Here is a 57,265-nt window from a genome sequence, read left to right on the forward strand (position 1 = left end):
GTCAGTAATAGCGTAGCTGACGGTGGGCTGCACGAAGACGGACTTCAAATCGATTTCGGTCAGGGCGAAGCGGCCTTCCCAGTTGTAGCCGTAGTCGAGCTTGGAGCCGAAGGGCGTGTACACGGCAATGCCCGCCTTCCATTTACCTTCCTGCGGGCCGAAGCCGGCGTAGAGGTTAAAGGGCGTGGTCACGGTATTGTCGAGCTGCCGGTCGGTGTTGTAATACTGCGCGGCCTCGGCGCGGAATACCTGCCGGGCCATCGTAGCGTTGACGCCAATCTGCACGCCCCGCTCGCGCACCATAGCCAGCGCGCCGGGGTTGTAAAACATGGAAGCCTGGTCCAGCGCGAGGCCGGTCCCGACGCCACCCATGCCGTTGTTCTTCTGCCCGGCCAGCGTTACCTGGAACCCGCCCGCCTGAGCGGCCGTGGCGCCCAGCAGAGCACCTCCGGCAAGGAGTAGATTTTTTAGGTTCATACCCGAAGGGAAAAGGGAAAAGGGGTTGTGTGAGCTAAATGTAGGGCGTAAATGCCAACAAACAAGGCGGCATGCCGAGTATTTCACCCAGGAAAGTGAGTAATTACTACCCGGGCTGAATCCATAGTCAAAATACCATTTTTCATATATGAAAAATTCAACACCCAACAACAGTCGTTAATCGGGCGTATTTCCGGTTTGGGCGGGCAATACACGGCGGGTGCGCAAATCCAGGCGCTGCCCGGCCACCAGCAGGTGCACGCGCAGGTTTTCGCCCGCCACCGGCTCGCCGCGCCCGATGCGGCCCAGGTTGTCGTTGCGCAGCTTGGTTCCGTCCACCACCATCACCACCCCGTCGCCGAACACCTCGGCCTCGCGCCCGCCCCGGATGATGACGCCGGTTTCCTGCCCCAGCCCCAGGCCCAGGGCGGCCGGGTGCTGCAGCACCGCGTGGGCCAGCCGCCCGAAGCGGCCCCGCTCGGCAAAGTGCTGGTCGATGATGAGCTGGGGCAGCAGGTGCAGGCCGGCGGCGGTGTGCATACCGCCCTTGGTGAGGGAGCGGGCCCCGTAGCCGGCCACGATCATGGAATCGGGCAGCACGGCCGCCCCGGCACTGGTACCGGCCACGATAAAACCCGGCTCCTGCATGAAGCGGCGACAGAGCACCTCCAGCGCGGGCGTATTCAGCCAGAACTCGGTAATGCGCTCCTGGTCGCCGCCGGTGAAGAACACGGCCCCGGCCCGCTCCAGGCGGCGCAGGGCGGCGGGGCGGTTGGCGGGGTTGCGCTCATCCACGCGCAGCAGGTAGGCGCGGGCGCAGCCCAGCTCGCGCAGGGCGGCCACGTAGTTGCGCCCGGTCTTGACGGCCCGCTGGGTAGCGGCGGTGCTGACGACCTCTACCGGGCCGGCGCCCGGGGGCAGCAGCTCGCAGAGCAGGGCCAGCAGCGCATCGTCGTCGCCGCCGCCGAGGGCCAGGGCGGTACCTTGGGGGAGCGTACGGGCGGGAGGCATAGGCAGGGCGGCGGATAGCAGCTAGGCGGCGGCCAAAGCTACGTGCTGGCGCGGAAAAGGCTACGCCGCCCGGCGGCGCTTGGGTACTGGCGGGCCGTTCGGCAGCCCGGCGCGGGCCGGCCAAGCTCAACCAGCGCCCGGAAGGCCAGCACCTTGCTAATAAACACGTTACAACCGTACCAGCGGGCCGCTGGCGCGGGACCTGGAACCGGTAAATTTTCTCGGAGAAATGATGGTTTCCGGGTCGGATATTTTCGGCGCTTCGGGTACTTTTGCGCGCCGTTTCACCAACTCCCGTTTTGCCTAGCGAAACACCTTCCTTGCCGCTTTTATGACCACGCAACAGCAACTGGCCCTGGCCCAAATTCCGGACCTGCTCGAACAGCGCGACTTGTTTCGCCTCAAGAAGCTTTTGCGAAGTCTGGATACGCCGGAACTGGTAGAGCTGATTGAGGAGCGCGAGGAGCAGGATCAGCTCATCATCTTCCGGCTGCTGCCGCTCACGCGGGCCACGGAAGTGTTTGAGTTTCTGGACCTGGAGGTGCAGCGCCACTTCCTCGAAAGCCTCTCGCAGGAGCGCATTGCCGACATCCTGAACGAGATGTCGCCCGACGACCGCACCGCCCTGCTGGAGTTTCTGCCCGACGACCTGGTGCGGGAGCTGATTCAGACCCTCTCCGAAAAAGAGCGGCGCGTGACCCTGGAGCTGCTGGGCTACCCCGAGTACTCGGTGGGCCGCCTGATGACGCCCGACTACATTGCCGTGCGCGAAGAGTGGACGGTGCAGCAGGTGTTCGACTACATCCGGGAGCACGGCTCCGGCTCCGAGACGGTAAGCGTGGTGTACGTCATCGACGACCGCGGCGTGCTTATCGACGACATTCGCATCCGCGAGTTCCTCTTCGCCAAGCCCGACCAGCGCGTGAGCGAGCTGATGGACCGCCGCTTCGTGCGCCTGCGGGCTATGCAGGACCAGGAAGAGGCCATCGACGTGTTCCGCCGCAACGACCGCACGGCCCTGCCGGTAGTCAACGAAGAGGGCGTGCTGTTCGGCATCGTGACCATCGACGACATCCTGGCCATCCGGGAAGAGGAAGACACCGAGGACATTCAGAAGCTGGGCGGCTCGGAAGCCCTCGATGAGCCCTACCTGGCCACCAGCATCTGGCAGATGGTGCGCAAGCGGGCCGGCTGGCTGGTAATCCTGCTGCTGGGCGAGATGCTCACTACCTCGGCCATGCACCATTTCGAGGACGACTTGCAGAAGGCCGCCGTGCTGGGGCTGTTCATCCCGCTCATCATTTCGGCGGGCGGCAACGCCGGCTCCCAGGCCACGTCGCTGATTATCCGCGCCATGTCCTTGGGCGAGTTTACGCTGGGCGACTGGTGGATGGTGATGCGCCGCGAGCTGGCCTCGGGCCTGCTGCTGGGCGCCATCCTGGGCGTGGTCGGCTCCCTGCGCATTGTGCTCTGGGCCACCCTCATCGATCCGGGCTATTTCGGCTCGTACTGGCAGCTGATTGCCGTGACGGTGGGCATTTCCCTGCTGGGCATCGTGCTCTGGGGCGCCCTGTCGGGGGCCATGCTGCCCATGCTGCTCAAGCGCCTGGGCCTCGACCCGGCCACGGCCTCGGCGCCCTTCGTGGCCACCCTGGTGGACGTGACCGGGCTGATCATCTACTTCTCGGTGGCCACGGCCGTGCTGTCGGGCACGCTGCTCTGAGGCAATGACTGCAAGAGCGACTGATTGAATGCTCAGATGGCACCCATGATGTCAGCTTTCCGGCAGGCAGTGCGCCATGTTATAGATGGCCCCACTGACTGGCGCAGTCCTTGGCGCCAGTCAATCATTCGGTCATGCGCTCATTCAATCATTGCCCTGCTGCTTGGCGGCTGCGCCGCGGTGGGCCGCGTTAGCCAGCTGGAAGACGGCTGGTACCGGGCCATGCACCTGGGCGGCGCCGATTCGCTGGCGCGGCAGCTGAGCCGGCAGGAGCTGTACGTGCAGCAGCACGCCGATACTCTGCTGCTGATTCCGCGCTCGGCCCCCACGCCGCGGGCCCGCCGCTACCAGTTGCGGCCCGACCACCACGCGCTGCTGCTCAACCGCCGCTTCGACCTGGACGTGTTTACCATCCCGGTGAAAGTGCGGCCGGCCCGGGCGGGGGTGCCGGTTCAGCTGAACACCACCTTCAACGCGGCCGTGTACCTGGGCCGGCGGCTCGATTTTTACTACCTCAGCCAGCAGGCCGTCACGCCCTGGCACCGTGCTGCGCGCATCCGCGCTACGGGCCTGGGCTACGGCGCTTTCCTGGGCCTGGGCTCCACGGCCATTACCGCCGACGTTACGGGCCGGGCGGGCGGCCCCGAGTACGAGGGCTTCGTGCTGCACGCGGGCGCCGCCACGCTGTACGACGCGCGCAGCTTCAACGTGGGCCTGGCCGCGGGCCTCGACCACCTGCTCGGTCCCGACCGCCGGGTGTGGATTTACCAGCACCGGCCCTGGGTTGGCATCCTGTTCGGCCTGGATCTGAACTAGAGCCGGTGGACGGTAGCCGCCTATCGACTTTAAGACGCAGCTAGAAGTCCTGCCGCCGGTTCGCCTTTTTTTCGCTGTTTTTCTTTTTGGCTTCGAGGCGCTTGCGTACGGCGCCGGCGCTGGGCTTGGTGGCTTTGCGGGGCTTGGGCCGGTGCAGGGCTTTCAGCAGCGCGTCGTGCAGCTTCTTGAGGGCCAGCTCCTTGTTGCGCAGCTGGCTGCGGTCTTCCTGCGCGGTGACGACCAGCAGGCCGTCGGCGGTGAGCTGAGGACCAATTTTCTCTAGGATGCGCTGCTTCTGCTCCTCGCTCAGCAACAGGGAATTGGCCACGTCGAAGCGCAGCTCCACCCGCGACTCCACCTTGTTCACGTTTTGCCCGCCCGGCCCGCTGCTGCGGCTGGTTTGCACCTGGAGTTCGGACCAGAAAGCTTCGGGGGCGGGTAGCATGGATGGGGTGGTTGATAATGGGCAACGACTCGTTGCGTCTTCCTTATTCGCAAGCGGGCAAAGATGGTTGATTGCGGGCAGTGAAGTATTCTGCGCCGGAACCGTGCCGCGGGCGCCGTAGCGCGGACAGCCCTGCCGGTCCATACAAGCAGTAACCGCCCACCGGCCGGAGCCAGCGGGCGGTTACCCCCCAATGAGTGGAAAATTTAGGCTACCGGCTGAGCTGCGGCAGCCTGGAAGGCTGGGGCAAACACCTCGGCGGCAAAGGCTTCCAGCGTGGTGGGCGTGGTATTGGCGGCGGTGCGCGTTTCGTGCACCATGGCCCGCTCCTCGTTCAGGGTCTGGCTCATTTCCAGGTACAAATCGGCCATCGACTCCGAGAGGCCGGCGCCCATCATGCCCTGCTTGGCCTGATCGAGGGGGAAGGGCACGTAGGGCAGCCCGGGGCGGCCGATGGCCTGGCCGATAATTCGGGCGGCTTCGGCCAGGGTGTAGCTGCGCGGACCCAGCAACAGCTGCTCCTGGTGGCCGGCGGGCAGGGCGGGCCCGTCGAGCAGCGCGGCGGCGCGGGCGGCAATGTCGCGGGTGGCAATCATGGGGAAGCTCACATCGGGGCGGATAGCCGAGCCGGTGATGCCGGGGCCGAGGATGAGGCCGATGTTGGCCAGCAGGTTTTCCATGAAGTAGGCTGGGCGCAGGTGCACCACGTGCAGGCCCTCGATGGCGTTGAGGCGCTGCTCCTGGCGGTGCACGCTCACGATGGGGCCGGTGCCGCTGGGCAAGTCGGCGGCAATGCTGCTCAGATTGACCACCTGCCGCAGGCCCGACTGGCGCAGGGACTCGGCCACGGCGGCACCCAGCTCGTCCTGGGCCGCCAGCACGTCGGGCGCCACGGCGTTGGGCGGCAGCATCAGAAAGGCGGCGTCGGCGCCGCGCAGCACTTCCGCCAGGAAGGCCACGTCGCTGAGCTGGCCGGGGCGGATGTCGGCGCCGGCCTGGGCCAGCGGAGTCAGGGCTTCGACGGAGCGGGCGACGGCCGTGACGCGGTGGCCGCGGCCGAGCAGGTGGTGAACGAGGGCGGAGCCAATGTGGCCGGTGGCACCGGTCACGACAATGTGCTTTTGCATGGCTGAAACGGTAAGGGTCAGTTGTTTGAGTGACAACCCGCTGCGTGTCATTGGATTGCCCGACAAAGGAAGGCGCCTTACTGTCTTTTTCGCAAGTACCTACTTTTAGGTATGGCACCTACCTTTTTGAAAGTTTTGCTGATCTTCAGGCCAATAAATTTTCACCATGGATAAACTTACCAAGCAGCAGCAGGCCTCGCAGCAGTGGCAGGCCAGCACCACCCCGCCCCCGCCCAACGCCTACTGCCCCGTGCGCACCACCCTGAACGTGCTCGGCGGCAAGTGGAAGCTGCTCATCCTCTCCTACCTGCTGCACGAGCCGCGCCGCTACGGGGAGCTGAAGCGCCTGGTCCCGGAAATCACCGAGAAAATGCTGATTCAGGAGCTGCGGGAGCTGGAGCTGGACGGCATCGTGGCGCGGCGGGTGTACCAGCAGGTGCCGCCCAAAGTGGAGTACTACCTCACCGATCTGGGTCAGGAGGTCAAGCCCCTGTTTCAGGCCCTGGTGGGCTGGGGCCAGGACTACATACAGCGCACCGGCGTGCCTGCGCCGGTGTTCTGAATTCCGGGCCGCCGGCCTTTGTCAACTACGGCACAATCCGCAAATTCTTGACTAACAGCTGCTAACCGCGCCGCGCCATAAAAGTATCCAGCCCTTGGCGGGCAGTGGCGCGCACCTTGGGCTGCAGCCAGGGCGTCCAGCCCAGCAGCCAGCCCACCGGCCCCAGCGCCTGCCGCGACCAGCGCCAGAAGCTGAACTCATCACGGTGGCTGAGGATGAGTCCGTCGCGAAAAGTGAAGTGGGCCCGGATGTGGTTGTGCACCGGCCGCCCCGTTTGTCCGAAGGTATAGTGCGCGTCCCAGGTGGCGCGGCCCTGCTGTTCGTCGGCCTGAATGTCGTTGTACGTCAGGCGCAGATCCTTGCCGCGGGTGCAGAGCATGTGCCACATGGCGCCAATTTCGGAGCCGCGCAGCCGGAAAGCCGGATCCTCGAAGGTGGCCTCGGAGTGGTAGCAGGCGGCCATGGCGGCGTGGTCGCGTCGCTGAAAGGCCTGGTAGAAGCGGTGCAGCAGTTCTTCGTGCGAGGTCATGGCAGGGGGCGGGGCGCAAGCGTGGGCCTAAAGCTGGCGAAAAAGCGGCGCTTGGCGGCTGCGGCTTCCTCGGCCGGCCACAGTAGCGACGATGGCACCTGGGGCCAGGCAAGGGCGGGAATGTTTCGCACATCTACTATCTTGAATATTCCAACCGTTTCTTCCCGGATAACATGAAAACAACCCTCCTCCCCCGCCTGGCCCTGCCGCTGCTGCTGGCCGTCCTGCCCATCCTCGGCCCCGCTACGGCGGCCCCCGTGGTAGCTGCCGTGCCCGTGGCCGATGCCCGCGAAGTGCGCAACGTGGCCGCTTTTTCCAAGCTGACGCTGGCTACCTCGGCCGAGGTAATTCTGGAGCAGGGCAGCACCCAGAAAGTAGAGCTCGAGGGCCTGCCCGAAGACCTCAAGGAAATCGAAACCACCGTGGACGGCGGCAAGCTGCGCATCGGCACCGTCAGCAAAACGGGCCTGAACTGGCGCGGCCTGACAGGCCGGGTGCGCGTGTACGTGACCATGACCAAGGTGGAGGCTCTGAGCGTGAGCGGCTCGGGCAGCATTCAGGCCGCCAAGGAACTGCGCGGCGGCACCATGACGGTGGCCGTCAGCGGCTCGGGGCGGCTGCAGGCGCCGCTGGCCGCCGAAAGCGTGGAAGCCAGCATCAGCGGCTCGGGTGGCCTGCGGCTCAGCGGCAGCACTAAGGCGCTGTCCACCCACATCAGCGGCTCGGGCAGCATTCAGGCCACGGAGCTGCAGGCGGCCACCTGCGAGGCCCACATCAGCGGCTCGGGCAACTGCCGCGTCAACGTCAGCCAGACCCTCGACGCGCACATCAGCGGCTCGGGCAGCGTGCACTACGCCGGCTCGCCCAAGGTCACCTCGCGCATTGCCGGCAGCGGCCGGGTCAGCAAGGGGTAATGAGGAAATCAGGTAATTAAGGGCTTAGGCAACCAGAACGTCATCCTGACGAAGGAAGGACCTGCCTCTTAGCCTGCACTTACGCTGATAACAACGAGCAGACGCCAATCGAATAGAACGATGCAAGCGCAGCCACCACGCCCCAGACGATTGGGCGTTGGTGGCTGCGCTTTCAGGTTCGTGCAAGGTGCGAGGAAGGTCCTTCCTTCGTCAGGATGACGTTCTGGTTGCCTAATCACCTAGTTCCCTAATCCTCCTAATCACTCAATGACCACTTTGCTGGTGCCGCGGCCTTCCGGCGTGGTGAGGCGTAGCAGGTAGACGCCGCGGGGCAGCTTGGTCTGCACCTGCTGCTCCCAGGAGCCGGGCACCAGCTGGAGCTGCTGCACCACGCGGCCGTGCACATCCAGCAACTCCAAGCGAGTATCGGCCGTGGCGGCTTGCTTGAGTGCCACCGTAAACTGCCCGCCGTTGGGGTTGGGGTGCACCGTGACGACCGGCGCTGCGCCTTCATCCGCGCCCAGGCGCACGGCTACTGGTTCGCTCACGGTATTGGTGCCGTCCTTATCGATCTGGCGCAGGCGGTAGTAGCTCAGGCCGGGCCGGGGCCGGGCGTCGAGGTAGCGGTAGCGGCGGAGCGTGGTGCTGTTGCCGGCCCCGGGCGTTTCTCCCACGACGGTGTAGCTGCGCCCATCGGTGGAGCGCTCCAGCTCGAAATGGTCGTTGTTGATTTCCTGGGCCGTTTCCCACTGCAGCTCCACCTGCCGGCCGAGCGGGCGGGCCCGGAAGCTCAGCAGCGTGATGGGCAGCGGCCCGCGGGCGGCCTGCACCGCCGAGCACAGCAGCGTGGTGGGTAGCAGCTGCCGGGCCACGCCGGCGTCGGGGCTTTCCCATTCCAGCGTGAGCACGTTGCCGCCGTTGTACTCCCCGTAGTGAATCAGCAGGTTGTGCAGGCCGGCCGGCAAAAACACCGTGCCGCTGATGGTGCGCGGCGGGTGCCCGGTGCCGTTGTCGATAAGGGCGGTGGGCAGGGCCGGCGGCGAAGCCAGGGCCGCGTCGTCGAGCCAGAGGTAGGAGGCATCGTCGGAGGTGAGGTGGAAGGTGTAGTTGCCGGCGGTGGCCACGTACACGCTGCCCCGGTACCGGGCGCTGAAGCGGTCCGGGTCGGCGTTGGAGCCCAGGGCGGGCGGGGCCACGTCGCCCCAGCTGCCGGGGGCGCCGAAGTTCAGCTGCGGGTCGATGCGGGCAAAGGCCGGGGAGTTCAGCTTGAAGAAGGCCTGGTTGTTGGGCAAGTCATCGAAGTAGCCCGCGTAGTACTCCCCGTACAGCCCGGCGGCCACCAGCTGCCCGCTGGGGTCGGTGCCGCTGCAGCCGACGGGCGGCGGAGGCGTCACCACGAACAAAAAGGCCAGCGGCTGCTCCAGGGCGCCCTCAGCGTTGTACACGGCCACGCCCACGTCGTAGCGGCCCTCGGGCACGGTGGCCGCGGCTGTGAGCACGCCGGTAGTGGCGTTGATGCTAATGCCCGCCGGCAGACTGGCCGGGCGCAGCAACGCAAAGCCGGCCACCGGCAGCGGGCTGCTCACCGTGGGCGTGGCCGACGATACCGCCCGGCCATTGACGGTGGAGGCGCTGCCCGGCGCGTAGTTCAGGGCCGTGGGCGGCTGGCGCTGGGGCTGCACCACCGAGCACAGCGCGGCCGCCGGCACCGGCTGCCGCGCCAGGCCCGCCGCCTCCGATTTCCACTCCAGCGTGAGCACGTTGCCGCCGCCGTCTTCCCCGTAGTGAATCAGCACGTTGTGCAGGCCCGCGGTCAGAAATACCGTGACGGAGTCGGTGCGGGCCGCGTGCAGGCCGCCGTTGTTGATGGCGGCGCGGGCCGTCTGGGCGGGGGCGTCGAGGGCGGCGTTGCCGAGCCAGAGAAAGGAGGCGTCGTCGGAAGTCAGGTAGAAGGTGTAGCTGCCGGTAACGGGCGCGTACAGGCTGCCGCGCAGCCGCACGCTGAACTCGTCGGGGTCGGCAGCCGAGCCGCCGGCCGGCGGCACGATGCCGCCCCAGCTGGGCGTGCCGGTAAAGTTCACCAGGGCATCGACGCGCCGCAGCCCGGGGGTATTGGCCTGGAAGAAGCCGTGGTCGTTGGCGAAGTAGCCGGCGTAGTACTCGCCGTACAGGCCGCGGGCCGGGGCCGCGCCGCCGGGGTCGAGGCCGGTGCAGCCCGAGGGCGGCGGCGGGGCAATGTCGAAGGTAAATACGCTGCCGAAGGTGCTGGTGCCGCTGGCGTTGGTCAGCGCCACCGCCACCACGTACACGCCGCTGGGCACGGTGGCCGCTGCCGTCAGCACGCCGGTAGCGGCGTCGATGCTGATGCCGGCCGGCAGGCTCCCGGCGTTGGCAATGGCAAAGGCGGTAATGGGCTGGCCGCCGTCGTTGACGGTGGGCACCGGTGAGCTGACGGCCGCGCCGGCCGCCACGCCCGCCGTGCTGGGCGCGTAGCTGATGCCCTGGGGCACCTGCAGCACGTTCTGAATGGCCGTGCACAGGTTGGCGCTGGGTACCAGTTGCCGCGCAATGCCCGCCGCCGCCGACTCCCACTCCCAGGTCAGGGTGTTGCCGTACAGGTCTTCGCCGTAGTGAATCAGCACGCTGTGCAGGCCGGCCGAGAGAAACACGGTGGCGCTGCGCTCCAAAGGCCCGTGCCCGCCCCCGTTGTCGATGAGGGCCTGGGCCGTCTGGGCCGGCAGGGCCTGGGAGGCCGCGTCGAGCCACATGTAGGAGGCGTCGTCGGAGGTCAGGTAAAAGGTGTAGCTGCCGGCCACGGGCACGTACAGGCTGCCGCGGTAGCGGGCACTGAACTGCTGCGGGTCGGCGTTGGTGTTCTGGGCCGGGGGCACCAGGTTGCCCCAGCTGCCGGTAGTCGGAAAGTTCAGCTGCGCATCGATGCGCACAAGGTCGGCGGGGTTGGAAGTGAAAAACGACTGGTCATCGTTGAAGTACCCGGCGTAGTATTCGGCATAGAGCCCGTTGGTGGCGGGGTTGCCGCTGGGGTCGGGTCTGGTGCAGCCAGTGGGCTGGGCCCCGGCGTACTGCGTGGCGGACAGTAGCAGGGCGAGCAGCCAGCAGCTTCGGAGCAGAAACAGCGAGAAGTGCTTCATATCCAGTCAAGCTTTGAAATGGTGGAGAATAGGCGGCGACTGTACTGAATATACTTTATATTATTACTTTTTGTATGATATTTATAATATTATTTTCTTAAAAGTTAATTCTTCCATGGAAATACACAAATAAGTACCGATGCCTCCCGTCTGTACAATCGTTTCTCCAGCCTCAGTAATCAGGTGTAAAAAGCCTTTGCCGGACTCAAAAGCCACAAAGAAGACGGGCCGCCGTGCTTGCGCACAGCGGCCCGCCGCGTTGGAGCCCGAAAGCCGGGGCTGACCCGCTCCGACCTAATTGCCAAACAGCCCGCCGCCCGAGCGGCTCTTTTCCTTTTTCTTGTCGCGCTTCTTGTCCTTGTCCCGCTCGAAAATGCCACCCATAAAGGAGGTTTTCTCCTTGATCAGCACGTAGCGCACCGACACGGCCGTGGGAAAGCGCAGCCACTCGTCGTTGTTCAGCTCGAAGCTGGGCTTGAAGTCGGCGGCTACCACGAAGGGCAGAATGGGCAGCTTCCACTCGGCGCCCACCATGGCATCGAAGCCGCCGACGGCGCCGAAGTCCTTGTGCCGACCGGCGTGCGCACCCGCCCCGAAGTAGTAGTTCAGGCTGGGGCCGAGGATGGGGAAGTGCCGCTCAATCAGCACGGTGCCCGTCACCTCGCGGGAGCGGAGCAGAGCAATGCCTTCCAGGGTGGTTTTCTCGAAGATTTTCTGCTGGGCGGTGAGGCCGTAATTGCCGCTGCCCAGGCGCACCCCCAGAGCGGTGCGGTATTTCTGGGCGGCGGCGGGCAGGGTCAGCAGCAGGGCCGCCAGCACGGGCAGCCGGCGAAGAAACGAATGTGGCATGCGGAGGAAAGCGTAGGGCGCGGACTTCGTTAACGAGGCAGCGGCAGGCAAAGTACGGGCCAGAGCGGCCCATGTTCCGCATTAGCGGCTTCGCCCCTACCGCTGCTCCCGCACGAACGGCACGGTACCCTGCTGGCCGCCGTCGGTCCAGCGCAGCACGTACCAGCCGGCTTTGAGCGGGGGCAGCACCACGCTCAGCGTCCCGATGCCGGCCTGGGGCACCACCAGGCGCTGCCCGCCGTAGTAGCGGCCCAGCGCGTCGTAGATGCGCACGATAAAATCGTTGGTGGCGGCCGGGGCGTCGTACTCCAGCTGCAGCTGCGGGCCGGTGGCGGGGTTCGGAAACACGGCCACGGCCGGGCCGCCCGCCGCGGCCCGGGCGCCCACCGGCGCCGCGGGCAGGGCCAGGCCATTGGTCAGCAGCACCTGCAGGCGGTAGTAGGCCAGGCCGCCGAGGGGCTGGGCATCGGTGTAAGAATAGCCGCCGGCGCCGGTGGCGGGCAGCTGGGTCAGGCGCGTCCAGGTCTGGCGGTCGGGGCTGCGCTCCACGGCAAAGGCCTGCACGTTGCACTCGTTGCGGGTGGGCCAGCTCAGCAGCACGCGGCCGTCCTGCCCCCGGGTCGAAAGCGGGGCCGTGAGCGGGGCGGGCTGCTCGGGGGCCGGGCCGCAGCTGGCCGGAGCCAGGCTGCGCAGCTGCACGGTGTAGCCGCCCAGCACGTCGCGCCCGAAGCTGAGCTGGCGGTTCACCGCGGCCCGGGCCACGGCGAAGTGCATCACGGCCACGCCCGGGGCAATGACGTGGCCGAGCTGCTGGGCGTGGCCCAGCTCGTGCAGCACCACGGTTTCGAAGTCGAACTGCGTAGCGGCGGGCAGGCCGGGCCCGAACTGCCAGTTGATGGCGTCGTCGAACTGCATGTCCACTTCCTTGACCCAGAAGCGCAGCTGCCCGCTGGCGTCGCGGCAGCCGAGGTAGTAGCTGGTGGTGCGGCCCAGGATGTTGCCGGGCAGCTCGGCGCCCTGGTCGAATTCCAGGGCGTTGACGTCGTCGGAGGCAATGCCGCGGGCCGTGCGGGCGCTGCCCAGGTCCCAGTTGATGGCCGTCTGGCAGCGCCAGCTGCTGAGGGCCCGGCCAAAGGCAGCCAGCGCGGCGGCGTTGCCGGCAAACGCGGCGTCGGGCCGGAAGCTGTAGCCGCCCTGCCCGTTCTGGTTGATGTGCCCGGCCGCCAGGGTGGTGCCCGAGGTGGTTTCCTGCACGTTGCTCACGGCGTAGCGCACCGTCAGCGGCAGGACGCTGGTGGCGGTTTGCTGGTCGGCCGTGACTACCCGCACCGGACCGGTGCCGGCGGGCCGGCCCTCGGCGCTGTACGAGGGCACCCGCACCCGGATGCGCGTATCGGACCAGCTGACGACGTCCCGGTCGAGGGCGCGGGTGAAGGAGGCGCCCCCGTCGTCGGCGTTGCGAAACTCCACGGCCCCGCGGCTGCCGCCGAAGCCCACCCCGTCGATGGTCAGCACCGAATCGATACCGGCGGCAATGTTGCGCGGGCTCAGGCCGCTGATGAGCGGCGCGTCGACGCCGTTGGGGCCGCGCCGGGCCGGCGGCGGGCTCAGGCGGCGGGCCAGGGCGGTGGTCAGGGCCGGGTTCGGGGCCAGCTCGCGCAGGGGTTGGCCGGTCAGCTCCAGCTGCTGCTGGTAGAAGGCCGGGCCCACGAGCGGGTACTGGCGGAAGGGCTCGGCGGCGCGGGCCGCGGGCACGTCGTAGCGGATAAAGCCCTGCTGGCTGGCGTAGGCGGCCCAGGCGGCGGGCTGCGAGACGCCGGGGAAGCTGGCCGGCGTCAGAAACAGCAGGCCCTGCTGGCCCACGCTCAGGCTCAGCGTGTTGGTGAGCGTTTCGCGGGCGAGGTCCACGGTGCCGCCCTCGGTCAGCACGGTCAGCGGGGCGCCGGCGGTCCACTGGCCTTTCAGCAGCTTGTACACGCGCAGGGTGCTGGCCGTGTAGATGTGGCGGTGGGCCTCGTCCCAGAAGCTGCGCTGGCTGAGCACTTCGGCCTCCACCACCAAGGTGGCCGCCCGGGCGCGCTGGGCAGCATCGAGGGGCAGCAGCAGGCAGTGGGCGGCGGCGGGCTCGGCGGGCTGCGCCAGGGCGGCCCGGCCGGCCCCGGCCAGCAGCAGGAGTACACCAAGAATCCTCCAGTGGCGGATAGTAGCAAGTGCGGGCATAGGCAGCGGGGCAATCAGCGGGCGGTCAGCCAACATACGACTATTTCACTGCCACGGACGCCGCCGCTGCCCCGCGGTTTGCAACCAACGGTGCCCCGTCTGAATCCCAGCAGTATCAACTCAACCCATCCGATGCAATTATCCGTCCTCGCGCTGGCCCTGCCGCTGGCCGCCCTCACCACCTCCACCGCCCTGGCCCAGCAGGCCGACACGCCTCCGCCCACCCCGGCTCCGGCTGCCGCGCCCGCCCCACTGGTTGCCCCGGCCCTCACGGCTCCACCCGCCACGCTGTTTAAGCTCGGCCTCGACGCGCCCCGGCTCTGGCTGGGCTACTGGGGGGTGGGCGTGCCGCTGTACGCCGGCGTGGAGCGGCAGCTGGGCCGGCATTTCTCCCTGACGGGCGACGTCAACGTGGGCGTGGGCTTCGGCGGGGGCCGGCGCGGGCCGGAGCTGCAGCGGTTCGGGGGTGCCCTCGGCACGCGCTACTACTACGGCCAAGCCCGCCGCCTGCGCAAGGGCAAGTCGGTAGCGGCCCTGAGCGGCACCTACCTGCAGCTGCAGGTGGCCAGCGAGTTTGAGGGCCGGCTGCTCTACGATTACCCTTACAACCAGCGCCTGTACCGCCACACGCCCAGCCTGGAGTTGCTCTGGGGCTACCAGCGCCGCCTCGGCCGCTACGGCTTTATGGACGTCGGGGCGGGGCTGAAGCTCTGGCGCACCGACAGCTACCTCTACAACGGCGGCACCATCGAAGCTACCCGGCCCCTAAAGCTGGAGCCGACGCTGCGGGCCCGTATCGGCCTGGCGTTTTAGGGCGACTTTGCGGGCAATTGCCGGTCAGCCGCCAGCCGAGAAGGTGGCCAGCTTGCGGCGGCGGCTGAGAGCAGGCGGCGGCTGGTATAATTTGCAGGGCGGATTGGCGTTTAGGAGGCCGTTCCGCCCTCATTTATTTTACCAATGCGCTTTTTTATCCTTCCCGCGGCAGCCCTGACGCTGCTTACTGTTTCTCCCGCCCAGGCCCAGCAGGTCGACGTTCCGCCAGCCACCCCGCCCTCTGCTCCTACCCCGGCCGCTGCGCCGACCGCGCCGGCCCCACCCGCCACACTCTTTAAGCTGGGCGCCGACGCTTCCCGCATCGAAATCGGCGTCTGGGGCGTGACGCTGCCTTTTTACAGCGGCGTGGAGCGGCAGTTGGGCCAGCACTGGTCCTTCACCGCCGATGTGAGCCCCAGCGTCAGCTTCGCCGGCCGCCGCGCCGGGGGCGTGCAGCTAAACCGGCTGGGCGCGGCGCTGGGCGGGCGCTACTACTATAGCCAGGCCCGCCGCCAGCGCAAGGGCAAGCCGGTGCAGGCCCTCGGCGGCACCTACCTGCAGCTGCAGTACCACAGCGAATTCACCGGCTACTACGGCAACTATTACTACTACGGGCCCATCAACGACCGGCTGCAGTACCGCCACGCGCCGGGCGTGCAGGCGCTGTGGGGCTACCAGCGGCGGCTGGGCCAGCGCGGCTTCTGCGACCTGGGCGCCGGCCTGCGCCTGCACCGCTCCGACGACTTCTATTACGAAGGCGTGTACTTCGTCGAGAATTCCAGGCTGTCCGTGGGCCCAACCTTTCGAGTCCGCATCGGGCTGGCGTTTTAGAGCCGTTTCGCAGGCTACGCCCCTGATTCGCCGGCCAGCAACGCACGTTCCGGTGGCACGGCCGGGCTTCTCCGCGGCCGGCTGTGACTGGTAATCATTTAGGAAGGCGGAACAGCGTTTAGAAGACCATTCTGCCCTTATTCACTTATTCTCAATGCGCTTTTTAATTCCTCTCGCGGCCTCGGCGCTGCTTTCCATCTCTCCCGCCCAAGCCCAGTCGGCTACTACTCCGCCGGCTATTCCGGCGCCGCTCCCCGTTGCTGCGTCAGCCGCCCCAGCCCCGCCCGCCACGCTATTCAAGCTGGGGGCCGATGTGTTTCGCGTCGGCTTCGGCGGCGGGCGCCTGGTGCTGCCCTTCTACGGCGGCGCGGAGCGGCAGCTGGCTCGTCACTGGTCATTGACCGCCGACCTGGGCTCCGACATCAGCTGGGGTTCCCGCTACGCCCGGGGCCTGGAGCTGGAGCGCCTCAGCCTGGCGCTGGGGGCGCGCTATTACTACAGCCAGGGCCGGCGGCAGCGCAAGGGCAAGCTCGTGCGCACCCTCGGCGGCACTTACCTGCAGCTGCAGTATCGCAGCGGCCTCAGCGGCTACTTCGACAACTATTACTACGGCCCGTACTACAACTACGACCGCCTGACGTACCGCCACGTGCCCGGCCTGGAGGTGCTGTGGGGCTACCAGCGCCGCCTGGGCCGCCACGGCTTCTGCGACCTAGGCGCCGGCGTAGGCGCGCGCTACGACGACAAAATCTACGGCGAAGGCCTGCGCTTCCCCGACGATACGTACTGGGCCCTGACGCCGACCCTTCGGGCCCGCGTCGGCGTGGCGTTTTAGCCCAGCAGCTCAGGCCCGGCTACACCGCGGCCCCGGCTTTCCCGCTCAGGCAGGGAAAGGCCGGGGCCGCGGCGTAATTATCTGAGGCCTAATCAGAACAGCTTACCCTGTACCGGCTGCACCAGCAGCTGCGGCTGGGGCAATTCGCGGCCAGTGAGCTTGCCCAGGCGCTGCAGGAAGTACTGGGCCCAGGTGGGAGCGTCATTTACGTCGCGCTGGTGGATGAAGAAATATACCTCGTGCAGCCCCTGCTGCAGCCACTGGGCCAGGCGCTCGGCCCAGGCGTCGGCGCGCAGGTAGTCGGTGCGGTGCAGGGCGTGGCCGTTGAAGCGGATAAAGGCCGTAGGCGTGGTCAGGCGCTGGTGCAGCACGTCGCGGCGGCCGGCCACGTCGCTGAGCACCCAGGTTTTGCCCAGGGCTTCGAGCAGGGCGCCGGTTTCGGCCAGCAGCCCGGGGTCGTGGTACCAGGCGGGGTGGCGCAGCTCCACGGCCAGGGGCAGGTGCTGGGGCCAGTCGAGCAGGTAGCGCTCCAGGCGCGGCAGCTGGGGCGGGGCGAAGTTGGGGCCCAGCTGCAAAAAGGCCATGCCGAGCTGCTCCCCGAGGTTTTCGAGGGCCCGGCAGAAGCTATTGGTCAGGTCGTCGGCGCGGTACAGCTCCCGGTCGTGGCTGATGCTCTGGGGCACCTTGGGGCAGAAGCGGAAGTCGGCGGGCACGGCCGCGCGCCAGCGGCGCACCATCTCCGCATCCGGAATGCGGTAGTGCGTCACGTTGACTTCCAAGGAGTTGAACTGCCGACCGTAATAGCTCAGCTGCTGGTCTTCGCGCAGGCCCAGCGGGTACCAGCTGCCCAGCCAGGCCTTGTTGGTCCAGGTGGGGCAGCCGACCCAGATATTGGCCGGGGCCGAAAGGGGCGCGGCGCGGGCCAGCAGCGGGGCGGTGTCGGGGTGGTCGGCGGGCAGCTTGAAGTCGATGCCGCGCACGTCCGGAAGTCGGCCAAAATCCATGCTGCAAACCTACGCAAACGCCGCGGGGGCGGCTGCTAGTTCCATAAGCAATTTTCGGCAGACTGCCAACCGGCTTTTGGACTAATACCAGCCCCCGGACCAGAATTTTTTTCCGCGCCGGATAATCTCATTTCCCGGCGGCAAACCAATTGGTCTATATAGAATCCAAAATCACCCTAAGGGAAACACAATCATTGATTTTGGCACTCTGGTCGAGTTCGGACTAATGCAAATTTTCTTCACAAAGCACAATTTTAAAAATATTTCATAGCTTATCCGCCGGGTGCATTTGGATTGTATTAGAATGAGGCTAATAGTTTTGGCTCATTCACCCTAGCAGAGAATGAATGAAGTCTAACCAACGACAGAACCTCTCCGGCTGGCTGATGACGTGGCTCACGGCCCTGTTGCTGGTCGCCACCTCGCTGTCCTCCTTCGCCGACGATACGCCCAACGCCACCACCGCCAAAAGCGCCGTGCTGCGGGGCCGCGCCTCCTGGTACGGGCGCGAACATCAGGGTCACCGCACCAGCAACGGGAGCCGGTTCGACCGCAACAAATACACCTGCGCGCACAAAACGCTGCCCTTCGGCACCCGTCTGCGCGTGACCAACCCCGCCAACGGCAAGGCCGTGGTGGTGGAAGTAACCGACCGCGGCCCCTACCGCCACCAGCGCATCCTGGACCTAGCCGAAGTAGCCGCCCGCCCGCTCGACATCGTGCGCCTGGGCGCCGTGGGCGTAGTGGCCGAAGTAGTGCCCAACGACACCCCGCTGGGCCCGGTGGACGGCGTAGTGACCGTGCCCGAGCCGGAAAGCACCGACATTGCCGTAACCGACGCCACGCCCGAGCCGCCCGCCACCTACGTGGTGCAGGCCGGCACCTTCGGGGAACTGCGCAACGCCGAAGCCCTGATGGCCCAGATCAAAGCCCTCGACGCGCAGCTGCCCGTGGCCGTGCGCCAGGACAACGTGAACGGCCGCCCGCTGAACCGCGTCATCGTGGGCCAGCGCATGCCCCGGGCCGTGGCCGACGACCTGTGGCAGCGCCTGCAGAACCGCGGCATCAACGGCCTGGTACGCCAGGCCGAAAATCTATAGCCCCCGCCCGAAAGCCCGGAACCGTTGCGCGGCCTCAGCCAACGCGCATCCGCCTCCACCCTACTACCCTGATTCCAAGCAAGCTTGCGGAACCGCCCCGGATATGGTTTATCCGGGGCGGTTTACTTTTGCAACGAACCGACCGTTTCGGGGCTCTGTCTGGTACCACCGCCCCGACCTGCTACTGTTTTTTTCATCGCGCGTGCCGCATTGTTTTCTGGCAATGAAAGCCCTCGGCCTAGCTGCTACTACGGCCCCCGCCCAAACGGCGCGGGCCGCCGGGTACCTGAACCTGTTCGTTTCGAAGCCGAGCTACAGCGGTGCCGACGGCGCCGGCCATTCCTTCCACGCCGTGGAGTTGCAGCTCGGTTTCCCGGCGCGGCGGCCCGCGCGCTAAGCCCAGGCGGCCGAATAAAGACCGCGCTGCGCCGTTACTGACTGACCAATTGTTTCTATTCCACTTTCCTGCATGAGAAAAACCCTGTTACTACTAGCGGCCCTAGGCGCCGCCCTGCCCACGCTGGCCCAGACGGAGCGTGGCACCACCCTGCTCGGGCTGACGGGCGGCAGCCTGGAGTTCAGCCGCCGCGACTCGTACCGCAACACGTCCATTGCCCTGCACCCCACGCTGGGCCGCTTCCTGGCCGACAACTTGGTGCTGGGCGCCGCCGTCGACCTGGAGTACTACCGCTTCCGCTCGGGCTCCAACGCCTTCCAGCGGGCATTTGGCTACGGCATTTCGCCCTTTGTCCGCTACTACGTGGTGGGCCAGGGCCGGCACCAGGTGTTTGCCGAAGTCGGCTCCAACCTGACCTGGTACAAGGTCCGCAACGAGAACGTACCCCCGTTTGGCTCTACGAGCCGCTACACCAGCCGCGTGCTGGGCTACCACGGGGCCCTGGGCTACAACTTCTTCCTGACGCCCACGGCGGCCCTGGAGGCCTCGGCCGGCTACCGCCGCTACGGCAAGGATGACGTCAGCAACCGCCGCGGTGAGCTGGATGTGCGCCTGGGGTTCAGCATGTTCCTGCCCGCCAAGGCGGCCAACTAAGAGCGGCCGGCACCGGCCTTATTTCCAACGCTTTGTATTCTTTCCATGCGTAAGCTTCTTCTCGTACTACTGGCCGGCGGCCTGGCCCTGCCCACCCTGGCCCAAACGGAGCGCGGCTCCAAGCTCATCGGCGTGACGGTGGGCAACGTGCGCTACACCACCTACAACTACAACGAACGTAAGGAGTATTCGGCCCGGCTGACGCCCAGCGTGGGCTGGTTTGTGGCCGACAACCTGCTGCTGGGCGCGGGCCTGAACCTCGGCTACGAAGGTTACCGCTCCGAGCAGCAAGCCCTGAATTACGCCTTTAGCGTCCGGTCGCGCGACTTGGGCGTGGGGCTGCAGCCGCAGCTGCGCTACTACCTGCCTGCCGGCAGCAAGCACCGCCTGTTCGGCCACCTGTCGGGCGGGCTGACGCGCTACTGGAGCCGCCTGGAAATAACTGAAAATCAGACTCCCAGTACCACCAGAAGCAAGTACACCGAACGTTTCATCTACGGGGGCTTGGGCTACAACTACTTCCTCTCGCCCAACGTGGCCCTGGAAGCCCTGGCCGGCTACCGGCGCACCAACGACCTGGAGCTGTCGACGGTGCCGGCCGGCGCGGTGAGCGTGCAGCTGGGCCTGAGCGTGTTTCTGCCCGCGAATACGGCCGCCACGTCGGCGCCCTGACCCAGCCCTGCCCCACCGGGCCGTACGCGCCGCGCCAGCCACCCCGGTTTGCGCGGCGCGTTTTTTTGTCGGATGTTGGGGCTTTCTACCCGTTCTATGCTGCGCTACCTCCGGGCCGCCCTGGCTCTGCTGACCACCGGCACCCTGGTGTGGGTGCTCAATACCAACCACACCGTCCAGCTCGATTCCACCAAGGACCCGCTGGCCCTGCCCGCGTTCGGCAAGTTCCTGAGTCCGTTCGTGGGCTTCTGGCGCAACGCGGAGGCCGAGGGCGACTTTGCCGCCGAGCAGACGCTGCGCCTGCCCGGCCTGCAGCAGCCCGTGACGGTGCGCTTCGACGACCACCGGGTGCCGCACGTCTTCGCCCAGAACGACCACGACCTGTACCTGGCCCAGGGCTACCTCACGGCCCGGGACCGGCTCTGGCAGATGGAGTTTCAGACCCACGTGGCGGCCGGGCGCATCTCGGAAATCGTGGGGGCGCGGGCCGTGGAGTACGACCGGTTTCAGCGCCGCATGGGCCTGCCCTACGGGGCCGAGAAGTCGGTGCAGGTGATGCTGGCCGACCCGACGACGCGCACCGTGCTGGAAGCCTATACGGCCGGCGTCAATGCCTACATCAGTGAGCTGAGCCCGCGCGAGTACCCGATGGAGTACAAGCTGCTCAACTACGCCCCCGAGCCCTGGCAGCCGGTGAAGTGCGCCCTGCTGCTGCAGCTGATGGCCTACGATTTGAGCGGCCGCTCCGACGATTTGCGCATGTCCAACATTCTGGGCAAGTACGGCCCGGCCGTGGTGCGCGACCTGTTTCCGGACTACCCCGCGCTGGAAAGCCCCATCGTGCCCACCGGCACCAAGCTCGATTACAAGCCCGTGCCGGTGCCGCCGGTGCCCGCCGCCTTTGCCGCCGCGGCTTCGGATAAAGTGCCCCGCCACGAGCCCGACCCCGAGCTGGGCTCCAACAACTTCGCCGTGGCCGGCAGCCGCTCGGCCTCGGGCCTGCCCATCCTGGCCAACGACCCGCACCTGCAGCTGAATCTGCCCAGCATCTGGTACCAGATGCAGCTGGTGGCCCCGGGCGTGAACGTGTACGGCGTGAGCATTCCGGGCGCGCCCACCATCATCATCGGCTTCAACCAGGACGTGGCCTGGGGCGTGACCAACGTGGGCGGCGACGTGCTCGACTGGTACCAGCTCAAGTTCCGGGACGCCCGCCAGCGCGAGTATTGGCACGACGGGCAGTGGAAGCCGGTGCGCCGGGTGGTGGAGCGCATCCGGGTGCAGGGCGGGGCCGACGTGGTGGATACGGTGCTGTATACCCACCACGGCCCGGTGGTGTACGACCAGGACCAGAAGCCCTTCCGCGACGCGACGCCCATCCGGCACGCGCTGCGCTGGACGGCCCACGAAGCCGGCAACGAAATCATGGCCTTTTACCGGCTGAACCGCGCCCGGCAGTATGCCGATTACACCGCGGCGCTGGGCTTCTACACCAAGCCGGCCCAGAACTTCATCTTCGCCTCCCGGCAAAACGACGTGGCTATCTGGCCCAACGGCCGCTTCCCGCTGAAGTGGAAGAATCAGGGCAAGTTCATCCTCGACGGCACCAACCCGCAGCACGACTGGCAGGGCTGGATTCCGCAGGCGCAGAACCCGCACGCGCTGAACCCGGCGCGGGGCTTCGTGTCGTCGGCCAACCAGTTTCCGGCCGGGCCGGAGTACCCCTACTACCTGGGCTGGGAGTTTGCCACCTCCGAGCGGGGCCGGCGCATCAACGAGCGGCTGGGCCGGATGCGCGCCGCCACCCCCGACTCCCTGCGCCTGCTGCAGAACGACAACCTGAACCTGAACGCCCAGTTGATGCTGCCGCGCCTGCTGGCCCTGGTGCCGCCCCAGCAGCTCAGCCCGGCCCAGCGCCGCGCCTACGAGGAGCTGCGCCAGTGGAACTGCTATTACGACGCGCAGGCCGTCGGCGCCAGCATCTTCGACTTGTGGTACACCCAGCTGGTGCAGCGCCTCTGGGACGACGATTTCGAGCGGAAGGACATGCGCTACCCGGCCCGCGACCGGACCAACCAGCTGCTGCTGCGCCAGGATACCTCGCGCTGGATTGACGACCGGCGCACGCCCGAGCGCGAAACGCTGCCGCAGCTGGCCCTGGAGTCGCTGCGCTTCGCCACCGACTCACTCACGCGCAAATTCGGGCCGCTGGGGCCGAAATGGGCCTGGGCCAACCAGAAGAGCACCGACATCATGCACCTGGCCCGCCTCGCCGGCTTCGGGCACATGGATGTGGACTGCGGCGGCGGGGCGGCCATCGTCAATGCCACCTCGGAGCGCAACGGGCCGAGCTGGCGCATGGTGGTGGCCCTGGGGCCGCAGCCGCGGGCCTACGGCGTGTTTCCGGGCGGGCAGAGCGGCAACCCCGGCTCCCGCTACTACGACGACTTGCTGGAAACCTGGCGGGTGGGCCAGCTCAACGAGCTGATTTACCTGACCTCGGCCGAGCAGGCGCACCCGCGCGTGGGCGCGGCCTGGCAGCTGACGCGGTAGCGGGCAGCAGACCGGCCTGGTGCGTATCTTCGCTTTTCCCTGATTTCGTGTGTTCTTCCGCCGCTCCATGCCTACTGCTATCCGTTTATCCCCGCGCGGGCTGCTGCTCGGCGGCCTGCTGCTGAGCCTGGCCGGCCCGGTGGCCGCCCAGCAAAAACCGGCGGCCAAACCCGCTACGCCCAAGCCGGCGGCCACTCCCCCGCGCATCTACGAATCGTACGAGCTGCAAACGCCGCCGGAGTACGCCGAAGGCCGGTTTGCCCTGCAGCAGTACCTGAAAACCCAGCTGCAGCTGCCCGCCGACGTGAAGGAAAACCGGGTGCGCGGCTCAGTGACGGTGGCCGCCGTGGTGCAGCCCGACGGCCGCCTGACCGACGCCTACATCCTGCGCGGCCTCAGCCCGGAGTGCAACGCCGAGGCCCTGCGGCTGATGAAGGCCATGCCGCGCTGGCGCCCCGCCCGCCGCAACGACGAAGCCGTGGCGGCCCGCATTCAGCAGAGCATCGCGTTCGAGCCGCCGCGCCCGGCCACGGACCATGCCGAGGCGCAGGCCGGCGGCCGCGTGGTGGAAGAGGTGGTCGAGAGCAAAGTGTACACTTACGTGGAGCAGATGCCCCAGCCCATCGGCGGCATGGACTACCTGACCCAGTACATCAACGCCAGCCTGCGCTACCCGGCCGAGGCCGTACAGAAGCAGGTGGAAGGCAAGGTGTTCGTGAACTTCGTGGTGGGGCCGCAGGGCCAGATCAGCAACGCGAAGGTTACCAAGGGCATCGGAGCGGGTTGCGACGAGGAGGCAGTGCGCGTCATCAGCCAAATGCCGGCCTGGGCGCCGGGCAAGCAGAACGGCCGCGCCGTGAGCGTGTCGTACACCCTGCCCGTCACCTTCAGCCTGCAAAGCACGCCCGGGGCTCCGGGCGCGGCCACCCCGCCCCTGCCCACGCTGCCCAAGCCCGAGGACAAAATCTACACCTACGTGGAGCAGATGCCCGCCGTGGCTGGCGCCCCGCAAACCACCATTGCCGCAGCCCTGCAGGCGGCCGTGGTGCTGCCCAAGGAAGTCACGCAGGGCGGCCAGAGCGGCCGCGTGTACCTGAGCTTCGTGGTGAGCCGGGAAGGCAAGGCCGAGGACGCCAAGATTATCCGCCCGCTGTGCCCGGCCTGCGACGCGGCCGCCCTGGCCGCCGTGGAGCGGCTGCCGCTGCTCACGCCCGGCCGGCAAAACGGCCAGCCTGTGCGCGTGCAGCTCACCCAAACCCTGCAGCTGTACGGCCCCAACCACGTGTTTGAGCTGCGCGAAGCCGCCACTCCGGCCGCCTTCACGGGGGGGCCGACGGCCCTGCGCCAGTACCTGACCGACAAGCTGCGCGAGCCGGAAGTGCTGAAAAAGGAAAACCTGCGCGGCGTGGTGGAAGTGCGCTTCGTGGTGCAGGCCGACGGCAAAGTGGGCGCCGCCGAGGTGCTGCGCCCCCTCTGCCGCAGCTGCGACGACGAGGCCCTGCGCCTGGTGCGCGCCATGCCCGCCTGGCAGCCCGCCCGCAACGCCGCGGGCCAGCCCATTGCCGTGCGCCAGAGCGTGGTGGTGACCATGCCCGTGGCCGAAAACGCCCGTAAAGCGGATACTCAGAACTAAGGGCCGCCCCGGCGGGGCCGGCCCGAGCCAACCAGCCCGCCTTTACCCTGCTTTGCTATGCCTCCTACGCCTCGTCCCCGCCAAGAGCCGTCCACCCGCCTCTTTATCTGGCTGTTCGGCGGCCTGCTGGTGCTCCTCACGGGCTACCAGCTGCTGCGCCACCAGCCCCAGCGCTTCGAGCCGCCGCCCAGCTCCACCTCGGCCGAAATCGGCACGGATGCGCCGCCCAGCACCGGCCCGGACCTCGTAGAGGTGCCGCCGCCCGACCGCGCCGGGCCCACGACGGCCGAAACTGGCCCGGACGTTATCGGCCCCTCGCCCTCCGACCTGCCCGACGACGAGAAGGTGTACACTTACGTGGAACAGATGCCCCAGCCGCCCGGCGGCACGGAAGATTTGTTGCAGTACCTCGACCGGAACGTGAAGTACCCGGCGCTGGCCCTGCGCAACCAAGTGGAAGGTAAGGTGTTCGTAAACTTCATCGTGCGCACCGACGGGCAGCTCAGCAACTTCAACATCACCAAGGGCATTGGGGCGGGCTGCGATGAGGAAGCCATCCGGGTGCTGCGGCAGATGCCGCGCTGGTCACCGGGCAAGCAGAACGGGCGCGCCGTCAACGTGTCGTACACCGTGCCGGTGACTTTCGCCGTTCAGTAAGCCATGCCGCCCCTGACCCCGCCCCCACCGCGCCCCTTCCGCCGTTCCGATCAGGTACTGCTCATCGTATTCGGCCTGGCGCTGGTGCTAGTCCTGGCCGGCTTCTTCTGGTGGCAGGCCTCACTGCCCCGGGCGGTGCCCGCCGCCGGTCCGGCCGCCGCCACGCCGACCCGGCGTAGCGACCAAGCTGCGCCGCGCACCGATGATAGTTTGGCCGTGGCGGCCGAAACAGTGTACGCCAACGTGGACCAGATGCCCCAGCCGCCGGGTGGAATGGACGGCCTGACGCAGTACTTGAGCCGCAATATCAAGTATCCGGCGGCAGCGCAGCTGCAAGGCGTACAGGGCCGGATTTACGTCAGCTTCGTGGTGGGCCCGACCGGCGAAATCCGGAATACGCACGTGAGCCGGGGCATTGGCGGCGGCTGCGACGAAGAAGCCCTGCGCGTTATTCGCCAGATGCCAGCCTGGACGCCGGGTCGGCAAGACGGCCGGGCCGTCAGCGTGGCCTACACGGTGCCGGTAACGTTTACCCTGCAATAAACGTCGCCAGCACCGGCAGCTGCCGCCCCCTTTGTTGCTCCGCTCTGACCGTTACCCGTATCTGTCCTGCATGCCCGGCCCGCACTCCTCCCGCCCGTCCGCCGAAACCGACCAGGCGCTTATCTGGCTGTTCGGGCTGGCGCTGGGCCTGCTACTGCTGCTGCGCTGGTGGCCCGAGGAGGAGCCCGCGCCCGATTTTGCCAGCACGTACCCGGAGACATCGACGGTGTACGAGCAGCCCGCCGCCACCTACGAGCCGCCTTCAGCAACTTATGAGCCGACGCCCGCTGACCCAGCCCCGGAACCCGCGCCGCCCTCGCAGGACGAGTGGCAGCAGGGCAACCAGTTTCTGAAAGACGGCCGGGCGGCATCGGACTGGAACGCGCCGGCCGCCGACCCGGCGGCGGAGCGGCTGTTTACCGAAGTGGAGCAGATGCCCGAGCCGCCCGGGGGCGCGGCCGGCCTGGCCGCCTACCTGCGCGACAACGTGAAGTACCCCGCCGAAGCCCGCCACAACGGCGTGAGCGGAAAGGTGCTGGTCACCTTCGTGGTGGGCGCCGACGGGCAGGTACGCGAGGCCCGGGTGCACAAAGGCCTGGGCGCGGGCTGCGACAAAGAAGCCGTGCAGGCCGTCAGCCGTATGCCCGCCTGGACGCCCGGCCGGCAAAACGGCCAGGCCGTGAGCGTGCAGTACACCGTGCCGGTGACGTTTCCACCGAACTGGTAGCCGGGGCCGCCGGGCAATCCGCCACCGCGGTATCCGTTTGATACTGACCATTTCACCGGCCCGCTGTCCTATGCTCAAGGTCCGTATCCTGCGCCTCGCCGTCCTGGCCACCGTGCTGATGGCTACCGGCGCCGCCGCGCAGGCCCAAACGAAGCCCGCCGCCCGCCAGCCAATCCGTCTAAAGCTACCGGCCCCGCCCATCGATACGGCGCGGGTGTACACCTACGTGGAGCAGATGCCCCAGCCGCCCGGCGGCATGGAAGGGCTTATGCAGTACCTGGGCAAAAACGTCAAGCTTCCTCACCACTATACCGACAATACCAAAGTGTACGTCCGTTTCACCGTGCGGGCAGATGGGCGCATCAGCAACGTCCACGTCGCGAAAGAAAACTCTCCCGAGCCCGATCCAAGAATCGAGGCGGAGGCCGTGCGAGTTATTCGCCAAATGCCACCCTGGACACCGGGCCGGCAGGCCGGGCAGCCGGTGAAGGTGGCCTACACGGTACCCATTACCTTCTGCTACGGTTTAAAGTAGCCCGTCTGCTCCCTAACTTACCCCGCTCCTTCGCCCCTACTGCCCATGTCGCGCCACTGGCTCCTGTTCCTACTGATTCTCGTCCTGACCTTCCTGGCCCAGCTCGTGCTCGACTGGTGGAGCGCCGCGCTGGTTCCGCTGCTGCTGGGCGCCGCCCTGGGCCGCCGCGGCGGGCGGGCCTTTCTGGCCGGGGCCGCGGGCGTAGGCCTGGGCTGGCTACTCGCGGCCACCTGGTCGGAGCTGCGCACCGACGGGCTACTCACGCACCGCGTAGCCCAGCTGCTACCCCTGGGCGGCCACGACTGGCTGGTGGTGCTGATAACCACCATCCTCGGCGCCCTCGTCGGCGGTCTGGCTGCCCTCACCGGCTGCTGGCTGCGCCTGGCCGTGCGGCCGGAGAAAGGGTTTGAGGGTAAGGGGGTAAGAGTTTAAGAGTTATCGGGTTTGAGAGCGGGTGAATTGAAGAATAGCCCCCCTCTAACAAAAAGCCCCGGCCGGATTCGGCCGGGGCTTTTTGCTTGTGGCTTGATCAGGCTACGGGTAGCACAGAACTACTCTTTGCCGGTCTAACTTCTAAGTTCAACAACTCCTAAACTCGTACCCTCCAACCCTCACACCCTACTAATAGTACTGCGAGATGAACGCGTAGGCTTCCAGGGTGTACTGGGTGGCCGAGGTGAAGTGGTTGCCGCCCTGAATTGGGCGCAGCTGCACCTGGCTGGCGCCGCGGGCACGCATGGCGTCGTAGGCATCCTGCGAGTTGAAGAAGGGCACGTAGTCGTCGGCGGTGCCGTGGAACAGGGCCAGCGGAGCCACGGGCTTCCAGTCGTAGATGTCGTTGGCCCGGAAGGTTTTGGTCAGCTGCGAATCGGTGCCGCTGAGCACGGCCGTGCGCAGGGCGGGCGTGAATAGCGCCGCGGCCGAAGTGGGCACCGGGCTGAGCGGATTGGCGGTCAGCTGGGTGGCGTAGGGCTCGTTGTAGTAGTACGAAGCCGGGCGGTTCAGGCCGTAGACGCGGTTGTAGGTATCGAGCACCCACACGTAGCTGCTCAGGAAGTTCAGCGGCTGGGTGGAGTTCATGATGTAGCTGGCGAAGGCCGACTTGTGGTAAGCACCGGCGCCCGGGGCGCTGGCCGTTACCGTGAAGCCGCTGCTGACGTCGGTTTCAATGAGCCGGTGCAGGGCCAGCGTGGCGTAGCCGCCCTCGGAGTAGCCCAGCAGGAAAGTCTTGGCATTGAGGGCCTTCTGCTCCTGCTGGCAGAATTCCTTGGCGGCCCGCAGCATGTCGAGCGAAGTGGAAGCCAGCGAGGCGGCGTGCTCGTAGGGGTGCGGCAGGGCTTTGGCAGCGCCGTAGCCGATGTAGTCGGGCGCCGACACGACGTAGCCCGTGGAAGCCAGCACCGACACGGCGGAGTAGATTTCACTGCCCGAGCTGTAGTACGAAGGCGCCTTCCGCTCGTCGGTGGGGCTGATGGTGCCGTGCTGGTAGCTGAGCAGCGGCAGGGCCTGCCCCGCCGGCACGGTGGGCACGATAAGGGCGCCCGAGGCCGTGACGGTCTGCCCGTCGGTGTTCTTGGTCGAGTACGTGAGCTTGTAGACGCGGATGGGGTAGCGAATCAGCGCGGCGGCGAAGGGAATGCCGCTCACGTGGGTAGCCAGCTGCTGCGGGGTGTACTCGCCAATGAGCGTGCTGCCCAGCAGGCGCGTGGTGGAGCTGGATTCAGTGGGGGCCTCCGGCGTTTCGACCGGGGCGGCGCCCTCCTTCTGGCAGCCCAGGCCGGGCGCCACCAGCAGAATGGTACTAAAAAGCCAGGTGAAGCGCTTCAGGCGCACGGAAAGCTTATCGAATAGCACTGCGTCAGCGGGTTAGTGGTGTATAGCCAAACACCAGCGGCGGTAAAAGATTCGCTACGCAGCGCAAATTCCCGCTACGGCTTCGCGCCGCGGTAGTAAAAACGCGCCGTTTTCCCCTCAAACCGGTTCTGCTGCTCCACGCCCGGCCGCAATTGCCCGGAGCCTGGCCCCAATCATGCCGAGCCCGGCTACGATTAGCCAGAGGACAGTCACCACCGTCCGGGGCCCGGCCGGAGTTGTCCGCAGGCTTGCCCCGATGGACCGGAGCCCAGTCCTGCTCAGCCAGAGCTTCGGCTTGCTCGTCCGCAGCCAAGCAGCCGGGCACGAACACGGGAACTGCATCAATCAAAAAGAAAACATTAGTTGCATAACTACAAAATTAGTTATACGTTTAACCACCAAACAATCAATGATGCAGCAACTCCCCGAACTCACCCGCGCCGAAGAACAGGTTATGCAGGTGCTCTGGCGCCGCGGTCCTTCCTTCGTCAAAGACTTACTGCCCGACATGCCCGCCCCCACGCCGGCCTACAATACCGTGTCGACCATCGTGCGCATTCTGGAGCAGAAGGGCTACGTAGGCCACGAGGCCTTCGGCCGCACCCACCGCTACCACGCCCTGGTGGCCCAGGACGAGTACCGCCGCTTCTCCCTGCGCAAGCTGCTGGGGGGCTACTTCGGCGGCTCGTTTACGCGGCTCGTCTCCTTTTTCGCCAAGGAGGAAAACCTCGACGCCCGGCAGCTCGACGAGCTACTGCGCCACGCCCAACAGGACCTCAACGAGCCCCCTACTGATGATGAGCGTAAGCCGGGATGACTGAGGTAGCGCCGCCTGTTGCGGGCGGCCTTCGGCGGGCTGTATTCGGGGCCCGCTGCGGCGCGCAACCTACCTGGGCTACAACCGCCTCTACCCGCTCCTCGCGCCTCTGCCGAGTGCCCTCGGCCTGCGGCAGCCCGGCCTCCCGGCTGGGCTGCCGCCCCACTGCCTGCGCTGCATTCTTCACCGCCGCCCGAATTCCCCAAAGCCCTTCGCCGATGACGACTACCCTGCCGAACTGGTTGCTGCTAAGCACGCTGCTGCTCGGCGCCTGCTGGCTGTTCTACCACCTGCTGCTGCGCCGGGAGCGGTCCTGGCAGTTCAACCGCGGCCTGCTGCTGCTGGCCCCGCTGCTGGCCGCCGTCCTGCCCTTGCTGCCCCTGCCCACCGACTGGCTCGTAGCCACCCGCCTGCCCGACCTGGCCGCGGCCGGCCGCCTGCCCAGCGTCTGGCTGCCCGAAGTACAGGCCACCGCCACCCCCGCCGACGCCGGCTGGCCGGCCTGGCCCTGGCTGCTGTACGGCGCCGGGGTGCTGCTGGGCCTGCTGTTGCAGGCCGCCCGCCTGCTGCGCCTCTGGCAGCTCACGCGCCGGCTGCCCCGGCAGACCGCCGCCGGCTACGTGCTGCGCCCCACCGGCGGACGGCTGCCCACCAGCTCCTTCGGCCGGCAGGTGTTCTGGGACGAAACGGCCCCGCTCAGCCCCACCGAAGCCGCCCAGATGCTGCGCCACGAGCTGGCCCACGTGCAGCAAGGCCACTCCGCCGACCGGCTCTGGCTGGGCTGCTGGCAGGCGGTGCTCTGGTTCAACCCCTTCGTGCACCTCTGCGCCCGCGCCCTGAGCTGCACCCACGAGTACCTGGCCGATGCCGCCGCGGCGCCCGCCACGGCTCCGGCCCCCTACGCCGCCCTGCTGGCCCGGCAGGCCTTGTCCCGCTTTACCGCGCCGGCGTTGGCGCACTCATTTTCCACTTCCCAAACCCTTACCCGTATTGCCATGCTTCATCATCAAACCCCGGTCCGCCGCTGGAAACAGTGGCTGGTACTGCCCCTTACCGGCCTGCTGCTGAGCGTAGCCGCCTGCGAAAAAGCCGAACAGCTGGCCGCCACGCCGCCCCCACCGCCCCCACCCGCGCCCGAAGCGCCGACCGCCCCCGCCGGCCGGGTGCTGGAAATAGCCGACGAGATGCCCGAGTACCAGGGCGGCATGGAGCAGCTCATGCAGGACCTCAGCACCCTGGTGAAGTACCCCGAAGCGGCCAAGAAGGACAAGCTGGAGGGCAAGGTGTTCGTGGGCTTCGTGGTGGCGGCCGATGGCAGCATGCAGGACGTGAAAATCAGGAAGGGCATCAGCCACCCGCTCACCTACCCCGGCCAGGACGGCAAACCCGTCACCACTACCATTAGCACGCCAGCCGACCAGGCCCTGGACCAGGCCGCGCTACGAGCCGTGCAGGCCCTGCCGGGGCGCTGGACGCCCGGCCGGCAGGACGGCAAGCCGGTGGCGGTGGCTTACACCATTCCCATCACCTTCGCCCTGAATTAAGACCGATTATTAGCCCGGTCAAACGAACTATCCGTCCCGAGCGTAGTTTTACTGCCAGACCACCGGCCCCGGCCGGTGGTCTTTTTTACGCGCCGCTGAGGCGCCAGTATGTTGTACAACCACTGACTGCACTGCCCGATGCCGCATTGCCGCCAGCGGCTGGTGCGCCCCCGGGCGCTTGGGTTGCCGCTTTTCTTGCTACTAACGCTGCTGCTCGGTGCCTGCCAGGAGGCCCGCCGCGACGACGCTGCTCGGGTGAAGACCACCGCGCGCCGGCCTACCCGCGCCGAGCTGCTGCGTCAGGATTCCCTGCGCGTCGATTCGGTGGCCCGGGTGGGCGGGCAGCTGCCGGGGGCCATCCTGCCTGAGCAGCGCATCGTGGCCTTTTACGGCAGTGCCACCCACAAAACCATGGGCGTGCTGGGCCAGTACCCCAAGGACGAGATGCTGCGCCGCCTCGACCAGCAGGTGCAGGCTTGGCGCCGGGCCGACCCGGCCCAGCCCATCCGCCCGGCCCTGCACATGGTGGCCGTCATTGCCCAGCGCGACGCCGGCCCCGACGGCAAGTACCGTGAATTACAGCCCGACAGCGTCATCCGGCGCATGATTCGCTGGGGCCACGCCCATCAGTGCCTGGTGTTTCTCGACGTGCAAGTGGGCCTGAGCAACCTGCAGGCCGAGCTGCCCCGCCTCGCGCCCTACCTGCAGGACTCCATCGTGCACCTGGGCATCGACCCGGAATTTTCCATGAAGTCGGGCCGACGACCGGGCACCGAGGTAGGCGAGTTCGACGCGGCCGACATCAACTACGCCCGGCAGTTTCTGGCCCGGCTGGTGAGCCGGCACCGCCTGCCGCCCAAGGTGCTGGTGGTGCACCGCTTCCGTCAGGACATGATTACCAACTACCGGAAAATCAAGCTGGACCCGCGCGTGCAGGTGGTCATGCACATGGACGGCTGGGGCACCCCCGGCGTCAAGCGCAGCTCCTACCGCAAGTACATTCGGGCCGAGCCGGTGCAGTACGCGGGCATCAAGATCTTCTTCAAGAACGATTTGAAGATGGACAAGTCGCGCCTGATGACGCCGCGGGAAGTGGCCGCCCTCCGCCCCGACCCGCTCTACATTCAGTACCAGTAACCCGCGTCGGTAGCCGGCGCGGAGGAGCCGCGAGTCGAAAGCCGCTTCCTGACCGGCTTTGGCGGGCGGACGGGCGCTGACGGCCGGGGCCAGGCCCCTGTGCGGAGCCAATGCCCGCCCGGGCCGCTGCCGAAAAACGGGGCTCTGTCGCCGCACTATTTGCCATTTAACCGCGAATATCCTGCCCCGGCATCGGGCGAAATGCCCTAACTTCGCGGCTGATTACCCCCTTCCATCCTCCTCATAGTGACGCGTTTCCCGCTCCTTTCGCGCTTCGGCGCACCGCTGCTGCCCGTGCTGGGTTTGCTGCTGGCCCCCTTACTGCTGCCCGGCTGCGGCACCAAATCCGACAACGAAGCCTCCGGCACGGCCACGGCCGACTCGGTGAAGGCCGCCGTGGTGGACACGGTGAAGCTGAAAATGGAAGCCATGCGCCGCGACTCGCTCAAGGCCGACTCCATTGCCAAAGCCAACGGGCAGCTGCCGGGCGCCCTGCTGCCGGGCCACCGCATCGTGGCCTTTTATGGCAACATTCGCTCGAAGGGCATGGGCATTCTGGGCCGGGAGCCGAAGGAGCAGATGTTCCGCAAGTTCGCGGGCGTTATCAAGGAGTGGGAAGCCGCCGACCCGAGCATCCCGGTGCAGCCGGCCCTGCACAACGTAACCATCACGGCCCAGGGCACGGCCGGCAAGGACGGCAAGTGGCGCCTGATGAACTCCAAGGCCACCATCGAGGAGGTTATCAGCTGGGCCCGGGAGCATAAGTGCATCCTGTTCCTCGACGTGCAGCCCGGCCACAGCACCCTGCAGGTGGAGGTGCCCAAGCTGGAGCAGTACCTGAAGCAGCCCGACATTCACCTCGGCATCGACCCGGAATTCTCGCTGGCCACCATGCCCGGCATCCGGCCCAACCAGCGCATCGGCACCCTCGATGCCAAGGACGTGAACTGGACCATCAACTACCTGGCCCGCCTGGTGAGCGAGAACAAGCTCCCGCCCAAGGTGCTGACGGTGCACCGCTTCACCCGGAAAATGGTGACCAACTACAAGAACATCAAGCTGGACCCGCGCGTGCAGGTGGTCATGCACATGGACGGCCACGGCAACCCCGTGCTGAAAAAGGACTCGTACCGGGACTACATCCAGGCCGAGCCGGTGCAGTACACGGGCTTCAAGCTGTTCTACGAGTACGACGGCCGCCCCAAGCCCCACCACATCATGACGCCCACCGAAGTACTGACCGAGCTGACGCCCAAGCCGCTGTACATTCAGTACCAGTAATAGGGTATGAGGGTGTGAGGGTACGGGGGTAGGAGTTATCCTTTGCCGCCACCCAGGCCACCTACTCACTAATAAAACAAGAAGCCCCGGCCGGATTCGGTCGGGGCTTCTTGTTGGCAAACGGTAGTGCGGGCATAACGAAGGGAAGAATAACTCTCAAACTCCTACCCTCACACCCTCCTACCCCAAAACCTAGTGCGCCGCGTTCAGGTCGACTTTCTCGCCGCGCTTGGGGCGCTTGATGAGGAAGATGAGCGGGATGCAGAGCAGGAAGAAGGTGCCGATGGTCAGGAAGGTCTGGGAGTAGGAAATCAGGGCGGTTTGCTTCATCACCATGCCTTCGAGGGCGGCGTAGGCCTGGCGCTGGGCCTGGAGCATATCGGCGCCCTTGGCCATGAAGCTGGCCACCAAGCCCTGCAGGCGCTGCTGGGTTTCGGGGTCGTAGAGCGAGATATTGGGCAGCAGGTTGGCGCGGTTCTGCATGGTGGTGCGCTCCAGGTACGTGCCGATCAGCGCCACCCCGAACGAGCCGCCGAGCTGGCGGATCATGCCGGTGAGGCCGGCGGCCTGGCCCGCGTCCTTGCCGCTGAGCCCGGCCAGGGACATGGTGGTGATGGGCAAAAAGAGCAGGGCCAGCCCGAAGCCGCGTAGCATCAGGGGCCAGAAAAAGTCGCTTTCCCCGGCCACCGGCGAAATCACCTTGCTCATCCAGTAGGAGAAGACGAAGAAGACGATGAAGCCCACCGGCAGCATAAACTTCTGCGACACGCCGCCCTGAATCATCTTGCCCACGAAGGGCATCATAAAGCCGGTGAGCAGGGCGCCGGGCAGCAGCAGCTCGCCGGTTTGGGCGGCCGTAAAGCCCAGGATGCGCTGGCAGAAAATCGGGAAGACGAACACCGAGGCAAACAGCCCGAAGCCCAGGATGAACGAGAGAAAGGCGCCCACCGCCAGGTTGCGGCTCTTGCCCAGCACGCGCAGGTCGACTACCGGCTGCTTGGCCGTCAGCTCCCGCCACACGAAGCCCACCATACCGATGATGGTCAGCCCGGTAAAGGTCAGGATGAGCGGGCTTTCAAACCAGTCCTCCGATTCGCCCTGCTCCAGCACGTATTGCAGGGAGCCCACGCCCAGAATCAGCAGCGAAATACCCCACCAGTCGATTTCGCCGATGGGCCGCCGCACGGCGTTCTTGATGCGCTCCGGGTCGCGGATAAACAGGGCGGTGCAGATGCTGGCCAGGATGCCCACCGGCACGTTCACGTAGAAAATCCAGGGCCAGCTGGCGTTATCCACGATGTAGCCGCCGAGCGTGGGGCCGATGGTCGGGCCGATGATGACGCCCATGCCAAACAAGGCCTGGCCCAGCGGCAGCTGGTGGGGCGGGAAGGTGTCGATGAGAATGGCCTGGGAGGTGGCCATGAGGGCCCCGCCACCCACGCCCTGCACGAAGCGGAAGAACACCAGCTCCCAGATATTGGTGCTCTGCCCGCAGGCCATGGAGGCCAGCGTGAACAGAATCACCGAGAACAGGTAGTAGTTCTTGCGGCCGAACTGCTCGGCCAGGAAGCCCGTCATCGGAATCACGATAACGTTGGCAATGGCGTAGGACGCAATAACCCAGCTGACTTCCTGCTGCGTGGCCGACAAGGTGCCCATCATCTTGGGCAGGGCCACGTTCACGATGCTGGTGTCAATAAGCTCCAGCAAGCAGCACATCACCACCGTAATGACGATGATCCACTTGGTAAATCCGGTTTCCACTCTTGATTAGGGTAAGAGGGTTTGAGGGTATGGGGGTAGGAGTTGCTTTCTTTGAGCTATTCAGGTGAAGCATCCCGTTCCCATGCCAAACAGTGTATCAAACTTTGATTTCGCCGAAGAATTTCGGCAGCGCACCAAGGCATTTGCCCTGCGCGTGATGAAGCTAGTCGACCGTCTACCTAATGCACCTTCGTGCCGTGCAGCCGGCTTGCAATTAGTTCGGGCTGGCACTTCAATAGCCGCCAATTATCGGGCAGCCTGTCGGGCGCGCTCCGAGCGGGAGTTCAACGCCAAACTGCACATTGCCCTGGAAGAAGCCGACGAGACAGTCCTTTGGCTGGAGTTGCTCAGTGAGGGCGGCCACTTACCCGCGGGCAAAATTGACGACCTATTGACCGAGGCAAAAGCCATCATGTCCGTTCTCGGGAAAGCCGAAAAAACGGCCCGAGACAAACTAAGAAAAGCAAGCAGTTGAGGGGGAAGAGTGTTTACAGCAGAGCTAAACACATCAAAGTACCTAACTCCTACCCTCACACCCTCCTACCCCCATACCCTACTTCACCGCTACGGTGGCGGTGACGCTCATGCCGGCGCGCAGCGGGTGCTCGGGGTCTACCTGGTCGAGCACGATTTTGACCGGTACGCGCTGGGTTACTTTCACGAAGTTGCCCGAGGCGTTGTCGGGGGGCAGCAGGGCGAAGCGGGCCCCGGTGGCGGCGGACAAGGACTCGATGTGGCCGCGGAACTCCTCGTTGGGGTAGGCATCGACTTCAACTTCCACCGGCTGGCCCACTTTCATGTTTTCCAGCTGGGTTTCCTTGAAGTTGGCCACCACCCAGGTGCGGCTGCTGGCCACGATGCCAAACAGCTGCTGACCGGGGCCGACCACCTGGCCGGGCTGCACGCCTTTCCGGCTCACGATGCCGTCGGCCGGGGCCTTGATGGTGGTGTAGCTGAGCTGCAGCTGGGCGTTGTCGAGGTCGGCCTGGCGCTGCTTCACCACGGCTTCGGCCACGGCTACCTGCTGCTGGGCGGCGGCCACCTGCTGGCGGGCCACCGATACCTGCTCCTGGGCCGTAGCGCGCTGGGCAGTAGTCGATTTCAGGTTGGCCTGCACCGCGTCGTACTCGCTCTGCGGGATGATGTCCTCCTTGCGCAGGAACTCACTGCGTTTCAGGTCTTTTTCCAGGCGGGCACGGTTGGCGTCGCTCACGCCGATGCTGGCCTGGGCGGTGCGCACGTTGGCCGAAGCCGTAGCCACGGCGGCGCGGGCGGCCGTCACGTTGGCCTGGGCGGCCAGCAGGGCGGCCTGGGCGGCATTCACGCGCTGCTGGTAGTCGGCCGGGTCGAGCACGACGAGTACGTCGCCCTTCTTCACCGGCTGGTTGTCATCGACTTTGACTTCGAGCACCGGCCCGCCCACGCGGGGCAGCACCGGGTACACGTCGCCCTCCACCTGGGCATCGTCGGTTTCTTCGTGCGTCTGGCCGAACTGGTAGCGCTGCCAGCCGAAGTAGCCGCCCACGAGCAGCACCAGAGCCAGGATGACCATGATAATCGGGCGCTTCGAGCGGCCCGCAGGCTCCTCGTAAGCAGTGTCAACGGCGGGCTGGGCCGGGCCGCCAGCCTGCGGGGTGTGGCGTTCTACAACCGGTTCTTGCGTTGCCATTTTATTCAATGATTGAATGACTGAGTGACTGATTGGATGAGCGGATGACGGCTGATTGAATGTCGTTTGAGCTATTCAATCATTCAGTCATTCACTCATTCAGAAGTTAGGCCGACTGCCGGTAAGCTTTGTCGGCCTGGGGTTTGACGAGCAAAGTGGCGCAGGGGGCGGTGCGTACTACGTGCTCGGCGGTGTTGCCCATCAGGAAGCGCGTGAGGCCCGTTTGGCCGTGCGAACCGATGACGATGAGGTCGGCCCCCTGCTCCTGCGCCTCGCGCACGATTTCGCAGGAAGCCTCGCCGCGCCGCAGCCGGGTGCTGATGCGCGCGGCCCCGGCCTGCTGGGCCGTGAGCTGATACCGGGCCAGTTCTACTGCCGCTTCGGGCACGTCGGCGGCTTCGCTCAGCGCGGGCTGGGGCTCCTGCACGTGCAACAGGCACAGCTCGGCCCCGGTCGCCCCGGCCAGCGCCGTAGCATACGCCAGCAGCGGCCCCGAAGCAGCCGAGAAATCCAGCGGACAGAGAATCTTGGACAGGTGCATGTGGGAAGGGTAGGAGGGTATGAGGGGAGGAGTTTAGGAGGTGATTTTTAAGTCCAGGGGGTAAAGGGAAAGGGTTTATGAGGCGTTATTTCCTAAACCCTATATAAAACTCCTACCCTCTTACCCCCATACCCTCCTACCCTATTTACCAAATCTGCTCGCCGGTGGCGCGGCGGAGCTGGTATTGGCCGAGGGTGTAGTTGTAGATGGCTTGCAGGCGGGCCAGGCGGGCCTGGGCCAGCTGGGTTTCAGCGTCGAGCACGTCGAGGTTGGAGCCCACGCCGTAGCGGTAGCGGGCCTTGGCCCGGGTCAGCGCGTCGGTGGCCTGGGTGATTTGCACCTCGGAGTTGTCGTAACGGGCGGCGCTGGACTGCATGTTGTTGGCCGCCTGCAGCACGTCGGCGCGCACCAGCTCCTGGGTATCCTGAATGCGGGCCTGCGCGCCTTTCACGGCCGACTCGGCGCCCACGCGCTGTACTTTGTTGCGGCCCCCGTCGTAGATGGGCACGTTCAGCTGGGCGCCGAGCACCGTGTTGAAGCGCATCCGCTCGATGTTGGGCAGGATGTAGCCGTTTTTGGCGCCGGCCTGGCCCAGCACGTTCAGCGAGGGGCGGTTATTGGTTTCCACTACGCGCTGCTGGGCAATGGCCGTCTGCTCGGCGTCCTTGGCCAGCTTCACCTCGGGCCGGTTTTCGGCGGCCTTGATGAGGGCGGCATTCACGTCCACGGCCTGCGGATTGTACTCGAAGCGGCCGCGCACCGGCGTCGTCTCGTTTTCGGGGCGGTGCAGCAGGCGGGCCAGCTGCACTTCCTGGTTGCGCAGCTGGTTCTGCAGGTCAATCTTGGTGTTCTGGGCCTGCGCGATGCGCACCTTGGTGGTCGTCACGTCGAAGTTGGTCGACACGCCGCCTTCCACGCGCTTTTCCATCTCGCGCTGGTGCTGCTGCAGGGAGGCAATCTGCGCGTCCTGCACCCGGATGGCTTCGCGGGCAAACAGGATGCTGTAGTAGCTCTGCGCGGCCGAGAAGGCCAGGTCGCGGCGGGTCACGTTGATCTGGTCGGTGGCCGAGGTGATGCGGCTCTGCGAGAGGTCAATGTTGGCCCGGGTGCGGCCGAGGTCGAGCACGGTGTACTGCGCGGCCACGTGCAGGTCGTAGTTGTTATTGGGGGCAAACTGCAGCACTTCGCCGTTGAAGGGCAGCTTCACCACCGGGTCGATGCGGGTGTAGGTGCCCGTGCCGTTGACCACCGGGCGCAGGAAGGTGCGCGTTTCGCTCAGGCGGGCCTGGGCCTGGTTCACCTCTTCCTGCAGGGCGTTGATGCTGGGGTTGGCGTCGAGCACCGTGCGGACGGTGGCTTCCAGCGTCAGCGAGTCGCCCACCGTGGCGGTGCTCAGCGGCACCTGCGCGCGGGCTGTACCGGCCGTCAGCAGACCAAGGGTCAGCAGGAAGGGCGCGACGTGTTTGGGTTCAAAAAACATAGCGAATGACTGATGAAGGTCGCTCCGGTGTTACCCAACGCCGTGCCAGCAGGTTTCGCGGATTAAAAATTTCTTCCTAAAACCCCTTTGTAACTTCAAAAACGACGTTTTTATTTTAATAACGCCCAGTAAAAGCCCTAACTCAACCGCAACTATTTTCCTCATATTTCAGAAAATCCTTGTTTATTAGTCCTCATATTTCAGGAAAGCAAGCTCATGCCCGATCAAGACGATTCCCTGCTGCTCTACCTCAATGACGCCATTGCCAGCTCGCGCAGCAAGGAGGTGTTGTTTCGCACCGTCACGGAAAAGCTGCGCCTGATTTTTCCCTTCGACGCTATTACCATCCTCACCCTCGACGACAACCAGCAGTACCGCCGCGTGTTTCTGCGCGACTACCTCGGCGAGCTGCTGCTGCCCGAAAAAGGCGCACCGGGCAGCCACAAAATCGGGCCGAGCCGTATTGCGGGCACGCCGGTGGAGCTGTTCGTGCGGCAGCCGCGCCTGCGCCAGTACGACGTGGAGGACCTGATCCGGCAATATCCCGACTACGAGCCCATGTGCCTGCTGCGCGACCGGGGCATGCGCTACTTCGTGGTGGTGCCATTGCGCACCGGCGGGCAGCTTATCGGCACGCTCTCCCTGGTGTCGCGGCGCCGGCCGGAGTTCAACGAGTCCGACATCGACCTGCTGGAGAAAATCGGGGCGCTGGTGGCCGTGGCCGTCACCAACACGCTGGCTTTTGAGGACATAGCCCGCCGCGAGCAGGAAAAAACCATGCAGCTGGCCCTCACCAACGCCCTGCTCAGCATCAAGGAGCGCGGGGAGCTGTTTCGCACCATCGCCGCCGAAATCAGCCAGGTGGCCCCATTCGACTACTTCGGGGTGCGCACGCGGCGGCCGGGCTCCTCGGTGCGGGCCTTCGTGGAGTTCAACCGGGAGCCCGACGGCAGCTTTCTGCCCCTCGATGAAAACCGCTACGACGACCTGCCCGAGGCCAACAGCAGTCTGGAGCAGGCCGTCGAGACGTTTACCCGGCCCGGCGTGTACGTGGGCGAGGCCTTCCAGGAGCTGACGGAGCGCTTCGCCCTGCTGCGCTACATTCGGGAAAAGCGCGGCACGCAGTCGGTGCTCTACGCCCCGCTCAGCACCGGCGACGAGCCCGCCACCGCGCTGATCCTGGCCAGCGTGCAGCCCTACGCCTTCACCGACGACTCGCTGCAGTTCATCATGAGCCTGGTGCCGCAGATCCGGCTGGCCATGCAAAACGTGGCCGCCTTCGAGCAGATTGAGGCCCTGCGCGCCCAGCTGGAACGGGAGCGTACTTACCTCATCGACGAAATCAACACCACCGCGGCAGCCCGCTTCGGCGACTTTGTGGGCGGCAGCCCGGTGATGCAGCAGGTGTTTCGGCGGGTGGAACAGGTGGCCCCGACGGACACCACCGTGCTCATCACCGGCGAAACGGGCACCGGCAAGGAGCTGGTGGCCCGGGCCCTGCACAACCACTCCCCGCGCAAGGAGCGGGCGCTTATCAAAATCAACTGCGCCGCCCTGCCGGCCCAGCTCATCGAGTCGGAGCTGTTCGGGCACGAGAAAGGCGCGTTTACGGGGGCGCACGATAGGCGCATCGGTAAGTTCGAGCTGGCCGACGGGGGCAGCATCTTCCTGGACGAAATCGGGGAGCTGCCGCTGGATTTGCAGGCCAAGCTGCTGCGGGTGCTGCAGGAAAAGGAGTTTGAGCGCATCGGCGGACGGCGCGTCATCCGCACCGACGTGCGGGTTATTGCGGCCACCAACCGCGTGCTCGAAGACGAAGTGGCCGCCGGGCGCTTCCGCGCCGACCTTTACTACCGCCTCGACGTGTTTCCCATTCACCTGCCGGCCCTGCGCGAACGAAGCGAGGACATCGAGCCGCTGGTGCGCCACTTCCTGGAGCGCTTCACCAAGAAGCTGGGCAAGCCCGTGCGCGGCCTGCGCGCCCGCGACCTGAAGGCACTGCAGCGCTACCCCTGGCCGGGCAACATCCGCGAGCTGGAGCACGTGGTGGAGCGGGCCGTCATTGCCAGCACCGGCCCCTTCCTGGAGTTTGCGGGCTTCACCGCCGCCCCGGCCCCTACTGCGGCTCCGGTGCCGGCCGCCGGCCCCGTCAAAACCCTGCGCGAGCAGGAGCGCGACCATATCCTGGCGGCCCTGCAGCACACCGGGGGCCGCGTCAGCGGGCCGCAGGGCGCCGCCGTACTGCTCGACATCAACGCCAAGACCCTGGAAGCGCGCATGAAGAAGCTGGGCATCCGCCGGGAGCATCGCGCCGATTGAGGGCGCCAGGCGCCCAGGGGTGCAGAACGGTCCGCCACCGGTGGTGGGAGCCTGCGCAGAGGTGTTGAAGGCGTTGCCACCGGTGGCAGGTCGTTCTGCACCTCTGCTGAGGCTATTGCCACCGGTGGCGGACCGTTCTGCACCTCTGCTCAAGCCCTTGCCACCGGTGGTTGATAGCTACGCACTAGCGCTGCCCCCTTTGCCACCGGTGGCAGAGGGGTCTAACGTCCGTGTCAATCATTCTGTGCTGGTAAAGGGGGCACCCGGCAGGTAGCCGGGTCTTGCTGCATTGCTAAAACGGCTGGTCACGCGCCATCAACTTGTATATTTTGCCGTGGCCCAGCCTTTCAGGCACTTACCCGACCATTATGTTCCAGCGACCTACCAACCGCCCCGGCCGGTGGCGGCAGACGACCCTCCTGCTCGGGCTGGCAGCGGCTAGCAGCTGCGAAGCGCCGACCACCCGCCAAGCGCCGGCCGCCGCGCCACCCGTTGCCGCCCCGCTACCCAAGCCCGTGCCTCCGCCCCTGCCCTCGGCCGCGCAGCTGGGCTACCACCGTTACGTGGGCACGGTAGGCGGCCGCCCGGTGCTGGCTGAAATTGAGCTGCGGACGGAGCTGAATGAGATTTTTTACCCGGATACTGTGTGGGCAGCTAAACTGGAAAGCAGCTTCTATGACCGGACTACGGGGCAGCCATCCGGCTTTGGTAGTGCGGAGTGGTTTCACCCTGCTCAGTGGCTGGAAACATACGCCTGGGACTACCGGGACCGGTACAACCATCGACGGGTAAGGGCACTGTGCGCCGAGCAGCCGCCCGGCGGGCCGCTGCTCACCGGCTGGTACTACCCCGAAGGCCAGGCGCAGCCCGTACGGGTGCAGCTGCGCGAGGATTACACCGACGGGGTGCGCTACGAGCTACTGACCGAGTCCAGCGCCCTCCCAACTTCCGATAGCCTCACCGCCGATTACGAAACCGTCGGGGGCGGCGTGGAGCAGATCTACCTGCACCTGCTCGGTCCCGACACGCTGCGCCCCGCCCTGGCCCGGCTGCAATGCCCGCTCCCGGCGGCCCGTCACCGCGCCCGCCTGGCCCGCTCCCGGCGTCTGCCTGATTACGAATATCTCTCGCCGTACCTTGAAGTCACGCTCAACGAGGCGGACCTACTGGCCTACACCTACCACGACTTGCACCGGACCAAGCACGAGGATATAGATTCCGCCTACTGCCGCCTGCTGGATTTGCGCACCGGCCGCACCTTATCGGTGGCCGGCCAGTTTCGGCCCGGCACGCTGCAGCGCCTACTCACCCGCCAGGCCCGGGCCGACACGGTGGAGGCCCGATACCGGGCCTTTTGGTGGCACAACGGCCAACTCCCCCTGGCCAGTGCCCTCCTGACCATTGAGCTTACCGGCATAACGGCCAGCTATTCGACCGGCACCATGCCCAGCCCTTACGAGCCCTTATCAGATAGCAACCGGCCGGGCTACAGCCAACACCTCACCTGGGCCGCGCTACGCCCTCTGCTGCGCCCGAACAGCCCGCTGCACCGCCTGCTGCGCATCCGGGGTCTGTAGGCGGGGCGCAGGGGACTGACGCCGAGGCCGGGGGCATGGGCGGGGCCGCGCGGCTGCCGGGGTGAAATAGCCTCAACCAAATATTTGCGGGGGCCCGACCAACCATGCGGCGCCCAGGGGCCTCCCTGAGCCGGCGGAGCTCCATCGGCCCGCCCTCAACCCCCATACCCCGCTATGAAAGCATTCTTACTTACGCTGCTCGCCGCCGGCAGCGCCGGCCTCACGGCTCAGGCCCAGTGGGTCAACCAGCCCATCAACTTCACGCCCGCCCGTGCCACGGCCCTGCACCTCGACGTGGTGGACGCCAACACGGTGTGGGCCGTCAGCCAAGTGGTCGACGCGACGTATGCGCCCCCGCAGCTGGCGCGCACCACCGACGGCGGCCGTACCTGGACTGTGAGCACCCTGCCGCTGCGCAACGTGCACCGCGAAGACGTGCTGGGCCTGAGCGCCCCCAGCCCGAGCACGGCCTGGATTGTGACGGTGCCGGTGGACAGCGCGGGCAGCCGCATTCTGCGCACCACCGACGGCGGCCAGACCTGGACCGTGCAGGGCCGCGGCACCGTGTTCTACAACGCGTTCAGCTTCGCGGACTTCGTTCACTTTTTCTCTACCACCGAAGGCGTAGTGTGCGGCGAGCAGCTGACGCCCGCCGGCGGCTTCGAGCTGTACCGCACCACCGACGCGGGCCAGACCTGGACGCCCGTACCGACGCCGGCCGCCCAGCCCAACGAAGGGGCCGGGGGCCGGCCGGTCGTGTTCGGCAACTCCATCTGGTTTATGACCGACAAGGGCCGCGTATTCCGCTCCACCGACCGGGGGCAGACCTGGGCCGTCAGCGCGTTGCCGGTGCCGGCCGAGCCCACCGGCCTGGCCTTCCGCGACGCGCAGAAAGGCCTGATATCGGTGCTGGATGAATCGGGCACCGACCACGAGCTGTACCGCACCACCGACGGCGGCCAGACCTGGACGGCCGTGGCCTACACCGGTCCGCTGCACGGCATTGCGCTGGCGGCCGTGCCGGGCACCACGCAGTACGTTTCCACCGGCACCGATATCGGCAACGGGGACGGGGGCTCGTCTTATTCCCGCGACAACGGCCAGACCTGGACGGCCCTGGAAAACACCACCGACCACCTGGCCGTGGAGTTTGTCAGCCCCACCGTCGGCTGGTCGGGCGGGGTGCGGATGCAGGGCCCCTTTCCGGTGGGCAACGGCGTCAACCGCTTCGATAGCAACGTGCTGAGCACCCGCAAGGCGGAGGCGGCGGCGCTGGCCGGCTGGCAGCTGGCTCCCAACCCCGCGGCCGACGGCCAGACCACGCTGCGGGCTACCCGGCCGCTGGGCGCCGCCCAGGTGCGCGTGCGCGACGTGGCCGGCCGCCTCGTGCGCGAGTACGCCTGGTCTGGCACCGCCCCGCTCACGCTCGACCTGAGCCAGCAGACCGCCGGCCTGTACGTGGTGGAAGTGGCCGGCGCCACCGGCAGCGCCCACCAGAAAATCCAGGTGCGCTAACGCCCCGCGGGCCGGGTGCGCGGCCCGCGGGGTGGGGCCGGGCGGCTCGGCCCTAACCTCAGGGCGCTGGCTGCCCGCACGAAAAAGCGGACAGCCAGTGGAGGGCCCGGGCCGATTGAAGCTCGACTGTATTGACGAGCAATAAGTTAGCAGGCCAACCACCTCCTGACGTGCCGCGTAGACGCAAGCATGGTTTCACCCTAAACCACCCACGACCATGCCCGCTACCAACACGCCCAAAACGCCCCAGCACGACGACCCGGCCCGCAAAAAGCAGGAGGATAAGCGCCCCAACACCATCGAGGAAAGCGCCCAGGGCAAGAAGGTGACGCCCGACAAAGCCCACGACCCGCAGCGCCACGCCAAATAACTCCGCATTGCCCCTACGCCGCCCCGCTTTCATCACCGAAGGCGGGGCGGCGCTTTGTTGCCTCGCCACTAGCCTGGTCTGGCCGCCGGCCACTGCGGAGCCGCAGCCCTGCTTCGCCCCGTTGAACGGTTGCCGCCTGAGTGACGCCGGCCGACAAATATGCGCCCCTGCTCCGGCCAAAAACCGAACCAGCGGCGCGGCGTTGGCGTTTTGCTCCTACCTTACCGCTGCATGTCCACCACTCCGCCCGCGCCTTCCGCCGACCTTTCCCTGCTCACCCGCGACCATGTGCTGCGCGCCCTGCGCCACATCGACCGGGCCGGGCTGGAGCTGCCGCCGAGCACGGTGTACGAGCTGGTGTACAAGGGCCGCCGCTACCCCCCGCGCCCGGTGGCCGAGCTGGCCCTGCGCCTGGCCCTGAAGCAGCCCGACGCCGCTTGGCCCCTGGCCGCCGGCGCGCCCACCAACCGCCTGCTGGAGCGCCTGAGCTTCACCGTCACGACCAAGCGCCCGGTGCTGGCCGGCTCACCCCACGACGGCGACCTGGCCGCCCAGCAGGACATGCAGCAGCTCTACACCGGCGGCGAGGACGACGAGCCAGAGGCCGAGCCGAAGCCCCGGAAAGCGCCGAAAAAGTTGCCCGCCGCCGCGGTTGCGCCGACCGAGCGGCTGCCGGAGCCCGCCGCCGTAGCCGCCGAGCCGGAGCCCGATTACCTGCCCGTGCCAGCCGCGCCCTACAGCCGCAAGGCAGCGCTCAAGGAGCTGTTTATCGACGAGGCGCGGCTGGATGATGCCCTGGCCGGCCTGGAGCGTAAGAAGAACCTGATTCTGCAGGGGCCACCCGGCACCGGCAAGACTTTCCTGGCCCGCCGCTTGGCCTGGCTGCTGCTCGGCGCCCAGGACGACAGCCGTGTGGAACTGGTGCAGTTTCACCCCAGCTACAGCTACGAGGACTTCGTGCAGGGCTTCCGGCCCGACGGCCACGGCGGCTTCCGCCTCACCGACGGGGTATTGCCCGACGTGTGCCGCCGCGCCGCCCGGCAGCCGGAGCGGCCCTTCGTGCTGCTCATCGACGAAATCAACCGCGGGCACCTGAACCGCATCTTCGGGGAGCTGCTGGTGCTGCTGGAGCCCGACAAGCGCGGCCCCCAGCACGCCCTGCGCCTGCCTTACGCCCCGGCCGAGGCCCCGCGCTTTTTCGTGCCCGACAACCTCTACCTCGTCGGCACCATGAACACGGCCGACCGCAGCCTGGCCCCGCTCGACTACGCCCTGCGCCGGCGCTTCGCCTTCGTGGGGATGCAGCCGGAGTTCGGGGAGCCGCTGCGCCAGCTGCTCACCAAGCAGGGCGTGCCCAAGGTGGTGGTAGCGCGCCTGCTGCTGCGCCTCAACGAACTGAACCTGGCTATTGCCGACGACCCGGAGCTGGGCCCCGACTTTCAGATCGGCCACAGCTACTTCTGCCAGCCGCCCCCACACCCGGCCCAGGCGCCCGGCTGGCTGAACCTCATTCTGGAGCAGGAAATAGCCCCCCTGCTCGACGACTACTGGTTTGACCAGCCCACCCAGGCCGCCGCCCACAAGAAGCGGCTGCTTAGTGCTTAGTGCTTAGTGCTTAGTGCTTAGTGCTTAGTGCTTAGTGCTACTGGCTTCGTCTACCTGAGTTGCAGTTACTCTGAACTTTTGCCCCAGCTTTTTCACTGGAAAACCAAGCACTACGCACCAGGCACCAAGCACCAAAATGGTCCCGATCCAAAACCTCTATTACCTGCTCTGCTACGCCTGGAACCGCCTGCCGGAGCCGGGCGAGTGGCAGCACGTGGCCGAGCAGGAGTTTCACCGGCCGCTGGAGCTGCTCACCCAGCTGCTGCTGACGGGCACGCGCCGGCTGCTGCAGAAGGGCCTGCCACTGGGCTACGCCGAGCGCGAGGAGGAGCTGGCGGAGCTGCGCGGCCGCGTGCTGCTCACCCCCACCATCCGCCGCGACCTGCTGCGCCGGGGCCGGGCCGTGTGCGCCTACGACGAGCTGGGCCCCAACACCCCGCTCAACCGCCTGCTGGCCGGCACCCTCGACGCGCTGGGCCGTACCCGCCGCCTGCCCGCGGCCCTGCGCCAGCAGGTACGCCAGGTGCGCAGCCGCTTCCCCGAGGATGTTCAGCCCGCGCCGCTGACCCGCGCCGAGCTGCGCGCCGTGCGCCGCCTGCGCCTGCCGGGGCCGGAGAGCTTTCTGCTCAACGTCTGCACCCTGATCTACCGCACTGCCCTGCCCGATACGGATACCGAGGGCCGCACCCGCTTCCACGATTTTCGCCGCGACGAGGCGCTGATGGCCGGCATTTTCGAGCGGTTCGTGCGCAACTTTTACCGCCTGGAGCAGCGCCGCTACCGGGTGCTGAGCGAAACCATCAGCTGGCAGGCCGAAGCCGACCGCACCGAGGACCTGGCCCTGCTGCCCAGCATGATTACCGATACCTCGCTGGAGTCGGCGGAGCGCAAGATCATCCTCGACACCAAGTACTACAACGTCGCCTTCAAGCCCCACCACGACCGGCAGCGGCTGATTTCACCCCACCTGTACCAGTTGTTTGCCTACCTGCAGAACCAGGCGGCGCAGACCGCGGTACCGCTGGAAGGCATTCTGCTTTACCCCGCCGCCACGCACGAGGCCGATTTGCGCTACGTGCTGGGCGGCTTCCCGGTGCGCGTCGTCACGCTCGACCTGAACCAGCCCTGGCCGGCTATTTCGGCGGCGCTGCTGGCCCTGGTGCAGTAAGCCCGGTGGGCGCGGTCAGGGTTTCTTCGGGCAACAGCGTCTGGTACGAGTTCCAGAACTCCTCCCGGTAAGGCACTTTGCCGACGACGTTCGTCATGCTCTGTTGCAGCACCACGGGCTGCTGCAGCTCCAGGCTGGTCGTGAGCAGGTCGTAGGCCTCGACGTGTCTGGTTTTGTGGCCGGTAGCCAGGCTCACGAAGTCTGAGGGGTAGTAGTGGCGGCTGTACTTGAGGTAGTACAGCCCGCCGGTTTGCTCGTACTGGTACACGTCGTAGGCCCGCCGACTTTCGCGCACGGGCCCGTCGAAGCCGAAGCGGCGCAGCACCTTCTTGTTGCGCATCGTGGTGGTGTCCCAGGTGGTGAAGGCCTCGTACTTGACCACGGCGTAGTTGTCGGCGTCGATGAAGAGGCGGCCTTCGAAGGCGGCGGGCGAGGGGTAGGCGTAGGGCGTCGTAAAAGCGTTAGGCTTGCGGCACACGAAGCGGATCTGGTGGATGGTGCGGCCGTTGTACTCGGTTTCGCCCTCGCGCGTGAACGTGAAGTGCGAACCGGGTCCTTCGCTGAGCGGGTTACGGGTGGTCAGAATCGGGTCCCGCTCCCAGATCAGCCACATGCCCGACATATCCTGCTGGCGGTAGATGCCCGTGGCGTGGCGGCGCAGCTGGCGCACCTGGGTGAAGCGCGTGTCGGCGCCCCGCTCCCAGCTGCCGCGGCGGTAGCCCGTGGCGTCGTAAAAGTCGACGGCGGCTTCCTCGCGGCAGCGCACCGAGTCGCCGAGCTGGTCCTTGAACCGGTAGAAGAACTGCATGCTGTGCGCCGCCTGCGGGTAGTTGACGCTCAGCTTCTCCCGCGCCCTGGCCACGATGGCGGCCGCGCTCAGCGGAGCCTTCACCAGCACCTCACCCAGCAGATGGTCCTGCGGGGTAAGCTTCACCGCCAGCTCCTGGCCGGCGGCGAGGCGGGCCAGCGGCAGGCGCACCGAGCCGTAGCCCAGGCAGGATACCTGCACGGTGTCGCGGGCGGCGTACTCGGCCGGGATGAAGAGCAGGAACTTGCCTTCGGTATTGCTGATGGTGCCCAGCGTGGTGCCGCGCAGCCCTACGCTGGCAAACGACACGGGCGCGCCGGTTTTGGCGTCGAGCACCCGGCCGGGCAGGCGGCGGCCCGGCGCTACGGCTACGGGCCCCACGGCCTCAGCCCCGATGGGCGTAACCGGCCGCATGGTGCGCGTGAAAATAATGCCGTCGAACAGCTGGGCCCAGGGCGCCAGCAGCGGCAGGTAGCCCAGCGGCGCGGCGTAGTAGCGGGCCTCGGGCGTGCGGCGCAAATCAGCGAAGCCCAGCGTGCAGCCCCGGGCCACGAAGGCCCGCTCCAGGCTCCCGGCCGGCGGGCGGGGCACTGGTTTTTGCTCCTGCGGGCGTATTGTCGCGCCGTAGCTGCCCTCGTAGGCGGTGAAGGCAATACTGTACACCTGCCCCGGCGCCAGCCCGGCCCGCACGTACTTTCCCATCGGCACGAAGCCGCTCAGTACGCCGCGCAGGGTCACTGTGTCGGCAGCCGGCTCATCGGCGGGCTCCAGCTGCCGGAGGCGGCGCAAGTAGCGCATGGCTACGGTATCGGTGCGACTGATGGGCGCGTAGCTGGCGGCAATGTGCGAGGAAGCGGCCCACACGATGATTTTCTCCCGCGGGTACTGCTGCCGGATAAGGTAAAGCAGGTTGTCGGCCATGAGCTGGTCGCGCCGCAGCGGGTTGGCCCGGCCGCGGGTGAAGTAGGCGCACTGGTCTTCGACTTCGGCCGCCCAGCTGCGCAGCCACTGCCGCCAGAACGCCGCCCGCCCGACCTCGGCGGGCACGCGGGCCGCTACGTTGGCCAGGGAGCGGGAGGCTTTCTGCCGCCACTGCCGCCAGCGCACCGAGTCAGTGGGGCCCTGGCGCAGCTGGCGGAAGTCGCCGCCGTTGATGCTCTGGCCCAGAATTTCGTCGGCCAGGAAATGCTCCTCGGGGCGCCACTTGGTCCGGCAGTCCAGGGCCAGCAGCCGGCGCAGCTCGGGCAGGGCTTCGTCCTCGGTATACTCGCTCTGCAGCTGGCTGTCGAAGCCGGCCACGCGCAGGGCGGGGTGGGCGGCCAGGTAGGGCGCCAGGGGCTCGAACTCGGCCGTGCCCGACCAGATGCGCTTGTTGTACAAAAAGGCCTGCAACGCGGGCAGGGCCGGCTGCCCGGCGTGGATGGCTCGGTCGGCCCGGTCGGCCCCGTACATATCGGCCTCGAAGGCCAGCACCGTGAAGCCCAGCGAATCGTGCAGGTAGCGCACCAGGGCCACTTTGGCTTCCAGCGTGGCCGCGTCCTGGTGGGTTTGCTCACCCAGCATCACCACCCGCGCCCCGCCGATGGCCCGGCCGATGGCAGCAAACGAGGGCGGCGGGCCCGGACTGAGGCAGGTCAGCGCGGCGGTGGGCGGGGCGGGCAGCGGCACCTGAGCCTGCGCAGGCAGCAGCCCCAGCCATAAGATCATGAATGCCCAACCGTAGACAACACTCTGCCGGAGGTAATACCGCATGGTAATAAGTCAGTAGTAATGAAACGACGGGGCACGATGCGCACGGTTCTGCTTTCCAGGTCGCGTCCCAGCCGCGCAATAACGAGAAAAGCCCCGCCAACTTGCGTTGACGAGGCCTTCGGTTGCGGTTCGGCGGTTTGCCGGGAGTAACGCCGCCGGCGGGCAGCACCGGCCAGGTACCGAACTGACCAAGTACCTGGACCGGTGCCCCGGCTTACTGGCGCACTATCCGGCGAATAAGGGTGCCATCGGCCGAGCTGGCGCGCAGCAGGTAGGCGCCCACCGGCAGCGGGCTCAGGTCCAGCTCCTGGGTAGCACCGCTGGCGGCGGGGCGCAGCGAGGCGCGGTACACCACCCGACCCACGGCATCGAAGATACTCAGCTCCAGAGGCTTGGCGTAGCCGGTGAGCGTGAGGGTAAGGCGGCCGGTACGGGTGGGGTTCGGGTATAGCTCCAGGGCAGCGGCGGCCAGGGGGTCGGCGGCGGCCGTCACCGTCAGCGGGGCGGAGGCCGGCGAGGCGCAGCCCTGGGCCGAGGTAACTACCACGGTGTAGGAGCCGAACTGCGCGCTGCCCGTCACCACGTACGTCTGCGCCGTGGCGCCGCTGATGGGCTGGCCGTTCAGGTACCATTGGTAGGCGCCGCCAGCCGGGGCCGCCGAGCTGGTCAGGGTGGTCGTCGGGCCGTTGTACTGCACGCTCACCGTGGGCGCGGCCGACGTAGCCGGGTTCACCGTCACCGTCACCTGGCTGGTAGCCGTGCAGCCGTTCAACGAGGCCGTCACGGTGTAGGTGCCCGAGCGGTTCGGGTCCACGTTGGCAATGGTCGGGTTCTGCAGCAGCGAAGTGAAGCCGGCCGGCCCGGTCCAGGAATACGAGGCGCCGGGCACCGCGGTAGCCGTCAGCAGCAGGTTGCCGCCCACGCACGGCGGCCCGTTGCTGCCCGCCGTCACCGCCCCGATGTTGGTGATGGTAAGGTCCGTGCCGTTGTCGGCGCCCACGGTGGATGGGCTGGAGGCCACCACCCGGACGCGGTAGGCAGCGCCGGTTACCGCGTTCTGGGGCAGCGTAGCGGTAATGGTGCCGCCGGCCGTGCCGGCCAGCGCGCCGATGCTCACCGGCGCCGCAAAGGACCCGGTTTCGTCCGAGAGCTGGGCCGTAAAGACGTTGTTGGTGCTAAAGGGCACGTCGACGGTGTAGAGCACTTGCACCGTGGCGCCCCTGCAGAAGGAGGTGTTGGTGAGCGTGGCGGTGATGATGGCGGCCGCGCTGGTATGCGCCCAGGCCGCGCTCAGCAGCACCAGCCAGAAAAGTAAACGGTGTTTCATGGTGGGAGAAAAAGAGGTACGTGGTGTTACTCGCCCGCAGGTTAAGGCCATCGAAATCAAGGCTGAATGACGCCTGGCGGAGTTGACTTGTATAAAGCTACCTTTTTAAAGTTTAAGCAATAACTGCGGAATGTTTCTATCGGAAACCTCGGATTCTGCGCCGGATTCCTGCAACTGCCGCCAGCCGTGGGCGTCATTCAGCTTGCAAGCCCTGTTTTTTTCCCCTAAACTGACCTCTCACTCACTTCCCAAACCATTACTCCTTTGAAAAGACGTGATTTTGTCGGGCTGACCGGCCTCGGGGTCGGCGCCCTGTTTTTGCCCGGCCTGAGCTTCGGCGGCACCACCGTGGACGCGGCCGAGCTGCTACAGCCCCTCGACGCGGCCCTGAACAAGCGTATGGCCGACGCGGCCCTGAACGCGGCCAAGGCTGCCGGCGCCACCTACGCCGACGTGCGCATCGGCCGCTACCTGAACCAGAGCATCTTCGCCCGCGAAAAGCAGGTGCAGAACATCGTCAACGGCGAGAGTTTCGGGGCGGGCGTGCGCGTTATTGCCAACGGCACCTGGGGCTTCGCGGCCACCAACCAAGTGACGGAAGCCGGCTTGGCCAAAGCGGCCCAAACGGCCGTGCAGATTGCCAAAGCCAACGCCAAGGTGCAGAAGGAGCCGGTGAAGCTGGCTCCGCAGAAGGGCTACGGCGAGGTGTCGTGGAAGACGCCCATCCAGACCAACTCCTTCTCCGTGCCGGTGAAGGACAAGGTGGATTTGCTGCTGGCCGCCAACGCCGCCGCCCTCGACAACGGCGCCAACTTCGTCAACTCGGCCCTGTTCCAGGTAAACGAGCAGAAGTACTTCGCCAGCACCGACGGCTCGTACATCGACCAGGACGTGCACCGTATCTGGCCGACTTTCGGCGTCACGGCCATCGACCGGGCCTCGGGCAAGTTCCGCACCCGCGAGGCCCTGAGCGCGCCCATGGGCCTGGGCTACGAGTACCTGGTGCCCAAGGCCGCCGACAAGATTGCCGGCCCCAGCGGCACCGGCCTCATCGGCTACAAGAACTCCTACGACATCATCGAGGATGCCAAGCTGGGCGCTCAGCAGGCCAAGGCCAAGATTACGGCTACCTCCGTCACGCCCGGCAAGTACGACCTGGTGCTCGACCCCAACCACCTGGGCCTGACCATCCACGAAAGCATCGGCCACGCCACCGAGCTGGACCGCGTGCTGGGTTACGAGGCCAACTACGCCGGCACCTCCTTCGCCACGCTCGACTGGAAAAAGCAGAACAAGCCCTACGGCTCCAAAATCGTCAACATCGTGGCCGACAAAACCCAGCCCGGCTCCCTGGGTGCGGTGGGCTACGACGACGAGGGCGTGAAGACCAAGGAGTGGGACATCATCAAGAACGGCATGCTGGTTGACTACCAGAAGATTCGCGACCAGGCGCACATCGTGGGCCAGAACGAGTCGGACGGCTGCTGCTACTCCCAGTCGTGGCAGGATGTGCAGTTCCAGCGCATGGCCAACATCAGCCTGCGCCCCGGCCAGCAGAAAATGTCGGTCGACGACATGATCAAGGACGTGGACAAGGGCATCTACATTGCCGGCCGCGGCTCGTTCAGCATCGACCAGCAGCGCTACAACTTCCAGTTCGGCGGCACGGTGTTCTACGCCATCGAGAAGGGCAAGATTGCCGGGCAGATCGAGGACGTGGCCTACCAGGCCAACACCCAGGAATTCTGGAACTCCTGCTCCGCCATCTGCGACCAGTCGGACTACCGCCTGTTCGGCTCGTTCTTCGACGGCAAGGGCCAACCCTCGCAGGTGTCGGCCGTGAGCCACGGCTCCAGCACGACGCGCTTCAACGGGGTGAACGTGATTAACACGGCCCGGAAAGTTTAAGGTTAATGTGCTAATGCGGTAATGTGCTGAGGTGCTGATACCGCAAATCTTCGTTTATGGCCGCTCCTTCCGCCAACAATCCTGTATTGCAGCTCTCATTTGAGTTTTCATTACAGGTGTTGGCTTACGTAGAGGAGTTGGAGCAAGTCCGACGCTACGTCATTGCGCAACAATTACTGCGTAGTGGAACCTCCATCGGGGCGAATGTACGCGAAGCGCAACACGCCGAAAGCCGGGCCGACTTTATTCATAAATGCAAGATTGCGGCGAAAGAAGCTAGCGAAACGGAGTATTGGCTGCTGCTGTGTCAGCAGGCACCAAACTACCCCAATCCTCCCGCCGACATGCTCGGCAAGCTGACCAGCATCTGTCGGCTGCTCTCCAGCATTATCAGCACTGGCAAAGCCAATGGTTAATGCGCTAATGTGATTAATGTGCTGATGTGTTAATGGTCGTTCTTCATTCGCACATCAGCATATTCAGCCGCATCAGCACATTGCCCCCGCATTAGCACATCAGCACATTCCCACATCAGCACATCAACACATCATGATATTATCCAAAGACGAAGCCCAGGCTATCCTGACCAAGGTCCTGAGCTTCAGCACCGCCGATGAGTGCGAAGCCACGCTCAACGGCACCACCGGCGGCAACATCCGCACGGCCCGCAACACCGTCAGCACCGCCGGCGCCATCGACAACGTGTCGCTGGCTGTGGAGGCGCGCTTCGGCAAACGCTCGGGCATTGCCACCTGCAACCAGTTCGACGACGCCACCCTGCGCCGCTGCGTGCAGCGGGCCGAGGAAATTGCGCGCCTGGCTCCGGAAAGCCCCGAGTACGTGCCCATGCTGGGCCCCCAGCAGTACCCGAGCACCCCGGCCTTTGCGGCCAGCACCGCCGGCATCACGCCCGATTTCCGCGCCACCCAGGCCGCCAAGGGCATGGCCCTGTGCGACCAGAAAAAGGTTAGCTCGGCGGCTTTTCTGGAGGATGAGGCCGGCTTCGTGGCCAAGCGCAACAAGAAGGGCCTGGAGGCCTACCAGCAGTACACCAACCTGGACTACTCGGTGACGGTGCGCACGCCCGACGGCACCGGCTCGGGCTACGCCGCCGCCGACTTCACCGACATCAGCAAGTTCGACGCCGGCCGCCTGACGCAGATTGCCGCCGACAAAGCCACTTCCTCGGTGGGGGCCAAGGCCATTGAGCCGGGCAAGTACACCGTGATTCTGGAGCCGGCCGCCCTGGTAGCCAACACCGACGCTTCCCTGCTCGGCGCCCTGATGAACGCCTTCGACGCCCGCTCGGCCGACGAGGGCCGCTCCTTCCTCAGCAAGAAGGGCGGCGGCAACCGCAAGGGCGAGAAGCTGTTCGACGAGCGCGTGACCATCTACTCCGACCCGGCCAGCGCGGACATTCCCAGCCTGGGCTTCGCCGGCGACGGGCGCCCCCGCCAGAAAGTCACCTGGATTGAGAAGGGCGTGGTCAAGAACCTGTTCAGCTCGCGCTTCTGGGCCCAGAAGCAGGGCATTCCGGACATTCCCCCGCCGGGCGGCTTCATCATGACCGGCGGCACCCAGAGCACCGCCGACCTGATCAAGAGCACCCAGAAGGGCATCCTAGTGACGCGCCTGTGGTACATCCGCCCCGTAGACCCGCAGACGCTGCTTTACACCGGCCTCACCCGCGACGGAACGTTCTACATCGAGAACGGCAAGATCAAGCACCCGATCAAGAACTTCCGCTTCAACGAGTCGCCCATCATCATGCTCAACAACCTGGAGGCCATCGGCCGGCCCCAGCGCCTGGGCGGCAACCTGGTGCCCCCGCTGAAGATTCGGGACTTCACCTTCACCTCCCTGTCCGACGCCATTTAGGGTAGGGTATGAGGGTGTGAGGGTAGGAGGGTATGAGTTAAGGGGTCATTGTTCTGGCAACTCCCAAACTCCTACCCTCATACCCTAAAACAACTCCAACCCTAACCTCCGCGCCCTTATTCCAAGCTGCGCAAAGTCCCCGGGCCCGTTGGGTTCGGGGACTTTTTGTGCTTATACTGCCGGGCTTTTTCGCGCGTTCGGCTATTTCTTTTCACTTATGCCTCACCTGTTTGCGTCGCGCCGCGCCGCCCTGCTGCTGCCCGCCGCTCTGCTGGCCGGTTTGCTGACCGCCGCCTGTTCCTCTGCGCCCGGTACCCGGTCGGCCGCGGCCCGGCCCGCCGTCATCCGCGGCCACGTCGACCACCCGCAGAGCCCGGCCGTGACGCTGGTGCACTACCGCGACCTGATAACCTACCAGTACGACAGCCTGCGCCTGCCGCTGACCGCCGACGGCGGCTTTCAGCTCCGCCTCGACACGCTCACCCGGCCCATCGAGCTGCTGCTGGCGCACAACCAACGGCAGCTGACCCTGTTCGTGGAGCCCGGCGACAGTCTGCACCTGCGCTTCGACGGCGCGGAGCCTGAGCAGACGCTGCGCTTCACCGGCCGCGGGGCGGGCATCAATACCTACCTAGCCGAGCTGGACCGCCGGGGTATGGCCAGCGGCCTGCTGGGCACGCCCGCCGGGCAGCGCATCGGCCACGCCGATACGCTGCGCCGCCGCGCTACGGCCTTCCGCTGGCAGCAGCAGCGGCTGCTCGACTCGGTGGCCGCCCGGCTGCCGTTGAGCCCGGCGGCCCGGCAGTTCGCCCGCTTCGGCATCGACTACGAGTGGGGCAACGTGCAACTGGACTACCCGGGCTTTTACCGCTACGCGGCCAAGAAAGAGCTGCCCGGCGTCGATACGGCTTATTACGCCTTTATCCGCCAGCTCCGGCTGCCCAACGACTCGGCCCTACACGTCGACGGCTACCGCAGCTATCTGTCGTCGTACCTCATGTACCGGCAGGGGGGCGGGCGCGCCAATGAGCCGGCCAATACCGCCGCGCAGCGCCGCTGGGACCAGCGTTACCTAGCCGTACTCGACCAGACGCTGGGCCGCAGCCGCAGCCGCGACGAGGCCGTGGCGCACTGGCTGGCCGAGGCCATGGACTTTCGCCAGCCCGGGCTGGTGGCGCCGCTGGTAGAAAGCTTCCGCCACAGCAGCCGCGACACCAGCTTGAGCGGGCTCATCAGCCGCCGCTTCGCGCAGAAGCTGAAGCTGGCGCCCGGCCAGTCCGCCCCCGCCTTTGCCTTGGCCGATACCAGCGGCCGGACGGTGGCGCTCAGCAGCTTCCGGGGCCGGGTGGTCTACCTCGATTTCTGGGCTACCTGGTGCGGGCCCTGCCTCCAGGAAATGAAAGCGGCCCCGCCCCTGTACCGCGCCTACGCGGGCCGGCCGGACGTGGCTTTCGTGGCCGTGTCCTTGGACCACGACGCGCCAGCCTGGCGCCGCTGGGTCCGGCGCAATGCCCACCCGGGCGTAACCTATCTGCACGCCCCTGGCATGGAGACGCCGGTGGCCAAAGATTACCAGATCAACGGCATTCCCTCCTACTGGCTGATTGGCCCTGACGGCCGCATCGTGGACAACGCCCCGCCGCGGCCCAGCCAGCTGCCGGCACTGCAGCAGGTCATCGACAAGGCCCGGCAGCTGGGCGGCCCGACCGTGGTGCGGCGCTGAGCGGCACCCGGCCGAAAAAATCGATGCCGGCAGCGGCAAGTCGTTGCTTGTTACCGATATAATGCCAAGCTTTATCCCAAACATCTAAGTCGTTGTATATGCTTTCATTCTCTTCGCGCCCGGCGCTGACGCTCGGCACCGTCTTACCCGCCCTGCTCCTGCTCGGGGCCTGCTCCCAGACCGCGCCGGTCGGCCAGCCGGTCACCCTCAGCGGCCACATCGACAACCCCACCGGCCCCAAGGTGCGCCTGACTCTGTTTCGGGACCCGATGCACCTGGAAGCCGACACGGTATCGGCCCGGCTCGACGCGAAGGGCAACTTCCGCTTGGTACTGCCGCAGGTAGCGGCGCCCGGCGAAGCCTCCTTCACCGACGGCAACGAATCGACCGACCTGTTTTTGGAGCCCGGCGACGAGCTGCAACTCTCGCTCGACACCAAGCAGTTCGAC

At 66.5% G+C, this 57,265-nt stretch carries 50 protein-coding genes (2 of these 50 only partly in view); 34 read left to right on the plus strand and 16 right to left on the minus strand.

The features are described 5' to 3' along the window. Together EJV47_RS02710 and EJV47_RS02715 are read right to left on the minus strand one after the other, a co-directional pair. Positions 1-477 carry the 5' end (the start) of an OmpP1/FadL family transporter gene (locus EJV47_RS02710; protein ID WP_126691591.1) on the minus strand. It extends 801 nt beyond the left edge of the window, so the window shows 477 of its 1,278 coding nt (coding positions 1-477); the start codon lies at positions 475-477; its stop codon lies off the left edge, out of view. Between the two features lie 177 nt (positions 478-654). Continuing rightward, positions 655-1,488, minus strand: a complete 834-nt coding sequence (locus EJV47_RS02715; protein WP_126691592.1) for a cyanophycinase — start codon at positions 1,486-1,488, stop codon at positions 655-657. 331 nt (positions 1,489-1,819) lie between these two features. Between EJV47_RS02715 and mgtE the strand changes: the two genes are divergently transcribed. Both mgtE and EJV47_RS02725 read left to right on the plus strand, forming a co-directional pair. Further along, positions 1,820-3,211: a magnesium transporter gene (gene mgtE, locus EJV47_RS02720; protein WP_126691593.1), complete on the plus strand. Its 1,392-nt coding sequence runs from the start codon at positions 1,820-1,822 to the stop codon at positions 3,209-3,211. Between the two features lie 180 nt (positions 3,212-3,391). Then, on the plus strand, positions 3,392-4,027 hold the full coding sequence (locus EJV47_RS02725; protein ID WP_126691594.1) for a hypothetical protein: 636 nt from the start codon (positions 3,392-3,394) through the stop codon (positions 4,025-4,027). Between the two features lie 40 nt (positions 4,028-4,067). On the opposite strand, the gene arfB is transcribed toward EJV47_RS02725, so the two are convergent. Further along, on the minus strand, positions 4,068-4,472 hold the full coding sequence (gene arfB, locus EJV47_RS02730) for an alternative ribosome rescue aminoacyl-tRNA hydrolase ArfB (protein WP_126691595.1): 405 nt from the start codon (positions 4,470-4,472) through the stop codon (positions 4,068-4,070). Positions 4,473-4,678: 206 nt separating this feature from the next. After that, the gene (locus tag EJV47_RS02735; protein WP_165903590.1) at positions 4,679-5,599 is read right to left on the minus strand and encodes an NmrA family NAD(P)-binding protein; all 921 of its coding nucleotides are present in this window, start codon (positions 5,597-5,599) and stop codon (positions 4,679-4,681) included. Positions 5,600-5,765: 166 nt separating this feature from the next. Here EJV47_RS02735 and EJV47_RS02740 point away from each other — a divergent pair, with 166 nt between their 5' ends. Beyond that, complete coding sequence (locus EJV47_RS02740) at positions 5,766-6,161, plus strand: winged helix-turn-helix transcriptional regulator (RefSeq protein WP_126691597.1); 396 nt, start codon at positions 5,766-5,768, stop codon at positions 6,159-6,161. A gap of 61 nt (positions 6,162-6,222) precedes the next feature. Here EJV47_RS02740 and EJV47_RS02745 read toward each other — a convergent pair whose 3' ends face one another. Continuing rightward, positions 6,223-6,690 (minus strand): nuclear transport factor 2 family protein, encoded by a 468-nt coding sequence (locus tag EJV47_RS02745; RefSeq protein ID WP_126691598.1) that lies wholly within the window; start codon positions 6,688-6,690, stop codon positions 6,223-6,225. 173 nt (positions 6,691-6,863) lie between these two features. On the opposite strand from EJV47_RS02745, the gene EJV47_RS02750 reads away from it, so the two are divergent. Further along, complete coding sequence (locus EJV47_RS02750) at positions 6,864-7,604, plus strand: head GIN domain-containing protein (RefSeq protein ID WP_126691599.1); 741 nt, start codon at positions 6,864-6,866, stop codon at positions 7,602-7,604. Between the two features lie 260 nt (positions 7,605-7,864). On the opposite strand, the gene EJV47_RS02755 is transcribed toward EJV47_RS02750, so the two are convergent. From EJV47_RS02755 to EJV47_RS02765, 3 genes are all read right to left on the minus strand, one after another. Continuing rightward, a complete protein-coding gene (locus EJV47_RS02755; RefSeq protein WP_126691600.1) occupies positions 7,865-10,756 on the minus strand; it encodes a PA14 domain-containing protein in 2,892 nt (963 codons plus the stop codon). 294 nt (positions 10,757-11,050) lie between these two features. Then, the gene (locus EJV47_RS02760) at positions 11,051-11,605 is read right to left on the minus strand and encodes a hypothetical protein (RefSeq protein ID WP_126691601.1); all 555 of its coding nucleotides are present in this window, start codon (positions 11,603-11,605) and stop codon (positions 11,051-11,053) included. A gap of 96 nt (positions 11,606-11,701) precedes the next feature. Continuing rightward, positions 11,702-13,825, minus strand: coding sequence for a T9SS type A sorting domain-containing protein (locus EJV47_RS02765; RefSeq protein WP_126691602.1), 2,124 nt, complete (start codon positions 13,823-13,825; stop codon positions 11,702-11,704). A gap of 132 nt (positions 13,826-13,957) precedes the next feature. On the opposite strand from EJV47_RS02765, the gene EJV47_RS02770 reads away from it, so the two are divergent. The 3 genes from EJV47_RS02770 (at position 13,958) to EJV47_RS02780 (ending at position 16,304) form a co-directional block, all read left to right on the plus strand. Next, a complete protein-coding gene (locus EJV47_RS02770; protein ID WP_126691603.1) occupies positions 13,958-14,638 on the plus strand; it encodes a hypothetical protein in 681 nt (226 codons plus the stop codon). A 144-nt stretch (positions 14,639-14,782) separates the two neighbouring features. After that, a complete protein-coding gene (locus EJV47_RS02775; protein ID WP_126691604.1) occupies positions 14,783-15,469 on the plus strand; it encodes a hypothetical protein in 687 nt (228 codons plus the stop codon). 154 nt (positions 15,470-15,623) lie between these two features. Continuing rightward, positions 15,624-16,304, plus strand: coding sequence for a hypothetical protein (locus EJV47_RS02780; RefSeq protein ID WP_126691605.1), 681 nt, complete (start codon positions 15,624-15,626; stop codon positions 16,302-16,304). Positions 16,305-16,396: 92 nt separating this feature from the next. Here EJV47_RS02780 and EJV47_RS02785 read toward each other — a convergent pair whose 3' ends face one another. Then, a complete protein-coding gene (locus tag EJV47_RS02785; protein ID WP_126691606.1) occupies positions 16,397-17,308 on the minus strand; it encodes a DUF72 domain-containing protein in 912 nt (303 codons plus the stop codon). A gap of 347 nt (positions 17,309-17,655) precedes the next feature. Between EJV47_RS02785 and EJV47_RS27875 the strand changes: the two genes are divergently transcribed. From EJV47_RS27875 to EJV47_RS02835, 11 genes are all read left to right on the plus strand, one after another. Then, positions 17,656-18,408, plus strand: a complete 753-nt coding sequence (locus EJV47_RS27875; RefSeq protein ID WP_165903591.1) for a septal ring lytic transglycosylase RlpA family protein — start codon at positions 17,656-17,658, stop codon at positions 18,406-18,408. Positions 18,409-18,631: 223 nt separating this feature from the next. Next, on the plus strand, positions 18,632-18,805 hold the full coding sequence (locus EJV47_RS27880; RefSeq protein WP_165903592.1) for a hypothetical protein: 174 nt from the start codon (positions 18,632-18,634) through the stop codon (positions 18,803-18,805). Between the two features lie 72 nt (positions 18,806-18,877). Beyond that, positions 18,878-19,459 carry a hypothetical protein gene (locus EJV47_RS02795; RefSeq protein WP_126691607.1) on the plus strand — a complete coding sequence of 194 codons (582 nt, stop codon included), beginning with the start codon at positions 18,878-18,880 and terminating at the stop codon, positions 19,457-19,459. Between the two features lie 45 nt (positions 19,460-19,504). Further along, on the plus strand, positions 19,505-20,131 hold the full coding sequence (locus tag EJV47_RS02800) for an outer membrane beta-barrel protein (protein ID WP_126691608.1): 627 nt from the start codon (positions 19,505-19,507) through the stop codon (positions 20,129-20,131). Positions 20,132-20,227: 96 nt separating this feature from the next. After that, on the plus strand, positions 20,228-22,684 hold the full coding sequence (locus tag EJV47_RS02805) for a penicillin acylase family protein (RefSeq protein WP_126691609.1): 2,457 nt from the start codon (positions 20,228-20,230) through the stop codon (positions 22,682-22,684). Between the two features lie 67 nt (positions 22,685-22,751). Next, complete coding sequence (locus tag EJV47_RS02810; RefSeq protein ID WP_126691610.1) at positions 22,752-24,317, plus strand: TonB family protein; 1,566 nt, start codon at positions 22,752-22,754, stop codon at positions 24,315-24,317. 57 nt (positions 24,318-24,374) lie between these two features. Next, complete coding sequence (locus tag EJV47_RS02815; protein ID WP_126691611.1) at positions 24,375-24,974, plus strand: energy transducer TonB; 600 nt, start codon at positions 24,375-24,377, stop codon at positions 24,972-24,974. Between the two features lie 3 nt (positions 24,975-24,977). Continuing rightward, the gene (locus EJV47_RS02820; RefSeq protein WP_126691612.1) at positions 24,978-25,517 is read left to right on the plus strand and encodes an energy transducer TonB; all 540 of its coding nucleotides are present in this window, start codon (positions 24,978-24,980) and stop codon (positions 25,515-25,517) included. A gap of 70 nt (positions 25,518-25,587) precedes the next feature. Then, on the plus strand, positions 25,588-26,244 hold the full coding sequence (locus EJV47_RS02825) for an energy transducer TonB (RefSeq protein ID WP_126691613.1): 657 nt from the start codon (positions 25,588-25,590) through the stop codon (positions 26,242-26,244). Positions 26,245-26,314: 70 nt separating this feature from the next. Then, complete coding sequence (locus EJV47_RS02830; protein WP_126691614.1) at positions 26,315-26,779, plus strand: energy transducer TonB; 465 nt, start codon at positions 26,315-26,317, stop codon at positions 26,777-26,779. A 45-nt stretch (positions 26,780-26,824) separates the two neighbouring features. Then, a complete protein-coding gene (locus EJV47_RS02835) occupies positions 26,825-27,211 on the plus strand; it encodes a hypothetical protein (protein WP_126691615.1) in 387 nt (128 codons plus the stop codon). 189 nt (positions 27,212-27,400) lie between these two features. Here EJV47_RS02835 and EJV47_RS02840 read toward each other — a convergent pair whose 3' ends face one another. Further along, positions 27,401-28,633, minus strand: coding sequence for an alpha/beta hydrolase family protein (locus tag EJV47_RS02840; protein WP_126691616.1), 1,233 nt, complete (start codon positions 28,631-28,633; stop codon positions 27,401-27,403). Positions 28,634-29,042: 409 nt separating this feature from the next. Here EJV47_RS02840 and EJV47_RS02845 point away from each other — a divergent pair, with 409 nt between their 5' ends. The 4 genes from EJV47_RS02845 to EJV47_RS02860 all read left to right on the plus strand — a co-directional run bounded on the left by EJV47_RS02845 (position 29,043) and on the right by EJV47_RS02860 (position 33,412). Next, positions 29,043-29,450 (plus strand): BlaI/MecI/CopY family transcriptional regulator, encoded by a 408-nt coding sequence (locus tag EJV47_RS02845; protein WP_126691617.1) that lies wholly within the window; start codon positions 29,043-29,045, stop codon positions 29,448-29,450. Positions 29,451-29,668: 218 nt separating this feature from the next. Further along, entirely contained in the window at positions 29,669-30,994 is a 1,326-nt protein-coding gene (locus tag EJV47_RS02850; RefSeq protein WP_165903593.1) for an energy transducer TonB, read from the plus strand. A 195-nt stretch (positions 30,995-31,189) separates the two neighbouring features. After that, complete coding sequence (locus EJV47_RS02855) at positions 31,190-32,131, plus strand: hypothetical protein (protein WP_243650980.1); 942 nt, start codon at positions 31,190-31,192, stop codon at positions 32,129-32,131. A 246-nt stretch (positions 32,132-32,377) separates the two neighbouring features. After that, complete coding sequence (locus EJV47_RS02860; protein WP_126691620.1) at positions 32,378-33,412, plus strand: hypothetical protein; 1,035 nt, start codon at positions 32,378-32,380, stop codon at positions 33,410-33,412. Between the two features lie 192 nt (positions 33,413-33,604). Here EJV47_RS02860 and EJV47_RS02865 read toward each other — a convergent pair whose 3' ends face one another. After that, positions 33,605-35,176, minus strand: coding sequence for a DHA2 family efflux MFS transporter permease subunit (locus EJV47_RS02865; protein WP_126691621.1), 1,572 nt, complete (start codon positions 35,174-35,176; stop codon positions 33,605-33,607). Between the two features lie 82 nt (positions 35,177-35,258). Here EJV47_RS02865 and EJV47_RS02870 point away from each other — a divergent pair, with 82 nt between their 5' ends. Then, entirely contained in the window at positions 35,259-35,651 is a 393-nt protein-coding gene (locus EJV47_RS02870) for a four helix bundle protein (protein WP_126691622.1), read from the plus strand. Between the two features lie 78 nt (positions 35,652-35,729). Here EJV47_RS02870 and EJV47_RS02875 read toward each other — a convergent pair whose 3' ends face one another. The 3 genes from EJV47_RS02875 to EJV47_RS02885 form a co-directional block, all read right to left on the minus strand. Next, positions 35,730-36,845 carry an HlyD family secretion protein gene (locus EJV47_RS02875; protein ID WP_207895814.1) on the minus strand — a complete coding sequence of 372 codons (1,116 nt, stop codon included), beginning with the start codon at positions 36,843-36,845 and terminating at the stop codon, positions 35,730-35,732. A 106-nt stretch (positions 36,846-36,951) separates the two neighbouring features. Beyond that, entirely contained in the window at positions 36,952-37,386 is a 435-nt protein-coding gene (locus EJV47_RS02880) for a universal stress protein (protein ID WP_126691623.1), read from the minus strand. A gap of 145 nt (positions 37,387-37,531) precedes the next feature. Beyond that, positions 37,532-38,866, minus strand: coding sequence for a TolC family protein (locus tag EJV47_RS02885; protein WP_126691624.1), 1,335 nt, complete (start codon positions 38,864-38,866; stop codon positions 37,532-37,534). Positions 38,867-39,082: 216 nt separating this feature from the next. Between EJV47_RS02885 and EJV47_RS02890 the strand changes: the two genes are divergently transcribed. The 6 genes from EJV47_RS02890 (at position 39,083) to EJV47_RS02910 (ending at position 47,420) form a co-directional block, all read left to right on the plus strand. Then, positions 39,083-41,185 (plus strand): sigma-54-dependent Fis family transcriptional regulator, encoded by a 2,103-nt coding sequence (locus EJV47_RS02890; protein ID WP_126691625.1) that lies wholly within the window; start codon positions 39,083-39,085, stop codon positions 41,183-41,185. A gap of 368 nt (positions 41,186-41,553) precedes the next feature. After that, positions 41,554-42,762, plus strand: a complete 1,209-nt coding sequence (locus tag EJV47_RS02895) for a hypothetical protein (protein ID WP_126691626.1) — start codon at positions 41,554-41,556, stop codon at positions 42,760-42,762. 174 nt (positions 42,763-42,936) lie between these two features. Continuing rightward, entirely contained in the window at positions 42,937-44,277 is a 1,341-nt protein-coding gene (locus EJV47_RS02900; RefSeq protein WP_126691627.1) for a VPS10 domain-containing protein, read from the plus strand. Positions 44,278-44,494: 217 nt separating this feature from the next. After that, positions 44,495-44,647: a hypothetical protein gene (locus EJV47_RS27885; protein WP_165903594.1), complete on the plus strand. Its 153-nt coding sequence runs from the start codon at positions 44,495-44,497 to the stop codon at positions 44,645-44,647. A gap of 231 nt (positions 44,648-44,878) precedes the next feature. Then, positions 44,879-46,252: an AAA family ATPase gene (locus tag EJV47_RS27890; protein ID WP_165903595.1), complete on the plus strand. Its 1,374-nt coding sequence runs from the start codon at positions 44,879-44,881 to the stop codon at positions 46,250-46,252. A gap of 136 nt (positions 46,253-46,388) precedes the next feature. After that, positions 46,389-47,420 carry a 5-methylcytosine restriction system specificity protein McrC gene (locus EJV47_RS02910; protein WP_126691628.1) on the plus strand — a complete coding sequence of 344 codons (1,032 nt, stop codon included), beginning with the start codon at positions 46,389-46,391 and terminating at the stop codon, positions 47,418-47,420. On the opposite strand, the gene EJV47_RS02915 is transcribed toward EJV47_RS02910, so the two are convergent. Beyond that, positions 47,386-49,935: an erythromycin esterase family protein gene (locus EJV47_RS02915; RefSeq protein ID WP_165903596.1), complete on the minus strand. Its 2,550-nt coding sequence runs from the start codon at positions 49,933-49,935 to the stop codon at positions 47,386-47,388. The genes EJV47_RS02910 and EJV47_RS02915 overlap by 35 nt on opposite strands. A 259-nt stretch (positions 49,936-50,194) precedes the next feature. After that, complete coding sequence (locus EJV47_RS02920) at positions 50,195-51,307, minus strand: T9SS type A sorting domain-containing protein (protein WP_165903597.1); 1,113 nt, start codon at positions 51,305-51,307, stop codon at positions 50,195-50,197. 264 nt (positions 51,308-51,571) lie between these two features. Between EJV47_RS02920 and EJV47_RS02925 the strand changes: the two genes are divergently transcribed. The 5 genes from EJV47_RS02925 to EJV47_RS02945 all read left to right on the plus strand — a co-directional run. Then, positions 51,572-53,215 carry a TldD/PmbA family protein gene (locus tag EJV47_RS02925; RefSeq protein WP_126691631.1) on the plus strand — a complete coding sequence of 548 codons (1,644 nt, stop codon included), beginning with the start codon at positions 51,572-51,574 and terminating at the stop codon, positions 53,213-53,215. A gap of 56 nt (positions 53,216-53,271) precedes the next feature. Then, positions 53,272-53,631 carry a four helix bundle protein gene (locus EJV47_RS02930; RefSeq protein ID WP_126691632.1) on the plus strand — a complete coding sequence of 120 codons (360 nt, stop codon included), beginning with the start codon at positions 53,272-53,274 and terminating at the stop codon, positions 53,629-53,631. A gap of 130 nt (positions 53,632-53,761) precedes the next feature. Beyond that, positions 53,762-55,093 carry a TldD/PmbA family protein gene (locus tag EJV47_RS02935; RefSeq protein WP_126691633.1) on the plus strand — a complete coding sequence of 444 codons (1,332 nt, stop codon included), beginning with the start codon at positions 53,762-53,764 and terminating at the stop codon, positions 55,091-55,093. Positions 55,094-55,310: 217 nt separating this feature from the next. Continuing rightward, positions 55,311-56,816 (plus strand): TlpA family protein disulfide reductase, encoded by a 1,506-nt coding sequence (locus tag EJV47_RS02940; protein WP_126691634.1) that lies wholly within the window; start codon positions 55,311-55,313, stop codon positions 56,814-56,816. 98 nt (positions 56,817-56,914) lie between these two features. Beyond that, positions 56,915-57,265: the 5' end (the start) of a TlpA family protein disulfide reductase gene (locus EJV47_RS02945; RefSeq protein WP_126691635.1), read on the plus strand. It continues 1,146 nt past the right edge of the window; 351 of the gene's 1,497 nt are visible here — the first part of the coding sequence; its start codon is at positions 56,915-56,917; its stop codon lies off the right edge, out of view.

This window comes from Hymenobacter gummosus (assembly GCF_003970915.1).
Taxonomy (GTDB): Bacteria; Bacteroidota; Bacteroidia; order Cytophagales; family Hymenobacteraceae; genus Solirubrum; species Solirubrum gummosum.

Bases quoted from the DNA above. Each gene is read 5' to 3' on its own strand.
- EJV47_RS02900 (WP_126691627.1), top strand. From the start codon at position 42,937: ATGAAAGCATTCTTACTTACGCTGCTCGCCGCCGGCAGCGCCGGCCTC.
- EJV47_RS02760 (WP_126691601.1), bottom strand. From the start codon at position 11,605: ATGCCACATTCGTTTCTTCGCCGGCTGCCCGTGCTGGCGGCCCTGCTG.
- EJV47_RS02770 (WP_126691603.1), top strand. From the start codon at position 13,958: ATGCAATTATCCGTCCTCGCGCTGGCCCTGCCGCTGGCCGCCCTCACC.
- EJV47_RS02920 (WP_165903597.1), bottom strand. From the start codon at position 51,307: ATGAAACACCGTTTACTTTTCTGGCTGGTGCTGCTGAGCGCGGCCTGG.
- EJV47_RS27890 (WP_165903595.1), top strand. From the start codon at position 44,879: ATGTCCACCACTCCGCCCGCGCCTTCCGCCGACCTTTCCCTGCTCACC.
- EJV47_RS02715 (WP_126691592.1), bottom strand. From the start codon at position 1,488: ATGCCTCCCGCCCGTACGCTCCCCCAAGGTACCGCCCTGGCCCTCGGC.
- EJV47_RS02820 (WP_126691612.1), top strand. From the start codon at position 24,978: ATGCCGCCCCTGACCCCGCCCCCACCGCGCCCCTTCCGCCGTTCCGAT.
- EJV47_RS27880 (WP_165903592.1), top strand. From the start codon at position 18,632: ATGAAAGCCCTCGGCCTAGCTGCTACTACGGCCCCCGCCCAAACGGCG.
- EJV47_RS02740 (WP_126691597.1), top strand. From the start codon at position 5,766: ATGGATAAACTTACCAAGCAGCAGCAGGCCTCGCAGCAGTGGCAGGCC.
- EJV47_RS02930 (WP_126691632.1), top strand. From the start codon at position 53,272: ATGGCCGCTCCTTCCGCCAACAATCCTGTATTGCAGCTCTCATTTGAG.
- EJV47_RS02810 (WP_126691610.1), top strand. From the start codon at position 22,752: ATGCCTACTGCTATCCGTTTATCCCCGCGCGGGCTGCTGCTCGGCGGC.
- EJV47_RS02885 (WP_126691624.1), bottom strand. From the start codon at position 38,866: ATGTTTTTTGAACCCAAACACGTCGCGCCCTTCCTGCTGACCCTTGGT.
- EJV47_RS02795 (WP_126691607.1), top strand. From the start codon at position 18,878: ATGAGAAAAACCCTGTTACTACTAGCGGCCCTAGGCGCCGCCCTGCCC.
- EJV47_RS02800 (WP_126691608.1), top strand. From the start codon at position 19,505: ATGCGTAAGCTTCTTCTCGTACTACTGGCCGGCGGCCTGGCCCTGCCC.
- EJV47_RS02750 (WP_126691599.1), top strand. From the start codon at position 6,864: ATGAAAACAACCCTCCTCCCCCGCCTGGCCCTGCCGCTGCTGCTGGCC.
- EJV47_RS02880 (WP_126691623.1), bottom strand. From the start codon at position 37,386: ATGCACCTGTCCAAGATTCTCTGTCCGCTGGATTTCTCGGCTGCTTCG.
- EJV47_RS02745 (WP_126691598.1), bottom strand. From the start codon at position 6,690: ATGACCTCGCACGAAGAACTGCTGCACCGCTTCTACCAGGCCTTTCAG.
- EJV47_RS02815 (WP_126691611.1), top strand. From the start codon at position 24,375: ATGCCTCCTACGCCTCGTCCCCGCCAAGAGCCGTCCACCCGCCTCTTT.
- EJV47_RS02910 (WP_126691628.1), top strand. From the start codon at position 46,389: ATGGTCCCGATCCAAAACCTCTATTACCTGCTCTGCTACGCCTGGAAC.
- EJV47_RS02805 (WP_126691609.1), top strand. From the start codon at position 20,228: ATGCTGCGCTACCTCCGGGCCGCCCTGGCTCTGCTGACCACCGGCACC.
- arfB (WP_126691595.1), bottom strand. From the start codon at position 4,472: ATGCTACCCGCCCCCGAAGCTTTCTGGTCCGAACTCCAGGTGCAAACC.
- EJV47_RS02940 (WP_126691634.1), top strand. From the start codon at position 55,311: ATGCCTCACCTGTTTGCGTCGCGCCGCGCCGCCCTGCTGCTGCCCGCC.
- EJV47_RS02890 (WP_126691625.1), top strand. From the start codon at position 39,083: ATGCCCGATCAAGACGATTCCCTGCTGCTCTACCTCAATGACGCCATT.
- EJV47_RS02755 (WP_126691600.1), bottom strand. From the start codon at position 10,756: ATGAAGCACTTCTCGCTGTTTCTGCTCCGAAGCTGCTGGCTGCTCGCC.
- EJV47_RS27885 (WP_165903594.1), top strand. From the start codon at position 44,495: ATGCCCGCTACCAACACGCCCAAAACGCCCCAGCACGACGACCCGGCC.
- EJV47_RS02765 (WP_126691602.1), bottom strand. From the start codon at position 13,825: ATGCCCGCACTTGCTACTATCCGCCACTGGAGGATTCTTGGTGTACTC.
- EJV47_RS02875 (WP_207895814.1), bottom strand. From the start codon at position 36,845: ATGGCAACGCAAGAACCGGTTGTAGAACGCCACACCCCGCAGGCTGGC.
- EJV47_RS02895 (WP_126691626.1), top strand. From the start codon at position 41,554: ATGTTCCAGCGACCTACCAACCGCCCCGGCCGGTGGCGGCAGACGACC.
- EJV47_RS02775 (WP_126691604.1), top strand. From the start codon at position 14,783: ATGCGCTTTTTTATCCTTCCCGCGGCAGCCCTGACGCTGCTTACTGTT.
- EJV47_RS02870 (WP_126691622.1), top strand. From the start codon at position 35,259: ATGCCAAACAGTGTATCAAACTTTGATTTCGCCGAAGAATTTCGGCAG.
- EJV47_RS02735 (WP_165903590.1), bottom strand. From the start codon at position 5,599: ATGCAAAAGCACATTGTCGTGACCGGTGCCACCGGCCACATTGGCTCC.
- EJV47_RS02915 (WP_165903596.1), bottom strand. From the start codon at position 49,935: ATGATCTTATGGCTGGGGCTGCTGCCTGCGCAGGCTCAGGTGCCGCTG.
- EJV47_RS02830 (WP_126691614.1), top strand. From the start codon at position 26,315: ATGCTCAAGGTCCGTATCCTGCGCCTCGCCGTCCTGGCCACCGTGCTG.
- EJV47_RS02780 (WP_126691605.1), top strand. From the start codon at position 15,624: ATGCGCTTTTTAATTCCTCTCGCGGCCTCGGCGCTGCTTTCCATCTCT.
- EJV47_RS27875 (WP_165903591.1), top strand. From the start codon at position 17,656: ATGAAGTCTAACCAACGACAGAACCTCTCCGGCTGGCTGATGACGTGG.
- EJV47_RS02835 (WP_126691615.1), top strand. From the start codon at position 26,825: ATGTCGCGCCACTGGCTCCTGTTCCTACTGATTCTCGTCCTGACCTTC.
- EJV47_RS02850 (WP_165903593.1), top strand. From the start codon at position 29,669: ATGACGACTACCCTGCCGAACTGGTTGCTGCTAAGCACGCTGCTGCTC.
- EJV47_RS02785 (WP_126691606.1), bottom strand. From the start codon at position 17,308: ATGGATTTTGGCCGACTTCCGGACGTGCGCGGCATCGACTTCAAGCTG.
- EJV47_RS02825 (WP_126691613.1), top strand. From the start codon at position 25,588: ATGCCCGGCCCGCACTCCTCCCGCCCGTCCGCCGAAACCGACCAGGCG.
- mgtE (WP_126691593.1), top strand. From the start codon at position 1,820: ATGACCACGCAACAGCAACTGGCCCTGGCCCAAATTCCGGACCTGCTC.
- EJV47_RS02845 (WP_126691617.1), top strand. From the start codon at position 29,043: ATGATGCAGCAACTCCCCGAACTCACCCGCGCCGAAGAACAGGTTATG.